At 69.9% G+C, this 57,318-nt stretch carries 47 protein-coding genes (1 of these 47 running past the window's edge); 20 read left to right on the top strand and 27 right to left on the bottom strand.

Annotated elements, in window-relative coordinates; translation table 11 throughout:
- Nucleotides 1-356, bottom strand: the 5' portion of a protein-coding gene (locus tag BDK63_RS10295) for a LemA family protein (protein ID WP_183331570.1). 241 nt of this gene lie to the left of the window's left edge; 356 of the gene's 597 nt are visible here — the first part of the coding sequence; the start codon lies at nt 354-356; its stop codon lies off the left edge, out of view.
- Nucleotides 357-474: 118 nt separating this feature from the next.
- Here BDK63_RS10295 and BDK63_RS10300 point away from each other — a divergent pair, with 118 nt between their 5' ends.
- From BDK63_RS10300 to BDK63_RS10320, 5 genes are all read left to right on the top strand, one after another.
- The gene (locus BDK63_RS10300; protein ID WP_183331572.1) at nt 475-2,073 is read left to right on the top strand and encodes a cation:proton antiporter family protein; all 1,599 of its coding nucleotides are present in this window, start codon (nt 475-477) and stop codon (nt 2,071-2,073) included.
- A gap of 111 nt (nt 2,074-2,184) precedes the next feature.
- A complete protein-coding gene (locus BDK63_RS18755; protein WP_343065308.1) occupies nt 2,185-3,681 on the top strand; it encodes a DUF1538 domain-containing protein in 1,497 nt (498 codons plus the stop codon).
- On the top strand, nt 3,678-4,028 hold the full coding sequence (locus BDK63_RS10310; RefSeq protein WP_183331576.1) for a P-II family nitrogen regulator: 351 nt from the start codon (nt 3,678-3,680) through the stop codon (nt 4,026-4,028). Before BDK63_RS18755 ends, BDK63_RS10310 begins: the two co-directional genes overlap by 4 nt.
- 26 nt (nt 4,029-4,054) lie before the next feature.
- Nucleotides 4,055-4,441, top strand: a complete 387-nt coding sequence (locus tag BDK63_RS10315; RefSeq protein WP_183331578.1) for a CBS domain-containing protein — start codon at nt 4,055-4,057, stop codon at nt 4,439-4,441.
- Nucleotides 4,442-4,460: 19 nt separating this feature from the next.
- Nucleotides 4,461-4,748, top strand: a complete 288-nt coding sequence (locus BDK63_RS10320) for a hypothetical protein (RefSeq protein ID WP_183331580.1) — start codon at nt 4,461-4,463, stop codon at nt 4,746-4,748.
- Nucleotides 4,749-4,812: 64 nt separating this feature from the next.
- Here BDK63_RS10320 and pepN read toward each other — a convergent pair whose 3' ends face one another.
- The 4 genes from pepN to BDK63_RS10340 all read right to left on the bottom strand — a co-directional run bounded on the left by pepN (nt 4,813) and on the right by BDK63_RS10340 (nt 9,046).
- The gene (gene pepN / locus BDK63_RS10325; RefSeq protein WP_183331582.1) at nt 4,813-7,446 is read right to left on the bottom strand and encodes an aminopeptidase N; all 2,634 of its coding nucleotides are present in this window, start codon (nt 7,444-7,446) and stop codon (nt 4,813-4,815) included.
- Nucleotides 7,447-7,525: 79 nt separating this feature from the next.
- Nucleotides 7,526-7,906, bottom strand: a complete 381-nt coding sequence (locus BDK63_RS10330; protein WP_183331584.1) for a YbaN family protein — start codon at nt 7,904-7,906, stop codon at nt 7,526-7,528.
- 123 nt (nt 7,907-8,029) lie between these two features.
- The gene (locus tag BDK63_RS10335; protein ID WP_183331586.1) at nt 8,030-8,515 is read right to left on the bottom strand and encodes a YajQ family cyclic di-GMP-binding protein; all 486 of its coding nucleotides are present in this window, start codon (nt 8,513-8,515) and stop codon (nt 8,030-8,032) included.
- A gap of 39 nt (nt 8,516-8,554) precedes the next feature.
- A complete protein-coding gene (locus BDK63_RS10340) occupies nt 8,555-9,046 on the bottom strand; it encodes a GNAT family N-acetyltransferase (protein ID WP_183331588.1) in 492 nt (163 codons plus the stop codon).
- Nucleotides 9,047-9,215: 169 nt separating this feature from the next.
- Between BDK63_RS10340 and BDK63_RS10345 the strand changes: the two genes are divergently transcribed.
- The 8 genes from BDK63_RS10345 (at nt 9,216) to BDK63_RS10380 (ending at nt 21,553) form a co-directional block, all read left to right on the top strand.
- The gene (locus BDK63_RS10345) at nt 9,216-10,712 is read left to right on the top strand and encodes a RimK family protein (RefSeq protein WP_183331706.1); all 1,497 of its coding nucleotides are present in this window, start codon (nt 9,216-9,218) and stop codon (nt 10,710-10,712) included.
- 68 nt (nt 10,713-10,780) lie between these two features.
- Nucleotides 10,781-11,380 carry a cob(I)yrinic acid a,c-diamide adenosyltransferase gene (cobO, locus tag BDK63_RS10350; RefSeq protein WP_183331591.1) on the top strand — a complete coding sequence of 200 codons (600 nt, stop codon included), beginning with the start codon at nt 10,781-10,783 and terminating at the stop codon, nt 11,378-11,380.
- 358 nt (nt 11,381-11,738) lie between these two features.
- Complete coding sequence (locus BDK63_RS10355) at nt 11,739-13,085, top strand: UDP-glucose dehydrogenase family protein (protein WP_183331593.1); 1,347 nt, start codon at nt 11,739-11,741, stop codon at nt 13,083-13,085.
- A gap of 9 nt (nt 13,086-13,094) precedes the next feature.
- Nucleotides 13,095-15,032 carry a glycosyltransferase gene (locus tag BDK63_RS10360; protein WP_183331595.1) on the top strand — a complete coding sequence of 646 codons (1,938 nt, stop codon included), beginning with the start codon at nt 13,095-13,097 and terminating at the stop codon, nt 15,030-15,032.
- Between the two features lie 17 nt (nt 15,033-15,049).
- Nucleotides 15,050-16,564, top strand: a complete 1,515-nt coding sequence (locus tag BDK63_RS10365) for an HlyD family secretion protein (protein WP_183331597.1) — start codon at nt 15,050-15,052, stop codon at nt 16,562-16,564.
- Nucleotides 16,565-16,627: 63 nt separating this feature from the next.
- Nucleotides 16,628-17,521: a polysaccharide lyase gene (locus BDK63_RS10370; protein ID WP_246386026.1), complete on the top strand. Its 894-nt coding sequence runs from the start codon at nt 16,628-16,630 to the stop codon at nt 17,519-17,521.
- Nucleotides 17,522-17,553: 32 nt separating this feature from the next.
- Nucleotides 17,554-18,837: an alginate lyase family protein gene (locus BDK63_RS10375; RefSeq protein WP_183331599.1), complete on the top strand. Its 1,284-nt coding sequence runs from the start codon at nt 17,554-17,556 to the stop codon at nt 18,835-18,837.
- A 37-nt stretch (nt 18,838-18,874) separates the two neighbouring features.
- Nucleotides 18,875-21,553 carry a tetratricopeptide repeat protein gene (locus tag BDK63_RS10380; RefSeq protein WP_183331601.1) on the top strand — a complete coding sequence of 893 codons (2,679 nt, stop codon included), beginning with the start codon at nt 18,875-18,877 and terminating at the stop codon, nt 21,551-21,553.
- Nucleotides 21,554-21,664: 111 nt separating this feature from the next.
- Here the strand turns inward: BDK63_RS10380 and BDK63_RS10385 are convergent, their stop codons facing one another.
- The 11 genes from BDK63_RS10385 to BDK63_RS10435 all read right to left on the bottom strand — a co-directional run bounded on the left by BDK63_RS10385 (nt 21,665) and on the right by BDK63_RS10435 (nt 34,772).
- The gene (locus BDK63_RS10385; protein WP_183331603.1) at nt 21,665-22,960 is read right to left on the bottom strand and encodes an adenylosuccinate synthase; all 1,296 of its coding nucleotides are present in this window, start codon (nt 22,958-22,960) and stop codon (nt 21,665-21,667) included.
- Nucleotides 22,961-23,060: 100 nt separating this feature from the next.
- Nucleotides 23,061-24,236, bottom strand: a complete 1,176-nt coding sequence (locus tag BDK63_RS10390; protein ID WP_183331605.1) for an ATP phosphoribosyltransferase regulatory subunit — start codon at nt 24,234-24,236, stop codon at nt 23,061-23,063.
- Between the two features lie 132 nt (nt 24,237-24,368).
- Nucleotides 24,369-25,250 carry a protease modulator HflC gene (gene hflC, locus BDK63_RS10395; protein WP_183331607.1) on the bottom strand — a complete coding sequence of 294 codons (882 nt, stop codon included), beginning with the start codon at nt 25,248-25,250 and terminating at the stop codon, nt 24,369-24,371.
- Nucleotides 25,251-26,483: an FtsH protease activity modulator HflK gene (gene hflK, locus BDK63_RS10400; protein WP_183331610.1), complete on the bottom strand. Its 1,233-nt coding sequence runs from the start codon at nt 26,481-26,483 to the stop codon at nt 25,251-25,253.
- Nucleotides 26,484-26,654: 171 nt separating this feature from the next.
- Entirely contained in the window at nt 26,655-27,971 is a 1,317-nt protein-coding gene (gene hflX / locus BDK63_RS10405; RefSeq protein WP_183331612.1) for a ribosome rescue GTPase HflX, read from the bottom strand.
- Nucleotides 27,972-27,979: 8 nt separating this feature from the next.
- Complete coding sequence (gene hfq, locus BDK63_RS10410) at nt 27,980-28,228, bottom strand: RNA chaperone Hfq (RefSeq protein ID WP_183331615.1); 249 nt, start codon at nt 28,226-28,228, stop codon at nt 27,980-27,982.
- Nucleotides 28,229-28,347: 119 nt separating this feature from the next.
- A complete protein-coding gene (miaA, locus tag BDK63_RS10415; RefSeq protein ID WP_183331617.1) occupies nt 28,348-29,286 on the bottom strand; it encodes a tRNA (adenosine(37)-N6)-dimethylallyltransferase MiaA in 939 nt (312 codons plus the stop codon).
- 4 nt (nt 29,287-29,290) lie between these two features.
- Nucleotides 29,291-31,288 (bottom strand): DNA mismatch repair endonuclease MutL, encoded by a 1,998-nt coding sequence (gene mutL, locus BDK63_RS10420; protein WP_183331619.1) that lies wholly within the window; start codon nt 31,286-31,288, stop codon nt 29,291-29,293.
- Nucleotides 31,289-31,298: 10 nt separating this feature from the next.
- Nucleotides 31,299-32,747, bottom strand: a complete 1,449-nt coding sequence (locus BDK63_RS10425) for an N-acetylmuramoyl-L-alanine amidase (protein ID WP_183331621.1) — start codon at nt 32,745-32,747, stop codon at nt 31,299-31,301.
- Nucleotides 32,744-33,262, bottom strand: coding sequence for a tRNA (adenosine(37)-N6)-threonylcarbamoyltransferase complex ATPase subunit type 1 TsaE (gene tsaE, locus BDK63_RS10430; RefSeq protein ID WP_183331623.1), 519 nt, complete (start codon nt 33,260-33,262; stop codon nt 32,744-32,746). The genes BDK63_RS10425 and tsaE overlap by 4 nt, the downstream gene beginning before the upstream one ends.
- Nucleotides 33,243-34,772 (bottom strand): NAD(P)H-hydrate dehydratase, encoded by a 1,530-nt coding sequence (locus BDK63_RS10435; RefSeq protein WP_183331625.1) that lies wholly within the window; start codon nt 34,770-34,772, stop codon nt 33,243-33,245. Before BDK63_RS10435 ends, tsaE begins: the two co-directional genes overlap by 20 nt.
- A 112-nt stretch (nt 34,773-34,884) precedes the next feature.
- On the opposite strand from BDK63_RS10435, the gene queG reads away from it, so the two are divergent.
- Nucleotides 34,885-35,988, top strand: a complete 1,104-nt coding sequence (gene queG, locus BDK63_RS10440) for a tRNA epoxyqueuosine(34) reductase QueG (RefSeq protein WP_183331628.1) — start codon at nt 34,885-34,887, stop codon at nt 35,986-35,988.
- Between the two features lie 179 nt (nt 35,989-36,167).
- Here the strand turns inward: queG and orn are convergent, their stop codons facing one another.
- Entirely contained in the window at nt 36,168-36,761 is a 594-nt protein-coding gene (orn, locus tag BDK63_RS10445; RefSeq protein WP_183331630.1) for an oligoribonuclease, read from the bottom strand.
- 90 nt (nt 36,762-36,851) lie between these two features.
- Between orn and rsgA the strand changes: the two genes are divergently transcribed.
- From rsgA to asd, 3 genes are read left to right on the top strand one after another with little or no spacing between them, the layout of a single operon-like run.
- On the top strand, nt 36,852-37,886 hold the full coding sequence (gene rsgA / locus BDK63_RS10450; protein WP_183331632.1) for a small ribosomal subunit biogenesis GTPase RsgA: 1,035 nt from the start codon (nt 36,852-36,854) through the stop codon (nt 37,884-37,886).
- A 10-nt stretch (nt 37,887-37,896) separates the two neighbouring features.
- The gene (locus BDK63_RS10455) at nt 37,897-38,727 is read left to right on the top strand and encodes a sulfurtransferase (protein WP_183331635.1); all 831 of its coding nucleotides are present in this window, start codon (nt 37,897-37,899) and stop codon (nt 38,725-38,727) included.
- Between the two features lie 27 nt (nt 38,728-38,754).
- Nucleotides 38,755-39,621, top strand: coding sequence for an archaetidylserine decarboxylase (gene asd, locus BDK63_RS10460; protein WP_183331637.1), 867 nt, complete (start codon nt 38,755-38,757; stop codon nt 39,619-39,621).
- A gap of 170 nt (nt 39,622-39,791) precedes the next feature.
- On the opposite strand, the gene epmA is transcribed toward asd, so the two are convergent.
- Nucleotides 39,792-40,781, bottom strand: a complete 990-nt coding sequence (gene epmA / locus BDK63_RS10465) for an EF-P lysine aminoacylase EpmA (protein WP_183331639.1) — start codon at nt 40,779-40,781, stop codon at nt 39,792-39,794.
- A gap of 177 nt (nt 40,782-40,958) precedes the next feature.
- On the bottom strand, nt 40,959-41,525 hold the full coding sequence (efp, locus tag BDK63_RS10470) for an elongation factor P (RefSeq protein ID WP_183331641.1): 567 nt from the start codon (nt 41,523-41,525) through the stop codon (nt 40,959-40,961).
- A 120-nt stretch (nt 41,526-41,645) separates the two neighbouring features.
- Between efp and epmB the strand changes: the two genes are divergently transcribed.
- Nucleotides 41,646-42,680: an EF-P beta-lysylation protein EpmB gene (epmB, locus tag BDK63_RS10475; protein ID WP_183331643.1), complete on the top strand. Its 1,035-nt coding sequence runs from the start codon at nt 41,646-41,648 to the stop codon at nt 42,678-42,680.
- A 126-nt stretch (nt 42,681-42,806) separates the two neighbouring features.
- On the opposite strand, the gene leuA is transcribed toward epmB, so the two are convergent.
- From leuA to pgi, 7 genes are all read right to left on the bottom strand, one after another.
- Nucleotides 42,807-44,513, bottom strand: coding sequence for a 2-isopropylmalate synthase (leuA, locus tag BDK63_RS10480; RefSeq protein ID WP_183331645.1), 1,707 nt, complete (start codon nt 44,511-44,513; stop codon nt 42,807-42,809).
- Nucleotides 44,514-44,861: 348 nt separating this feature from the next.
- Nucleotides 44,862-45,692, bottom strand: a complete 831-nt coding sequence (locus BDK63_RS10485) for an ion transporter (RefSeq protein WP_183331647.1) — start codon at nt 45,690-45,692, stop codon at nt 44,862-44,864.
- Nucleotides 45,689-46,918: a phosphoserine phosphatase SerB gene (gene serB, locus BDK63_RS10490; RefSeq protein WP_183331650.1), complete on the bottom strand. Its 1,230-nt coding sequence runs from the start codon at nt 46,916-46,918 to the stop codon at nt 45,689-45,691. The genes BDK63_RS10485 and serB overlap by 4 nt, the downstream gene beginning before the upstream one ends.
- Before the next feature lie 149 nt (nt 46,919-47,067).
- Entirely contained in the window at nt 47,068-49,332 is a 2,265-nt protein-coding gene (parC, locus tag BDK63_RS10495; RefSeq protein ID WP_183331652.1) for a DNA topoisomerase IV subunit A, read from the bottom strand.
- 192 nt (nt 49,333-49,524) lie between these two features.
- Nucleotides 49,525-51,405 (bottom strand): DNA topoisomerase IV subunit B, encoded by a 1,881-nt coding sequence (gene parE / locus BDK63_RS10500; protein WP_183331654.1) that lies wholly within the window; start codon nt 51,403-51,405, stop codon nt 49,525-49,527.
- A 42-nt stretch (nt 51,406-51,447) separates the two neighbouring features.
- Entirely contained in the window at nt 51,448-52,083 is a 636-nt protein-coding gene (locus BDK63_RS10505) for a YqiA/YcfP family alpha/beta fold hydrolase (protein ID WP_183331656.1), read from the bottom strand.
- 31 nt (nt 52,084-52,114) lie between these two features.
- The gene (gene pgi / locus BDK63_RS10510; protein WP_183331658.1) at nt 52,115-53,785 is read right to left on the bottom strand and encodes a glucose-6-phosphate isomerase; all 1,671 of its coding nucleotides are present in this window, start codon (nt 53,783-53,785) and stop codon (nt 52,115-52,117) included.
- An 85-nt stretch (nt 53,786-53,870) separates the two neighbouring features.
- Here pgi and cmoA point away from each other — a divergent pair, with 85 nt between their 5' ends.
- Complete coding sequence (gene cmoA, locus BDK63_RS10515) at nt 53,871-54,641, top strand: carboxy-S-adenosyl-L-methionine synthase CmoA (RefSeq protein WP_183331660.1); 771 nt, start codon at nt 53,871-53,873, stop codon at nt 54,639-54,641.
- Between the two features lies 1 nt (nt 54,642).
- Nucleotides 54,643-55,635, top strand: a complete 993-nt coding sequence (gene cmoB, locus BDK63_RS10520) for a tRNA 5-methoxyuridine(34)/uridine 5-oxyacetic acid(34) synthase CmoB (RefSeq protein ID WP_183331662.1) — start codon at nt 54,643-54,645, stop codon at nt 55,633-55,635.
- A gap of 167 nt (nt 55,636-55,802) precedes the next feature.
- Here the strand turns inward: cmoB and cysN are convergent, their stop codons facing one another.
- A complete protein-coding gene (gene cysN / locus BDK63_RS10525) occupies nt 55,803-57,254 on the bottom strand; it encodes a sulfate adenylyltransferase subunit CysN (RefSeq protein WP_183331664.1) in 1,452 nt (483 codons plus the stop codon).
- Nucleotides 57,255-57,318 lie beyond the last annotated feature (64 nt).

Consider the following 57,318-nt stretch of genomic DNA (forward strand, 5'->3'; position numbering starts at 1 on the left):
GCCTCCATCACCAGGTTGAAGCGGCCCAGGGCCGCTCCCAGCGCGCCCTCGGCCCCGGCCAGCTCGGCCATGGCCCCCGGGTCGCCGGGCCGAGCGGCGGCATGCTGAAGCCCCACCTCGGCGGCATTGCGCGCCTCGGTCACCGCCTGCAGGGTCTCCCGCTCGTGGGCCATGTAGGCGCGGGCGGTCTCCACCAGGTTGGGGATCAGGTCGTGGCGCCGCTTCAGCTGCACCTCGATCTGGGCGAAGGCGTTCTGGTAGCGGTTCTTCAGCGCCACCAGCCGATTGTAGATGGCCACGCCATAGACCAGCAGCAGGCCCAGCACCACCAGCGGAAGGATTGTCGAGAGTTCCATGCGCATCTCCTCTTTCGGCCCGGGCCGGATGCCGGGGCCATGCCATCGGTCGGTGCCATTTCTCCAGCAACCTCTTTACACTCTATCCCGAGCCATTTTTCTCCGACAGGGACCGTTGATGATCGAAGCCGCCTATATCCTCGCCGCTTTCATCGGTGGCCTTGCTGCCATGGCGGTAAGACTCCCGCCACTGGTGGGTTTCCTGGCGGGCGGGTTTGCGTTGAACTGGCTCGGCTACACCCTGACCCCGACCCTGTCGACCATTGCCGACATCGGCGTGACGCTGCTGCTGTTCACCATCGGTCTCAAGCTCAACATTCGCACGCTGCTGCGAACCGAGGTCTGGGGGAGCGCCTCGCTGCACATGATAGGCTCCAGCCTGCTGTTCTTCCTGATTCTCGGGCTGCTCAAGTGGCTGGGCCTCTCCCTGCTCGATGAGGCCGGCTGGCAGGTCCTGCTGCTGCTGGGCTTTGCGCTCTCCTTCTCCAGCACCGTGTTCGTGGTCAAGGTGCTCGACAAGCGCAGCGAGACCCAGTCGGCCTATGGCCGCCTGGCCATCGGGCTGCTGATCATGCAGGACGTGTTCGCCGTGGTGTTCATCACCGCCTCCACCGGCGAGCTTCCCAGCCCCTGGGCGCTCACGCTGCTGCTGCTGATTCCCCTGGCGCCGATGCTCTACCATCTGCTGGACCGGCTGGGTCACGGCGAGATGCAGATGCTGTTCGGCATGCTGCTGGCACTGGTGCTCGGCTACGGCCTGTTCGAGCTGGTCGGCATCAAGGGGGACCTCGGCGCCCTGATCGTCGGCCTGCTGCTGTCGCCCCATCCGGCGGCCCAGGCACTCTCCCGGTCGATGTTCAACCTCAAGGAGCTGCTGCTGGTGGGCTTCTTCCTCAGCATCGGCTTCACCAGCGTCCCCGACTGGCAGATGGCCAGCCTCGCCCTGCTTCTGGTCGTCCTGCTGCCCCTCAAGAGCCTGCTCTACCAGTGGGTCTTCATGCGTTTCCCGATGCGCCACCGCACTTCCCTGCTGGCCACGCTGACGCTGACCAACTACTCCGAGTTCGGCCTGATCGTCGGGGCCCTGGCGGTCTCCACCGGCTGGCTCGCCCCGGAATGGCTGGTGGTACTGTCGCTGGCCGTGGCGCTGAGCTTCGCCTTTTCAGCCGCGCTCAATGCGGTGAGCGAGGGCCTCTACCGTCACCTGGAGTCGAGACTGCCCCCGCCACGGCGTGGCGACATGCCCTCCGGCGAGCGCCCCATCGAACTGGGCGATGCCGAGGCCGTGGTTCTGGGCATGGGGCGCATCGGCCGCAGCGTCTACAAGCGGCTGCGGAAAGAGTACGGGCTCAGGGTACTGGGCATCGACAACAACCCCAGAACCGTCAAGGAGCTGGGGGAGCGCGGCATGCACCTGCTGGAAGGGGATGCCGTGGATTCCGACTTCTGGGACAAGATGCTGATGTCACCCGACGTCCGCATGGTGGTATTGGCCATGCCGCACCATGCCGGTAACCTGTTCGCCCTGCAGCAGCTGCGCAACCGCCACTTCAAGGGCAGGATCACCGCCGTGGTCGAATACCCGGAGGAGATCGAACCCATCCGCGAGCTGGGGGCCCATGCGGTCTTCCACGTCTATGACGAGGCCGGGCGTGCCCTGGCCGACAGCGCCGCTGAGGCGGCCGGCGTCGGCTCCATGGGGCGCCAGATGGGCTGACGGGGAAGAGAGGTGTCGCCATGCCGCGACGGCGACGACCGTGATAGGCTGATGGCGTAAGCCGACAGCCAAGCCGCGGAAAGTATGACCGCCTGCCTGAGGGAGCCGGCCTTGCCGAGTCAAGTAAAGGACCTTGTACACGCCCTGCTGCATGCGCTGCGCAACCTGCTGCCGATCATCATCGTGGTGGTGGGCTTCCAGGCCCTGCTGCTGCGCGAGTGGCCCGAGGGTGGCCTGGGCATGGCGATCGGCCTGGGCATCGTCGCCGTGGGGGTGGCACTGTTCCTGCAGGGGCTCGAGCTGAGCATCTTCCCGGTGGGCAAGCGGCTGGCCAACCAGTTCGCCCGCCGGGGCTCCATGCCGCTGCTGATGGCCTTCGGCTTCGCCATCGGCTTCTCGGCGGTGGTGGCGGAGCCCGCCCTGATCGCCGTGGCCGAGCAGGCCTACGAGATCAGCGACGGGCGCATCGACGCCCTGACCCTGCGGCTGATCGTGGCCGGCTCGGTGGGCCTGGTGATGGCGCTGGGGGTATTTCGCGTGATCCTCGGCCACCCCCTCCACTGGTACATGATCGTCGGCTATATCCTGGTGGTCACGGTGACCTTCTTCGCCCCCGAGGAGATCGTCGGCCTGGCCTACGACTCTGGCGGGGTCACCACCAATATCGTCACCGTGCCGCTGATCGCCGCCCTGGGCATCGGCCTGGCCTCCTCCATTCGCGGCCGCAACCCGCTGCTCGACGGCTTCGGCCTGGTGGCCCTGGCGGTGATGGTGCCGATGATCAGCGTGCAGCTCTACGGCATCCTGGTCTACGCCGACCCGGGCGAGGTCACCAACGGCGCCGCCCTGGTGGCCGCCGGCAGCGATACCGAGGCGCCCTCCGGGCTGGTCACCATGATCCTCGACCTGTTCGGCATGCTGCGCGACGTGCTGCCGATCATCCTGGTGATCCTGTTCTTCCAGTACGCGGTGATCCGCCGTCCGCTGGCCAGCCCGCTCAAGGTGGGCGTGGGCTTCGCCCTGGTGATCGTCGGCCTCTACGCCTTCGTGGTGGGCCTCAAGCTGGGGCTCTTCCCCATCGGCCAGCGCATGGCCGAGCAGCTGATCGGCTTCGACACCTGGCTGTGGGTCTACCTGTTCGCCTTCGCCATCGGCTTCGCCACCACCATGGCCGAACCGGCGCTGATCGCCGTGGGCCAGCAGGCCGAGGAGGCCGCCGCCGGCAAGATCCAGGGCAACGTGATCCGCATTCTGGTGGCCGTCGGCGTGGCCATCGGCATCACCATCGGCGTCCACCGCATCATCAGCGGCGACTCCATCCACCACTACATCATCAGCGGCTACGTCCTGGTGATCGCCCTGACCGCCCTGGCGCCCCGCTACATCGTGGCCCTGGCCTTCGATCTCGGCGGGGTGACCACGTCCGAGGTGACGGTGCCGCTGGTGACCGCGCTGGGCATCGGCCTGGCCAGCCAGATCGACGGGCGCAACGTGCTGATCGACGGCTTCGGGCTGATCGCCTTCGCCTCGATCTTTCCTATCGTGACCGTGATGAGCTATGCCATCCTGATGGAGCGGGTGGCGCACTGGAGAGAGAAGCAACCATGAAGTTTTCCCTGCTGGTGGCCATCGTGCCCGAGGAGCTGGAACAGCAGTGCATCGACGCCGCCACCGAGGCCGGCGCCGTGGGCATGACCCTGATGTCGGGTCGCGGCATCGGCGGCGAGCGCAAGAAGACCTTCTTCGGGCTGACCTTCGAGGGCAGCCAGAGCATCATGCTGCTGACCCTGGAGAAGGGGCTCTCGCTCAAGGTGCTCAAGGCGATCCGCCAGATCCTCAACCCCAGCGGCGAGGATTCCAAGGGCCTGGTGATGACCCTGCCCGTGGAGCACCTGGGCGGCATCGACATGGCGCAGGTCAAGCGCTTCGAGGAACGGCTCAGGCACGACGGCTGAGCGCCACCCACTGACGGAGAGAGACGATGCTGGTCAAGGACATCATGATGCGCGACGTGGTGACGGTGTCACCCTTTGCCACCCTGCGCGACGCCCTGGCGCTGATGAAGCAGCACGACCTCAAGTGCCTGGTGGTGGAGCAGCAGGACCCCCACGACGCCTGGGGGCTGATCACCTACACCAATATCCTCAAGACGATCGTCGCCGAGAACGGCGACATCGACCTGATCAACGTCTATGACGTCTGCGCCAAGCCGGCCATCGGCGTCGGCGAGTCGCTGGACGTGCGCCACGTGGCGCGGCTGATGACCGACAGCATCGTCAAGCGCGTGCTGGTGCTGGACGACAATCGCCTGGTCGGCCTGGTGACCATGGATGATATCGTGGGTACCGTTCTCGACCTGATCGAGTGAGCCAGGGAATCCCTTCGACATGGAAGACTTCTTCACCTGGATCGGCAGGACCCTCGGCGAGATCATCCGCTTCGTCGTCGACCTGCTGACCGGCTTCTTCGCCAATATCGGCGACTCCGCCCGCGGCTTCCTCCACGGCCTCTCCTCCTCGCTGGGCATCCCGCCGTCGCTGCTCAGCCTGGTGGTGCTGGTGATCGGGCTGTGGATGCTCTGGAAGGCCTTCCGGGCGCTGATGCGACGAGCCATCGTCGCCACCCTGGTGTGGCTGCTGCTGGGAGCGATGGTGCTGAGCTGGCTGATTTATTGATCGCCACCCCCATCATGAAAGCGCCGCCCCTCGGGGCGGCGCTTTTCGTTAGGCCTCCGGCGGATCAGGCGAGCGCCTTTTCGACGACCTCATAGACGTTGGGCGAGAGCTCCTCGGCGCGGATACGCTCGAGCTCGGCCTTCATCAGCGCCTGGCGCTGCTCGTCGAAGCGCGCCCAGCGGGTCAGCGGGGTGATCAGCCGCGCGGCGATCTCCGGGTTGAGGCGGTTGAGCTCGATCACCACGTCGGCCAGCAGGCGGTAGCCCTCGCCGTCGAGGCGATGGAAGTTGACCCGGTTCTGGCCGGCGAAGGTGCCGATCAGCGCGCGCACCTTGTTGGGGTTCTTCAGCGAGAAGGCCGGATGCGCCATCAGGAACTTCACGCGGTCGAGCACGTCGGGCTGCGGGCGGGTGACCTGGATGGCGAACCACTGGTCCATCACCAGGGTATCGTGGGCCCACTTCTCGCCGAAGGCCCTGAGCGCCGGCTCGCTGAGCTCGTCGCGGCTGCTGTGGGTCAGCAGGGTCAGGGCGTGGCGCACGTCGGTCATGTTGTGGTCGGCCTCGAACTGCTGCCGGGCGAGTTCGATCCCCTCCTCGTCCTCGATGGCCATCAGGTAGGAGAGCGCCACGTTCTTCAGGCTGCGCCGGGCGATCTGCGCCGGGGTCGGGGCATAGGGCTCGTCGAGACGGTTCTCTCGATAGACCCGCAGGAAATCGTCCCGCAGCGCCGTGGCCAGACCCTGCTTGACGAAGGTGCGGGCCGCATGGATGGCGTCGACATCCACCAGCGGCTGCTGCTCGGCGATGTAGGCCTCGCTGGGCAGTGTCAGCATCTCGGCGAGCACCGCCCGGTCGTCGGTCTCGGCGGTGAGCAGGCCGCGGAAGGCCTCGATGACGCGGGTGTCCATGACCTTCTCCACGCCGTTGCGGTGGGCGGCGATCAGGTCGTCCAGCGCCAGCATGGCCAGGCGCTGGCCGGCGTCCCAGCGGTTGAAGCCGTCGCCATCATGGGCCAGCAGGAAGGCCAGATCCTCGCGACCGTAGGGGAAGCGCAGCTTCACCGGGGCCGAGAAGCCGCGCAGCAGCGAGGGCACCGGCGCCTCGGAGACGTCGGTGAACAGGAACTCCTGCTCCGCCTCGCGCAGGTGGATCACCGCATCGCTGCCCAGCGTTTCGCCCTCCAGGGTCAGCGGCAGGTCGCGGCCGCTCTTGGTGCCCACCAGGCCCAGGCGCACCGGGATGTGCAGCGGCTGCTTGTCGGGCTGGCCGGGAGTGGCAGGGGTGCGCTGGCGCAGGATCAGGCGGTATTCGGCGTTGGCGTAGTCGTACTCGCCATGGGCGTCGATCTCCGGCGTGCCGGCCTGGTCATACCAGCGCATGAACTGGGTCAGGTCGAGCCCGGAGGCCTCGGCCATGCAGCCGACGAAGTCCTCGATGGTCACCGCCTGGCCGTCGAAGCGCTCGAAGTAGCGGTCGCTGCCGGCCCGGAAGGCCGCCTCGCCCACCAGGTTGGCCAGCATGCGCACCACCTCGGCGCCCTTCTCGTAGATGGTCAGGGTGTAGAAGTTGCCGATCTCGATGTAGTGGTCGGGGCGCACCGGATGGGCGGTGGGCCCGTCGTCCTCGGCGAACTGGGCGGTGCGGAAGAAGGAGACGTCCTCGATGCGCTTGACCGCGGGCGAATTGGTGTCGGCGGAGAAGCACTGGTCGCGGAACACCGTGAAGCCCTCCTTGAGGGAGAGCTGGAACCAGTCGCGGCAGGTGACGCGGTTGCCGGACCAGTTGTGGAAGTACTCGTGGGCGACGATGCTCTCGACCCGCTGGAAGGCCGCATCGGTGGCGGTGTGGGGATGGGTCAGTACCGCCGCCGAGTTGAAGATGTTGAGCCCCTTGTTCTCCATGGCGCCCATGTTGAAGTCGTTGACCGCCACGATCATGAACAGGTCGAGGTCATACTCGCGACCGTAGGCCTGCTCGTCCCAGGCCATGGCACGCTTCAGCGAGGCCATGGCGTGCTCGGTCTTGCCGAGGTTCTCTTCCTCGACCCAGATCTGCAGGGTCACCTCGCGCCCGCTCATGGTGGTGAAGCTGTCCTCGACCTTCTCCAGGTCGCCGGCCACCAGCGCGAAGAGGTAGCTGGGCTTGGGATGCGGGTCCTCCCAGGTGACGAAGTGGCGACCGTTCGGCAGCGCGCCCCGCTCCACCGGGTTGCCGTTGGAGAGCAGCACCGGCTCGCGTTCGGCGTCGCCGATCACCGTGGTGGAGAAGGTGGCCATCACGTCGGGGCGGTCCGGGTAGTAGGTGATGCGCCGGAAGCCCTCGGCCTCGCACTGGGTGCAGTACATGCCGTTCGACTGGTAGAGCCCCTCCAGGGCGGTATTGGCCTCGGGGGCGATCTCCACTTCGGTATCGAGATGAAAGCGCTCCGGCACCCGGTGAACGGTGAGTCCGGCGGCGTCGATCTCGTACTCGTCCGCCTCCAGCGGCTCGCCGTCCAGGGCAATGGCCTTGAGCGAGAGCTGCTCGCCATGGAGCGTCAGTGGCAGGCCGGCGTCACGCTCGGGGTGGCGCTCCAGATGCAGCCGCGCCTTGACCCGGGTGGCCGCGGGGTCCAGGTCGAAGGTCAACTCGGTACGGGTGACGCGGTAGGCCGGGGGACGGTAGTCGCTGAGATGGGTCGCCTGGGGGTCGGACATTCGGGATGCTCCTGTCGGAAATGCGCCCATTGTACGGCGGCCGCGCCCCCGGTCTCAAAGTGCTGTCGAAAGGACGGGGTCACTCCCTGCCCAGGGCGGGCTCGGGACGGGTGATGATCCACAGGCCCAGCGCCGACAGGCCGCCGATCAGCGCCAGCTTGAGCCACATCGCCCCCACGGTCACCGCCAGCACCAGCATCGAGAAGGCCAGCATGCCGGCGGCCAGCCACTTGGCGTGGCGGGGGATGGCCCGCTCGCCCTCCCAGGCCACCACGGTGGGGCCGAAGCGCGGGTGCTCGCGGATCCACAGGGCGAAGCGCGGCGAGCCCCGGGAGGCCGCCCATACCGCCAGCAGCATGAAGCAGGTGGTGGGCATCAGCGGCACGAAGACGCCGACCACCCCCAGGCCGAAGCTCAGCCAGGCGATGACCAGGAAGAACAGGCGTCGAATCGAGGACATCGGGCACTCCCTGCGTCGCGATACCTCCATTGAAGCGCAGCCGGGCGGCGCTGGCCAATCGCGATCGCCTATGGCCACCGGGCAGGGCGGGCTATCTCGCCGGCAGGCCCGGCGCCGCGGGGATCAGTCGCGGAAGTTGTCGAACTGCAGCGGCAGGTCGGGACCGCCCTCGCCGCGCAGCAGCGCCATGACGCTCTGCAGGTCATCGCGCTTCTTGCCGGTGACACGCACCTTCTCGCCCTGGATCTGTGCCTGGACCTTGAGCTTGGACTCCTTGATGCGCTTGACGATCTCCTTGGCCTCCTTCTGGTCGAGCCCCTGCTTGAGCTTCACCTCCTGGCGGGCGCGCACGCCGGAGAGCACCGGCTCCTGGACGTCCATGCAGCGGGCATCGATGCCGCGGCCGATGAGCCTGTTGCGCAGCACATCGAGCATCTGCTTGAGCTGGAAGTCCACCTCGGCCTCCAGCGAGACGGTCTCGCCGTTGAGCTCGAAGCTGGCGGTGACGCCCTTGAAGTCGAAGCGGGTCTGCAGCTCGCGGCTGGCCTGGTCCACGGCGTTGCTGGCCTCGTGGCCGTCGAATTCGGAGACGATATCGAAGGAGGGCATGGCGGCTCCTGAAGGTGATGGGAAGACGCCGGGATTCTATCAGCCCCGGGGCGCCAGCGCCGCCGCTTCGAGCTCCTTGACCATCTGCCAGCCGGCGCAGCCGTCCTCGTAGTAGTCCGGCAGCCAGCGCTCCAGGCGAAACCCCATGCGCCGGTAGAGCCCCAGCGCCACGCGGTTGTCGGCGCGCACCTCGAGCCCGAGACGCTCGCTGCCGCGCGCCTGGGCGGCGGCCTCCAGGGTCTCGAGCAGGTGGCGGCCGAGCCCCGACCCGCGGGCCTCGGGATGCACGCAGAACGAGTAGAGCCGGGCGCGGCGGCTGCCGTGGCGGAACAGCAGGGTCCCGTAGCCCAGCAGCCGCCCGGGGGCATCGCCCTCCGGTTCGCGCTCGATGACCCAGGTCTCGGCGTGGGCGCGGTTGAGCAGGTGCCACAGCTGGCGGCGGGTGAAGCGGTCACCCTCGAAGGCGCCCTGCTCCAGGCGGTGCAGGGCATCCAGGTCCTGGCCTCGGGCCTGGCGCAGCGTGGTGGTCATCGTCTCTCTCCGGAACGTCCCGCGCCGATTGTGATCATGCCCGGGGCCGCTGTCAGCGCGGCGGGTCATGAAATCTTTTCACCCGCCGGGCGACTTGTCCATGGCCCGGCTCACGGGCATGCTGGCGGCCATCGGGCGGCACGCCGCCGCCCCATCCGGAAGCCCTGCCATGTGCCCGCTGCGCATCGTCGTCGACCGCCTGGAAGACTGGCACCCCTACTACCCCTCCGAGGACCTGATCACCGCCGACGACTTCCTGGCCCAGGACCGGCGCCACCGGGTCACCGAGGCGTCGGATCGCACCACCCATGTGATCAACCTGTGCAGCGAGCTCGACTACCTGGGCACCGGCTACTACGTGTCGCTGCTCGCCCAGGCCCGCGGCCAGCGGGTGCTACCCACGGTGGAGACGCTCAACGAGCTGTCGCGCAAGGCACTGATCGACCTGCAACTCGACACCCTGGCGCCGCTGCTCGGGGAGCTGGCCCGCCAGGGCTCGCTGACCGGCGACAGCCTGACCCTGCGCGTGCTGTTCGGCGAGTGCCGGGAGCCGGCGCTGTCACGGCTCGCCCGCAAGCTCTTCGAGCGCCTGCCCTGCCCGCTGCTCGAGGCGAGGCTGGTGCGGCGCCACGATCTCTGGCGGCTGGCGCGCCTGCGGCCGGTGCGTCTGCGCGACCTGACCCTCGACGAGCAGGACCTGTTCGCCAGCGCCCTGAACCGCCATTCGCGCCAGGTGTGGCGTACCCCCAAGGCGCGCCGGCGCTACCGCTTCGACCTGGCGATGCTGGTCGACCCCGGGGAGGCGCTGCCCCCCAGCAACCGCAGCGCCCTGAAGGCGTTCATTCGCGCCGGGCGACGCCTGGGCATCGACGTCTCGCTGATCACCCGCCGCGACGCCGCCCGGCTCGCCGAGTTCGACGCCCTGTTCATCCGCGAGACCACGGCGCTGGACCACCACACCTACCGCATGGCCCGGCTGGCAGAGCACGAGGGGCTGGTGGTGATCGACGCGCCCCGGGACATCCTGCGCTGCACCAACAAGGTCTACCTGCACGCCCTGCTGCGGGCCCGCGGCGTGCCGGCCCCCGAGGGCGTGTTGCTCAAGCGCGGCGACCGCCGCCCGCTGGCCGAGCGGATCGGCCACCTCGGCTTCCCGCTGGTGCTCAAGGTGCCGGACGGCGCCTTCTCCCGCGGGGTGGTCAAGGTGATCGATCAGACCCAGCTCGAGCGCGAGAGCGCCCGCCTGTTCGAGGACTCCGCCCTGCTGCTGCTCCAGGAGTGGCTGCCCACCGAGTACGACTGGCGCATCGGCGTGCTCGATGGCCAGGTGCTGTTCGCCAGCCGCTACTTCATGGCCCGCGGACACTGGCAGATCTACGACCACTCCGGCGCCCGGGTGAAGAGCGGCGGCTTCACCACCCACGACCCCGCCGAGGTGCCGCCGGCGGTGATCAAGGCCGCGCTCAAGGCCACCCGGCTGATCGGCGACGGCTTCTATGGCGTCGACCTCAAGCAGTCCGGCGAGCGCGTGGTGGTGATCGAGGTGAACGACAATCCCAACGTGGATGCCGGCATCGAGGACGCAGTGCTGGGTCGCGCCCTCTACGACCGCATCATGGCGGTATTCCTGGCCCGCATGGAGGACCGGGTGCGCCAGGGGTGCTGACGCGACCCGCCGGCTCGCGTATGCTGTCGACTTTCCTTGACAGGCCTTGTACAGAACACGGAGCCCTGATGAACGATCGCGATACCCGCCACAAGCAGTCGATGCAGAAGCTCAAGGCCCGCGTCGACGAGAAGGTCGCCAGCGCCACCGAGCAGCGCGGCCTGCTGCTGGTCTTCACCGGCAACGGCAAGGGCAAGACCACCGCCGCCTGGGGCACCGTCACCCGGGCGCTGGGCTATGGCTACAAGGTCGGCGTGGTGCAGTTCATCAAGGGGCTGTGGGAGTGCGGCGAGCGCGAGCGGCTGGTGGAGGACCCCAACCTGGAGGTCTCCATCATGGCTACCGGTTTCACCTGGGACACCCAGAATCGCGAGGCGGACACCGCCGCCTGCCGCCAGGTGTGGGCCGAGGCGGAGCGCATGCTGGCCGACCCCTCGGTCTACCTGGTGGTGCTCGACGAGCTCACCTACATGCTCAAGTTCGGCTACCTGGACATCGAGACCGTGAAACGCGCCATCGCGCATCGCCCGCCGGAGCAGTCGGTGATCGTCACCGGCCGCAACGCCCACCGCGAGCTCGTCGCCATGGCCGACACCGTCACCGAGATGCAGGAGGTCCGCCACGCCTTCAACGCGGGCGTGCAGGCCCGCCGGGGCATCGATTACTGACCCGTCGAGCCGGTCCTGAAAAGACGTTTATTTTCAGTATCTTGAAAAGAATCTCCGACTGACCGTTGCCGAACGGCAACAGCCCAACCCCTTGTTCTCCCTGCCTTCTTCCCAGTCTCGCTCGTTCTGTCGCCACCAGGCGACGGTCCGGGCGTTGACCCTCGGCGACGCCGCTTCGCCTCTTCTTTCAAGTCATTGAAATTAATATATTTTTAAAACCTGGCCCAATTGTTGCTGCCAGGAATGGTCGCATGCCCCCTAGACCCGGCCCCCTGTCGCGCCACCGCCCGCCGCCCTGCCGCGAAGGGCAGGTTGCGACCGGCAGGGAGAGGCCCATCAGCAAGGAGCAACGACGACCATGAGGATTACCATCTTCGGTTCCGGTTATGTGGGACTCGTGACCGGCGCCTGCCTCGCAGACGTCGGCCACGATGTCATCTGCGTCGACGTGGACGCGGACAAGGTCGCCAGGCTGAACGACGGCCAGGTGCCGATCTATGAGCCCGGCCTGGAGAGCCTGATCCGCCAGAACCAGGCGGCCGGTCGCCTGCGCTTCACCACCGATGCCGCCGAGGGCGTGGCCTTCGGCCTGCTGCAGTTCATCGCCGTGGGCACCCCCTCCGACGAGGACGGCAGCGCCGACCTGCGCCACGTGCTCAAGGTCGCCGAGACCATCGGCCATCACATGACCGACTACCGGATCATCGTCGACAAGTCGACGGTGCCGGTGGGTACCGCCAGCAAGGTGGAGCGGGTGATCGCCGCCGAGCTCGACCGTCGCGGGGTGCAGCTGCCCTTCGACGTCTGCTCCAACCCGGAATTCCTCAAGGAGGGCGCGGCCATCGAGGACTTCTCGCGCGGTTCGCGCATCGTGGTCGGCACCGAAGCGGAGCGCGTCAGGAGCGCCATGCGCGAGTGCTACGGCCCCTACAACCGCCAGAAGGACAAGCTGATGTTCATGTCGGTGCGCAGCGCCGAACTGACCAAGTACGCGGCCAACGCCATGCTGGCCACCAAGATCAGCTTCATCAACGAGATCGCCAACCTGGCCGAACGCCTGGGGGCCGACATCGAGGAGGTGCGCCACGGCATCGGTTCCGACCCGCGCATCGGCTACCACTTCATCTATCCCGGCTGCGGCTACGGCGGCTCCTGCTTCCCCAAGGACGTCAAGGCGCTGGCCCACACCGCCGAGGCGGCCGGCTACCCGGCCGAGATGATCGGCGCGGTGGAGCGGGTCAATGCCCGCCAGAAGGGCAAGCTCTTCGACAAGCTCTGCGAGGCCTTCGACGGCCAGCTGGCCGGCAAGACGATCGCCCTGTGGGGACTGGCCTTCAAGCCCAACACCGACGACATGCGCGAGGCGCCGAGCCGCGCGCTGATGGAAGCGCTGTGGGAGGCCGGTGCCCGGGTCCAGGCCTTCGACCCCGAGGCCGCCGAGGAGTGTCGCCGGCTCTACGGGGAGCGCGACGACCTGGTGATCAGCGCGCGCCGCGACGAGGCCCTGGAGGGCGCCCATGCGCTGGTGATCTGCACCGAGTGGAAGGCGTTCCGCACCGTCGACTTCGCCCAGCTGCGCGACACCCTGCGCGAGCCGGTGGTGGTCGACGGCCGCAACCTCTTCCTTCCCGAGAGCGTCAAGGCCGCCGGGCTCGCCTACTACGCCATCGGCCGGGGCGACTCCGTGCGGCCCATCGTGGCCTGAGGCAGCGTGATGTCGAAACCACCCGTCGATCGCTCCGTCGCCAGCCGCGTGACGGAACTCACCACCCTGGTGCTGATCCTGGCCGCGCTGGTGGTGATCATCGTCGAGCTCCCCTCGGAGGTGTTCAGCCCGGAGTCGAAGAGCTTCTTCTTCGCCATCGGGGCCGTGGGCGCCTGGCGCTACACCTGGTGGCTGGTCCAGGCCCTGCGCTCGGTGTGGTACAACCGCCGCATCTTCCCGCGCCTGCGCGCCGAGGCGGATGCGGCGGCCGAGCACTCCCGGCCGCCGGAGCTCTACGTGCTCTGCACCTCCTACCGCATCGAGGGGGAGGTGAACTTCCGGGTCTACGATGCCCTGGTGCGCGAACTGGTCGACTACGGCGTGCCCACCGTGCTGTTCGCCTCGATCTCGGACCGTACCGATGTCGACGTGATCACCCATGTGCTGGACGACCACGGCTGGCCCGACCACGTCGAGGTCCGCTACATGTTCCAGAAGGGGGACGGCAAGCGCTCGGCCATGGCCGAGGTGCTGCGGGCGATCTCGCGTCGCCTGCCCGCCCCGGGCGCCCTGCTGGTCTCCATGGATGGCGACATCCGCCTGGAGCCCGGCACCCTGCGGCGTTCGCTGTCGTTCTTCCAGGCCGACCCGGGACTCGGCGCCCTGACCACCAACAACAGCGCCATCGTCACCGGCAACGATGCCACCCGCGAATGGTATGACCTGCGCTATGCCCAGCGCCACCTGGTGATGAGCTCGCTGTCGGTCTCCCGGCGGCTGCTGGTGCTCACCGGCCGCTACAGCGCCTTCCGCGCCGACCTGGCGGTGCAGCCGGACTTCATCGACCTGGTCGAGAACGACCAGGTCGAGCACTGGCGCTTCGGCCGCTTCAAGTTCCTCTCCGGGGACGACAAGTCGACCTGGTTCTGGCTGCTGAAGAACGGCTGGCGGATGCGCTACATCCCCGATGTCTACGTCTCGGGCTACGAGGAGCTGCCCGACCGTCGGCGCTTCTTCGCCTCCACCACCGACCTGATGCGCCGCTGGTACGGCAACATGCTGCGTACCAGCAATCGAGCCATTGCCCTCGGGCCGCGCCCCATGGGCCTGTTTGCCTGGTGGAGCCTGGTCGACCAGCGGCTCTCCATGTGGACCACCCTGATCGGCCCCACGGTGGCGATCCTGGTGACGCTGTTCGTGCGTCCCTCGTTCCTGTTCGCCTACCTGCTGTGGATCCTCTTCACCCGCGGCATCGCCACCCTGATCCTGGCCTGGCAGCGGGGACGCTTCAGCCTGCTGTGGATCCCGCTGATCTACTACAACCAGGTGTGGGGGGCGATCCTCAAGACCTACGTGAGCTTCCGCTTCAACCGCCAAAAGTGGTCCCGCCAGGGCATCTCCGCCGGCGAGCCCGACGACCCGGTCGCCGTTCGCCGCCAGCGGCGCATGGGCCATGTGCTGCACGGCTTTGCCTACGGCGCGCTGCTCTTCGTGCTGATCCTCTCCACCGGGGTGCTCCAGCCCCCCGACCGGATGTCGCTGGCCATCGCCAGGGATCTGGGCAACGGGGCCACCGAGCCTGCCGAGAACGCCAACCGCTGGCTCGCCCAGGTGATCACCACCCTGCCCGAGGGCGGCACCGTGCAGCTTCCCGAGGGACAGCTGCGGGTCAACGAGGCGCTGCTCGACCGCCTGGCCCGCCAGCGGGTCCGCGCCGAGCGGATCGACGGCGCCGACGGCCTGCTCTCGAGCACCCTCTCCCTGACCCCCGGGGTCGCCGAGCGCATCACGGGACCCGACGGCGAGCCCCTGGCCGACACCACACGCTGCACCCCCGATGCGGGCTGCACCCTGACCCTGGACCAGCAGCGCCTGACCCTCGTCAACGTACGCCTCAGGGTCGAGAACGACCCCGTCATGGAGGCCGTGACGACGGCCGGCCCTTGAGCAAGGAGAACCAACGGATGGCTGACCATCATTCCGATCCGCGTGATCAGGATCGACACGAACCGACCCTCGGCGGCATGCCCGGCAGCGCCCGGGACCACGAGCGCCAGACACGCGGCGACCGGATCCATCACGAGCGCCGCGACGAGCGCCGCCATATCCGCGTCTCCCCGCCCTTCCGGGTGAGGCTGGCGGACGGCAGCACCCTGACCGGGGTGGATGTCTCGCTGGGCGGCTTCGCGATGCACACCGAGCGCGCCTACCAGCCCGGCGAGGCGCTCTCGGCGTCGCTGCTGATGACGGCCGGCGCCACCGAGCTGATCATCCCGGTGCAGGCCGAATGCCGCCGCGTCACCCCGGACCGGGACGGTCGTGGCTACACGGTGGGCTTCGAGATCACCGACATCGAGCCGCCCCACCGGGAGCTGCTGCGCCAGGTGATCCGCAGCTGCCTCAGCGGACGCACCGCGAGCGTCGAGGCGCTGATGGCCGGCGAGGACCCCCAGACGCCGCGCAAGCGCCAGGCCGGCGTGAGCCAGCCGCTGCCCGCCTCGCGGCCGCGTCATCGCGGGCGCCGCTACGTGCTGCTGTTCGCCGCCATCGGCCTGCTGGCGCTGGTGGTGGCCGCCACCGCCTACCGCAACTTCATGATGATCGAGCCCAGCTTCGCCGCGGTGACCGCGCCGCGGATCGACATCCGGGCCCCGGGGCCCGGCATCCTCGCCGCCCACGAGCTCCAGGCCGGCGACCGCGTGGAGCGGGATGCGCGCCTGACCCGAGTCGTGAACAGCGACCTGGAGTCGGACCTGATCCTGGCCGATGCCGCCCAGCGCTACAACAACCGACTGATCGAGAACCTCCAGGAGCACCTCGACGCCGGCAGCCAGGAGGTCAGCCTGGCCAACTCCGCCCAGCCGGCCAGCGGCGACACCCTCTCCTTCGAGTCGGTATCGCCGGAGATCGCCCGGGCGCGCATCGAGCAGTTCGAGACCGCCCGGGACTACGAGAGCTCGCGCATCACCGCTCTGGAGGCGCGCCAGGCCAGCAACGAGATCTACAGCCCCTGCGACTGCCTGGTGGCCTGGGCACTCTCCAGCGCCGACGGCACCTACATCAACGAGGGCGAGCGGATCATGACGCTGATCCGCACCGGCGAGGACGACGTGATGGTGGAGGCGCTGGTGCACATGCAGGACATCGCCCGCATCGAGCCCAACCAGACCGCCTACATCTCCCTGCCCGACGCCTCAGGGCCGATCCGTGCCCGGGTACGCAACGTCGCCCTCGACGTGGAGCGCCAGCCGCGGGCCGGTTTCCCCAGCTGGGTCCGCCAGCAGCAGAACGTCGCCAGCGTGCTGCTGGTCCCCGAGCGCGACCTGCCCGCCCAGAGCGTCGGCCAGCCGGTGGACGTGCGCTTCACCGAGGCGCCGCTGCTGGGCGCCACCGCCGAGTGGGTCTGGCAGGGCGCCCGCGCGGTGATCCAGTTCGGCGACCGCATCTACCGCGCCGCCATGCAGGAAGACGACGCCTGACAGCATGCAATCCCTTCCCGCGGCCGCCGGACGGTCGCGGGCGCACTCCCCGAGGAGGCACCCATGTCACAGCACCCGATTCTCCTTCCCTCCAACCCCCGGCGCTCCGCCGTCGGTCTCGCCCTGGCGGGGGCCATGGCGGCCCTCGCCCCCGGCGTCGTGATGGCCGACGGCGATGCCGAGGCCCGGCCGACCCTCCCCCGGGTCGCGGCCTGCTCGACCCGCTACGCCGAGGTCGATGCCCCGCGCCCCGGCGCCGCCGCCAGCGGCCACGAGGCGATCCGCGAGGGATTCGATACCCACCGCCACTGGGGGACCGAGGAGAACGTCCAGCGCCTCGGCATCGGCCAGACCGGCCTCGATGAGCCCGGCCTGCGGGTCCACTACCCCGCCGGCAGCTCGTCACCCGGCGAAGAGCCCCGGGGCGGGGCGGGCTTCTACACCGAGCCGGCGGCGCTGGCCGGTGCCGAGCGCACCTGCCTGAGCTACCGCGTGCGCTTCGCCGAGGGCTTCGACTTCGTCAAGGGCGGCAAGCTCCCGGGCCTCTACGGCGGCGACGCCCCCAGCGGCGGCGACGAGGTGGACGGCGAGAGCGGCTTCTCCATGCGCCTGATGTGGCGCGAGCATGGCCAGGGCGAGCTCTACCCCTATGTGGTCGACCGGGAGGGCGAGTCGCTGGGTCGCGGTGCCTGGAGCTTCCCCACCGGGCGCTGGGTGACCGTGGAGCAGGAGCTGCTGCTCAACGACCCGGGCGAGGCCAACGGCGTGGCCCGGGTGTGGATCGACGGCCAGCCGGTGCTCGAGCAGGACGACCTGGTCTTCCGCACCACCCCCGAGCTGACCATCGACGGCCTGATGTTCTCGACCTTCTTCGGCGGCACCGGTGAGGAGTGGCAAACGCCCCGCGACCAGCACGTGGACTTCGCCGCCTTCCGCCTGCATGCCCCGACACCATGACTCACCACCCTTGCGTTATACGGGACGCCCCCATGACCTTGTGTAAGCCCCTGTGCAAGCCCCTGCCCGAGGCCCGACGCCCCGCCCCGAGCCGATACCTGAGCCGCCTGGCGCTGCCGCTGCTGCTTGCCGGCTTCGCCGGCGGCGCCGGGGCCGAGGAGCTGCTCGGCCGCGAGGAGCGCGAGGCCCTGGACCTCTCGGCGTATCGCGTCACCGACCCGGACGCCGGCTACTTCGACGTGGCCGAGCGCATGGCCGAGCTCGAGTCCACCGACAACGCCATCCTGCTGCAGGAGATCGACGAGCTCGCCCGCGGGCCAAGCTGCGAGCAGCTGCTGGCCTACGAGCCCATCACCACCCGGGTGCGCATCCCGGGGTACTACCCCAATCCAGAGGAGTGGGAGCTCGCCTCGGAGCCGCTGTTCCGCTTCGAGGACAACGTCTCGATGCTGGCCGGCGCCTTCGTCGCCAGCGGCGATACCTACTATGCCGACTGCCTGGTCCGCTACCTGGATCACTGGGCCGAGGCCGAGGCGCTCACCGACTTCCACTACGACTCCACCCAGCCCCAGGCCTGGTTCGCCACCGAGTCGATGCTGTTCGCCGCCGGCATGGCCTATGCCACGGTGCGCCCCTTCGTCGAGGGGCTGGAGGAGGAGCGGGAGCGCCTGGAGGACTGGCTGAACGGGCTCGCCCACCAGCATGCCGACATCCCCGGCGAGCCCGAGAACAGCTGCTGCAACAACCACTTCTACCGTCGTGCCCTCTACGGCAGCATCATCGGCGTGATCACCGAGGACGACGAGCTGTTCCGTTTCGGGGTCAGTGCCATCCACTCGGCACTGCACGACATGACCGAGGAGGGGGCCCTGCCCCTCGAGGTGAACCGCGGGCGCCGCGCCACCCACTACCAGAACTATGCCCTGCTCTACCTGGTGACCAACATGCAGGTGATCGCCCGCCAGGGATACGAGGAGATCTTCGACCTTGAGGTCGACGGCAACACCCTCCATGACGGCGTCGACTTCCTGTTCCGGATCCTCGAGGACCCGGCCGCGCTGGGCGACTTCGCCCCCCTCGAGCAGTACACGGGCTTTCTCAAGGACCCGCAGTACTTCACCTGGATGGAGATCTACCAGGCCCGCTTCGACGACCCCCGGGTCGCCGACTTCGTGCATCGGGTGCGGCCGCTCTACAACCGCAGTGCCGGCGGGTACATGACCCTCTACCTCATGCCACCCGATGCCCAGACGCATATCTTCCAGGACGACGAGCAGCGCCAGACCGAGGCCTTCCGGGGTCTCGGCGAGTCGTGACGCTCGCCCTCCTTCTGCCGACGCCGAGGACCTTCCCATGACCCAGACCCGGACACCCCTCTCCACGCCCTCGAGACTGACGGCCTCCCTCGCCCTGCTGGCCCTGCTGAGCGGCTGCGGGAGCGCCGGCCTGTCGACCGGTACCGACGCGCCACAGGGCGAGGTACCGGCCGAGTACAGCGACTGGTTCGGCTGGCGCCCGGAGGCCAACATCTCCGGCGATGACTGGCAGCAGATCAATCGCGCCCAGGAGTTCATCGAGCAGGGACGCCACGACGAGGCCATCGAGCGCCTCGAGCCGCTGATGGCCCGGCACATCCCGCCGGCGTTCTACGAGATGGCCAAGCTCCACGATGACGGCCTGGGGGTCGAGCGCGACCCCGCCGAGGCGGCCCGGCTCTACGGCCGTGCCATCGAGACCCCGTCGGCGATCCGCGGCCAGGCCTCGCTCAAGCTCGCCGAGCTCTATCTGGCCGGTGACGGCGTCGAGCGCAACGAGCGCCTCGCCTTCCATCTGCTCGACCAGGCGCTCAAGGAGGGAGTGGAGCGGGCCGAGCCGATCCTCGCCGATCTGCTCGCCGAGGGCGGCGAGCAGATCGGCCCCGATCCCGAGCGCGCCCAGCGGCTCTATGAGCAGGCCGCCCAGCGGGGGGACGCCAATGCCCTCGAGGCCCTGGCCGAGGCCCACGGGCCGAACGGCTGGCGGGAGACGGCCCCCGAGCGCGCCATGGACTACGCGAAACGCCTCGAGGCGGTGCTCGAGGACCAGGCCGCCGGTGGCGACACCGGGGCCATGCGGCGGCTCGCCGGGCTCTACACAGCGGACGGCCTGCTCGGCGACCAGCCCGAGCAGCGTCAGGCCTGGCTGGTCCGCGCCGCCGAGGCCGGCGACGAGGATGCCCTCGGCCACGCCGGCACGGCGCTGCTGCGCGGCGGTGACCCGCAGCAGGGCATGGCGCTGCTCGAGGAGGCCGCCGAGCGCGGTGACGTCGATGCCATGACCCGCCTGGGCCAGGCCCTGCTCGACCCCGACCTGGGACCGACCCGTCCGGCGGAGGCGAAGCGCTGGCTGGAGGACGCGGTCGAGGCCGGCTCCGTGGACGCCAGGGTGATCCTCGGGGCGGCCCTGATCGAGGAGGCCCGCGAACGGGCCGCGCCGATGGGCCTGGACGGCAGCGGTGACGACCCCGCCACCACCCTGGCCGCCAATGCCCTCTCCACGCCACCCGAGGTCAGGCGCGGCATCGCGCTGCTCGAGGAGGGGGCCGAGCAGGACGATCCCCTGGCCCTGGCCCACCTCGGATCGCTCTACCTGGACGACGCCCTGGTCCCCAGCCAGCCCTGGCTGGCCGTCGACTATCTCGAGCGTGGCCATGAGCTCGGCCACCCCTGGGCCACCCAGCAGCTCGGCGCCGCCTACCTGGCGGGTCGCGGCGTGCCGGCCGACGGCCGCCGGGCCGAGGCGCTGCTGAGGGAGGCCGCCGAACAGGGCCAGGAGGGCGCCCTGCGCCTGCTGGGCGACGCCTACCTGGAGGGCGAGGTGGTGCCCTTCCACCCCACCCGCGGCGAGGCGCTGCTCGAGCAGGCGGCCGAGGCCGGCGACACCGCCGCCATGACCTCGCTGGGCGAGGCCTACCTCAGCGGGCCACTGGAGGAGCAGCCCCAGCGCGGCCATGCCCTGCTGGAGCAGGCCGCCCGCCAGGGCGACGCCTACGCCATGGTGGTGCTGGGCCGCGCCTATCGCGAGGGCAGCGGCGTACCGCGGGATCTCGACGAGGCGACCCGCTGGCTGACGCGCGCCCGGGAAGCCGGCCATGCCTCCGCCGATGACGCGATGGTCGGGGTCAACCGCGACCGGGGCGCCCTGGGCGACATCAACGCGCTGATCGAAGCCGCCGAGGCGGGCCACCCGGGCGCCATGGCGGACCTGGGCCGGGCCTTCCTCAACGGCGAGGGGGTCCAGGCCAATCCCGAGGCGGCCCGCGCCTGGCTCGAGCGCGCCGCCAATGCCGGGCACACCGGGGCGCGCGCGGAGGTCGGCGAGATGCTGCTCGAGAGCGACCCGCAGCGCGGCATGACCCTGCTGCAGGGCGCCGCGGATGCCGGCCATGCCGGTGCCCGCCTGGCCCTGGGCCGTGCCCTGCTGCTCGGCGAGCACGTCGAGGCGGATGCCGAGCGGGGGCTCGACTACCTGCGCCCCGCCGCCGAGGGCGGCAACCCCCATGCCGCCCGGCTGCTCGGCCAGGCCTACCTGGAGGGCAACGGCGTCGAGGCCGACCCGGCCCGGGCCCGGGAGTGGCTGGACGTGGCGGTGGAGAGCGGCGATCTCTCCTCGCGCGCCAACCTGGGGCGGATCCTGCTGCGCGGCGAGGAGGGGATGCCCGAGGATATCGAGCGCGGGCGGGAGCTGCTGCACGACGCCGCGGAGGCGGGCCACCCCGGCGCCCAGGCCACCCTGGGCCGCGAGTACCTGCGCGGCGAGCGCCTGGAGCGCGACACCCGCCAGGGAGCCGACTACCTGCTCCAGGCGGCCCGTCAGGGCCACTCCAGCGCTCGCCTGGCCCTGGCCGAGGCCTATCTCGAGGCCAACGGGCTGGAGAGCGCCAACCGCGAGCAGGCGCTGCTGTGGCTCGAGGAGGTGATGGAGGCCGACAGCGACATGGCCCTCGAGACGCTCCACGAGCTGATCTCCGACGATATCGCCGCCGCGCGGTGATGCCCCGGTGACACAGTGGCCACTCATGCAGAAGGCCGGCACCAAGTGCCGGCCTTCTGCATGGTCACGGGCCAGCGCGGGCGGCGCTCGCCGCCCGCGCTGGCCTGCGCGTCAACCGTCGAAGGGGTTGCGCAGCACGATGGTCTCGTTGCGGTCGGGACCGGTGGAGATGATATCGATGGGGGTGCCCACCTTCGCTTCCAGGTAGCTGATGTAGGCGCGGGCATTGGCCGGCAGGTCCTCGACCCGCTTGGCACCCAGGGTCGACTCGCTCCAGCCCGGCAGGTCCTCGTAGAGCGGCTCGATGGCCTCGTACCCTTCGGAGTCCACCGGCGTGTCCAGCACCTCGCCATCCTTGCTGCGATAGCCCACGCAGACGCGGATGTTCTCGAGGCCGTCGAGCACGTCGAGCTTGGTCAGGCAGATGCCCGAGACCGAGTTGATCTGCACCGCATGGCGCAGGGCGACGGCGTCGAACCAGCCGCAGCGGCGTGGGCGACCGGTGGTGGCCCCGAACTCGTGGCCACGCTCGGCCAGGTGGCGGCCGTGGTCATCGAACAGCTCGGTGGGGAAGGGTCCGGAGCCGACCCGGGTGGTGTAGGCCTTGGTGATGCCCAGCACGTAGTCCAGGTAGAGCGGGCCGACGCCGGAGCCGGTGGCGGTGCCGCCGGCGGTGGTGTTGGAGCTGGTCACGAAGGGGTAGGTGCCGTGGTCGATGTCCAGCAGCGAGCCCTGGGCCCCCTCGAAGAGGATGTTCTCGCCGGCGCGGCGCAGGTCATGGACCAGGCCCACGGTGTCGGCCACCATGGGACGCAGCTCCTCGGCCATCTCCATGGCCTCGTCCAGCACCTGCTGGAAGTCCACCGGCTTCTCGCCGTGGTAGTTGACCAGCACGAAGTTGTGGTAGTCCAGCACCTCGCCGAGCTTGGAGGCGAAGCGCTCGCGGTGCAGCATGTCGCCCAGGCGCAGGCCGCGGCGGGCCACCTTGTCCTCGTAGGCCGGGCCGATGCCACGGCCGGTGGTGCCGATCTTGGCGACGCCACGGGCCTTCTCGCGGGCCTGGTCGAGGCGCACGTGGTAGGGCAGGATCAGCGGGCAGGCCGGCGACAGGCGCAGCCGCTCGCGCACCGGCACCCCCTTGGCCTCGAGCTCGCGGATCTCCTTGATCAGCGCCTCGGGCGACAGCACCACGCCGTTGCCGATCACGCAGGTCTTGTCCTTGCGCAGGATGCCCGAGGGGATCAGGTGCAGGACGGTCTTCTCGCCGTCGATCACCAGGGTGTGGCCGGCGTTGTGACCGCCCTGGAAGCGCACCACCGCGGAGGCGGATTCGGTGAGCAGGTCGACGACCTTGCCCTTGCCCTCGTCACCCCACTGGGTGCCCAGTACGACTACGTTCTTGCCCATTGGTCTCTCGTCTCTCGTTGCTGCGCGCCGGCTCGCGTCGCGCCCTTGGTTCGCTGCAGCGAGCCGGCGTGGTCACACCCGGCCAGCCCGATTCAGTCAGTTACAGTGCCGTCACCTGCCAGTGGCCATCGGCCCGCACCAGCTGGCGGTCGCAGCGGTGCTCGGCCGGGCCGGTGCGCTGCCCCGGCAGGGCCTGCACCACCCGCTCGCCCTGCTCGCGCAGCGCCAGCACCGCTTCCCCGAGCCCCTCGCCCTCGGCCGGGGCCCAGATGCCGACGCGGGGCGGCTCGGCGGGCGCCAGGGTGGCCAGCTGCTTGAGGTCCATGGAGAAGCCGGTGGCCGGCCGGGCCCGGCCGAAGGCGCGGCCGGTATCGTCATAGCGCCCGCCCTTGGCCAGGGCCTGGCCGTAGCCGGGCACGTAGGCGGCGAACATCATGCCGGTGTGGTAGGCGTAGCCACGCAGCTCGGCCAGGTCGAAGTAGGGCTCGACCTCGGGATGAGCGGCCATCACTCCCTGATGCAGGGCGCGCAGCTGGTCCAGCGCCGCCCCCACCGCGGCGGGAGCCTCGGCGAAGGCTTCGCGGGCCTCGTCGAGGACCTCGACACCCCCGTGCAGGCGGCCCAGCGCCATGAACATCTCGGCCAGCGCCGGGTCCCCCACGCTCTCGGCGACCCTGGCGGCCAGCTCGCCGGGCGACTTCAGCTCCAGCGCCTCGAACAGCGCCCGCTCCTGGTCGATATCCAGTTCGGCGGCCTGTACCAGGCTACGGTAGATGCCGATATGGCCCAGCGCCAGGTGGATCTCCCGCGCCCCGGCCGCGGCGAGGCTCGCCAGTGCCAGGTGCAGGATCTCCAGGTCGGCCTCGAGGCCGGCATGGCCGAACAGCTCGACCCCCACCTGGACCGGGCTGCGGCCCCCCTGGTGCTGGTCGGCGGTGGCGCGCAGCACGTTGGTGCAGTAGCAGAGCCGCACCGGCCCCTGGCGCTTCAGGGAGTGGGCATCCATGCGCGCCACCTGGGGTGTGACGTCGGCGCTGATGCCCATCATGCGACCGGTCAGCTGGTCGGTGAGCTTGAAGGTCTGCAGGGCCAGGTCGGAGCCGGTACCGGTGAGCAGGGAGTCGAGGAACTCCGCGGTGGGCGGCATCACCTGGTCATAGCCCCAGCGATGGTAGAGATCGAGCAGTGCCCGGCGCAGCTCCTCCATGCGGCTCGCCTGGGGAGGCAGCACCTCGTCCATGCCGTCGGGCAGCAGCCAGCGGTCAGCGATGGTCATGTGTATCATCCAGCAAGACAATGAATGGCCAGGGGGTGAACGTAAGCAGACGGCCACAAAAAAACCGGGCCACGCCCGGTTTCAGGAGTCTACCACGTTTGCGCCGGGGATGAACCCCGGCGCAACGTGCGCTCATTCTCCGCTGGGCACGGCACTCTTCAGGTAGCGGAAGAAGTCGCTGGAGGGATCCAGCACCAGCATGTTGCCGTCGCCCTGGAAGCTCTCGCGGTAGGCGTTCAGGCTGCGCCAGAAGGCGAAGAACTCCTGATCCTGGGAGTAGGCATCGGCGAAGATCGCCGCGGCCTCGGCATCCCCCTCACCGCGCAGGGTCTCGGAGCGCTCGGTGGCCTGGGCCAGCAGCACCTGACGGCGCCGGTCGGCGTTGGCGCGGATGCGCTCGGCCTCCTCCTGGCCCTGGGCGCGCCACTCGCGGGCCTCACGCTCACGCTCGGAGCGCATGCGTTCGAAGACCGCCGCCGAGACGTCGTCGGGCAGGTCGATCCGCTTGACGCGCACGTCGCGGATCGCCACGCCGAGCTCCTCGCGCAGCAGGGCATCGAGGTCCTGGGTCGGCCCGATCATCAGGTCGTCGCGGCGCTCGGCGATGATCTGCTGGAGGTCCAGGCGGCCGAACTCGTTACGCAGGCTCTCGTCGACCCGCGGCTGGATCAGCCGGATCGCCATCATCTCGTCGCCGGCGGTGGACTCGTAGTAGCGGGTCGGGTTGACCACCTGCCACTTGACGTAGGAGTCCACGATCACCGCCTTCTGCTCGAGGGTCAGGTAGCGGCTGGTATCGGTGTCCAGCGTCAGCACCCGGGTATCGAACTTGCGGATGGTCTGGGTGATCGGCACCTTGAAGTGCAGGCCCGGCTGGATGTTCTCCTCGATGACCTCACCGAAGCGCAGCTTGACGGCACGCTCGGTCTCGTCGACCACGTAGAGGCTGTTGCTGGCCAGCCAGGCCACGGCGGCAAGGCCGCCGACGATGAGCAGGGAACGATTGTTGATCATTTAGCGGCCCTCCCTGCGGATTCCACTGTTGCTGCTCGAGGATGACTGCTGGCCGCTGCGAAGGCGTTCCAGCACCCGCGGGTCCAGCTCGCCCTGCTCGCCCAGCCGCTCGCCGGAGGACGAAGCCCCACCGCTGCCGCCGCCGCCCATCTGGTCGAGGGGCAGGTACATCAGCGGGCTGTCGTCGGCGACATCCACCAGTACCTTGGGTGTGGTGCCGAAGATCTCCGCGATGGCATCCAGGTAGAGACGCTCGCGCATGATCGCCGGCGAGTTCTGATACTGGGAGAGCAGCGCATTGAAGCGGTTGGCCTGACCCCGGGCCTCGGCCACCACCGACTCGCGGTAACCCTGGCCCTGCTCGACCAGGCGCTGGGCCTGACCCTGGGCCTCGGGGATGATGGCGTTGGCGTAGGCCATGCCCTGGTTGATGGTCCGCTGGCGGTCCTCGCGGGCCCGGATCACGTCGTCGAAGGCGTCGATGACCGGACCGGGCGCCGTGGTGGACTCGATGTTGATGGTCTGCAGGCGAATACCGGTGCCGTAGCTGTCCAGGTAGGACTGCAGGCGGCTGGCCACGGAGCTGCCGAGGATCTCGCGGCCCGAGGTCAGGATCTCGATCATGTCGGTGCCGCCGACCACGTGGCGCAGCGCACTGTCCAGCGCATTCTCGATGGAGAGCTGGGGGTTGCGCACGTTGAGCACGAAGTCACGGGGGTTGGCCACCTGGTACTGGGCCGAGATCTCGACCTCGACGATGTTCTCGTCGCGGGTCAGCATCGACTGGGTCTGGGTCAGCGAGCGCACCCGCGTGACGTTGACCATGCGCACGTCATCGATCAGCGGCGGGTTCCAGTGCAGGCCGGGGCTGACGACCTCCTGGAACTTGCCGAAGCGCAGCACCACGCCCCGCTCGGACTGGTCGACCAGGTAGAAACCGGTGGCCGCCCAGATCGCCAGGGCCACCACGATCAGCAGCCCCGGCAGCGCGAAGGTGTTGCGAGGCTTGCCGCCACCGCCCTTGCCGCCACCGCCGCCGCGCTTGCCGCCGCGGCCGCCGAGCATGCCGTTGAGCTTGTCCTGAAACTTCTTCAGGGCTTCGTCCAGGTCGGGGGGGCCCTGGTTGCCGCCACGGTTGCCACCGCCGCCGCCTCCGTTGCCGCCACCGCGTCGGCCGCCACCACCACTCCAGGGGTCGTGCTGGTTGCCACCACCAGGCTCATTCCAGGCCATAGGTCTTCTCCACTGTGCGTTGCCGCTCGCCGCTGGAGGGGCTCCAGCGGCGGGCGTCGGTTGCGATCCTGTTGGCGTCGCCGGCGAGCGGCCCGCGACACCTGTCGACCTTGTCGTTGTCTGTGCCGCCCGCGTCCCGGTCGTGGACGGCAGGCGGCGTGGCCCGGGGCCTCACTCCTCCCAGACGGCCCGCTCCTGCAGCTCCGCGGGAAGGTAGTCGGCGGCGCGCTCGCCGAGCCGGGCCATCAGCTGCATGAAGTCCCGCCGCGGCAGGCGCACCTGCAGCAGGGTATGCCCCTGGTCGTCGAAGGCCTCCTCGCGCACCGCGCCCAGCTCGTGAAGGCCGGCGCGCAGCTTGCCCTGCTCCGGAGCCAGGCTGAGCGAGAGGTCGATCACGTCGTCGGCCAGCCGCTCGGCCAGGGCCTGGGCCAGCAGCTCCAGCCCCCTGCCCTCCTGCGCCGAGAGCCACACCACCTCGGGGCGCCCCTCGCCGTCACGCTCGATGCGCGGCGCGCTGTCGAGCAGGTCGATCTTGTTCATCACCTTGAGCACCGGCACCTCGAGGGCACCGATCTCGTCGAGCACCGCCTCGACCTGGGCGACGTTGAGCTCGCGATCCGGATCGGCGGCGTCGATCACGTGGACCAGCAGGGTCGCCTCGGCGGCCTCCTGCAGGGTCGCGCGAAAGGCCTCGACCAGCTTGTGGGGCAGGTGGCGGATGAAGCCCACGGTATCGGCCAGCACCACCGGCCCGACATCCTCGACCTCCAGGCGCCGCAGCGTGGGGTCGAGAGTAGCGAACAGCTGATCGGCCGCATAGACCCTGGATTCGGTCAGGGCGTTGAAGAGCGTTGACTTGCCGGCGTTGGTGTAGCCGACCAGCGAGACGCTGGGAATCTCCGCCCGGGAGCGGGCGCGGCGGTTCTGACTGCGCTGGCTGCGCACCTTGTCGAGGCGCTTGTGGATCGCCTTGATGCGGGCCCGCAGCAGGCGACGGTCGGTCTCGAGCTGGGTCTCGCCGGGACCGCGCAGGCCGATACCGCCCTTCTGGCGCTCCAGGTGGGTCCAGCCGCGGATCAGCCGCGTCGACATGTACTCCAGCTGGGCGAGCTCCACCTGGAGCTTGCCCTCGTGGGTCCTCGCCCGCTGGGCGAAAATATCGAGGATCAGGCCGGTGCGATCGAGCACCCGGCACTTGAGCACGCGCTCGAGGTTGCGCTCCTGGGAGGGGCTGAGGGCGTGGTTGAAGATCACCAGCTCGGCGCCGTGCACGGCCATCGCCTCGCGCAGCTCCTCCACCTTGCCGGAGCCCACGAAGGTCCGCGGGTCCGGCCGATGGCGGCTGCCGGTCAGCAGCGTGGCCGGCTCGGCGCCGGCGGAACGCACCAGCTCGAGGAACTCACCCGGATCCTCGCGCTCCTGTTCGTCGTGGAAATCCACATGGACGAGTACCGCCGTCTCACCGGCGTCGGGACGTTCAAAAAACAATCATTACCTCACTGGCTTTCCTGCGGCGCGGCAGGATCCTGGGCCGGCAGGCGCACGTTGCGCGAGGGCACCACGGTGGAGATGGCATGCTTGTAGACCATCTGGCTGACGGTGTTGCGCAGCAGGATGACGAACTGGTCGAACGACTCGATCTGGCCCTGCAGCTTGATGCCGTTGACCAGGAAGATCGATACCGGGATGCGCTCCTTGCGCAGGATGTTCAGGTACGGGTCTTGAAGGGACTGCCCTTTGGACATGTTGCTCTCCCTGAAATTGTCTCTGGGGTTGACGTTGTTTCGCTGGCCTTGCACATGGCGTCGCCCGCCCTCTCGCGGAGGGGCCTGGCCATCCGGCTACCGGAAAGGCGTATCTTACGCTAACTGCCGAATTCGCGCACGAGTTTCAGCACCTTGCCCAGGGGGTCGGCCCCCAGGCTGTCCACCCACTCGAGGCCGTCCCAGCTGCGCATCCAGGTCAGCTGGCGCTTGGCCAGCTGCCGGGTGGCGACGATGCCGCGATGCTGCAGGGTCTCGAGGTCGACCGCACCGTCGAGATACGCCCAGACCTGGCGGTAGCCGACGCTCCTGATCGACGGCAGGCCCGGGTGCAGGTCGCCGCGCGCCCGCAGCGCCGCCACCTCCTCGATGAGGCCGCCCGACAGCATGGCCGCTAAGCGGTGGGCGATCCGCTCGTGCAGCACGGCACGATCCGCCGGGGCGAGCCCTATCGACAGCGTGCGCCAGGGAAAGGTTTCCGGGCGCTGCTCGGCCCACAGCTCGCTGAGGGTGCGACCGCTGGCCCGATAGACCTCCAGGGCACGCATCAGCCGCTGCGGGTCGTTGGGGTGGATGCGCGCCGCCGAGGCGGGGTCGACCCGGGCGAGCGACTCGTGCAGCGCTGCCAGGCCGTGGCGGGCGGCCTCGGCCTCCAGCTCGGCGCGCAGCGCGGGATCCGACGCCGGGAGGTTGGCGACGCCCTCCAGCAGGCGCTTGAGGTACATCATGGTCCCCCCCACCAGCAGCGGCACGCGGCCGGCGGCGGTGATCTCGGCCATCTCGCGCAGGGCATCCTCGCGAAAGTCGGCCGCCGAGTAGGGCTCGGCGGGGTCGCGGATGTCGATGAGCCGGTGCGGCGCGCGGGCCAGCTCCTCCGCCGAAGGCTTGGCGCTGCCGATGTCCATGCCGCGGTAGACCATGGCGGAGTCGACGCTGACCAGCTCGAGGCCCAGGCGCTCGTGGAGCGCGATGGCGAGATCGGTCTTGCCGGCGGCGGTGGGTCCCACCAGCAGGATGGCGAGAGGACGGGTATCTGACATCGACCTACTGCCCCCTCAGGAAGAGGCGGTCCAGGTCCTTCATGCTCATCTCGGTCCAGGTGGGGCGGCCGTGGTTGCACTGGCCACTGCGCTCGGTGCGCTCCATGTCGCGGAGCAGGGCGTTCATCTCCGCCAGGGTCAGCTGGCGGTTGGCGCGCACGCTGCCGTGGCAGGCCATGGTGGCCAGCAGCTCGTTGAGATGGGCCTCGATCCGGTCGGAGCGGCCGTAGCGCTCCAGGTCGCCGAGCATGTCGCGGACCAGCGGCTCCACGTCGGCATCGATGAGCAGCGCCGGCAGCTGGCGCACCAGCAGGGTCTCGGGGCCGGCCACGTCGAGCTCCACCCCGAAGCGGGCGAAGGCCTCGCGCTCCGCCTCGGCGGTGGCCACCTCGGCGGGGCTGGCGGCAAGAGATACCGGGACCAGCAGCGGCTGGGCCTCGAGACGCCCGCCGTGCACCTGGGCCTTCATGCGCTCGTAGACGATGCGTTCGTGGGCGGCGTGCATGTCCACCACGATCAGGCCGCGCTCGCTCTGGGAGAGGATGTAGACCCCGTGCAGCTGGGCCACGGCGAAGCCCAGCGGCGGCGCCCGGGTATCGTCGGCCTCGGGCAGGGCCGGCCGCGGCGACACCGGTGCGGCCTGGCGCTCGGCCAGGGCCACCCCGGCCGCGGCGCCCCCGGCCCCGGGCGAGGCCGGCTGGGGCGTCAGCAGGCTCTCTTCGTGGTCGGGGTGCAGGCTGCGGTAGCCGTCCATGAAGGCGCGGACCCGGTCGGGGGTGACGCGCTCGCCCTCTCGCCCGGGCAGCGCCATGGGCTGCTGCTGCCACAGGCCGGCACGCTCGGCGACCCGGTCGCCGCCCTCGCCCGCCGGCGTGCCGGCCGCACCGCCCTGCGGCGCCTCGTCGTCGCCCGCCTCCCGGGGCTCGCCGCCCGGGTGGCCGGCCCCCGGATGGCCGGCCCCCGGATGGCCGGCCCCCGGATGGCCGGCCCGGCTCTCGCTCAGGGCCCGGTGCAGGCTGGAGAAGAGGAAGTCATGGACCATGCGGCCATCGCGGAAGCGCACCTCGTGCTTGGTGGGATGGACATTGACGTCCACCACCGTGGGGTCGACCTCCAGGTAGAGCACGAAGACCGGGTGGCGGCCGTGGAAGAGCACGTCCCGGTAGGCCTGGCGAATGGCGTGGGCCACCAGGCGATCCCGCACCACCCGGCCGTTGACGAAGAAGTACTGCTGGTCGGCCTGGGCCCGGGAATGGGTGGGCAGGCCCACCCAGCCCCACAGGCGCAGCCCCGCGGCCCCCAGGTCCAGGTGCAGGGCGTTCTCGAGGAACCCCTTGCCAAGCAGCGACGCGATGCGCCGCTCGCGGGCGACCGGGTCGTCGCCGGGGCGCAGCTGGTGCAGGGTCTTCTGGTTGTGACGCAGCACCCAGCCGATGTCGAAGCGGGAGAGCGCCTGGCGGCGGAAGGCCTCCTCGACGTGACCGAACTCGGTCTTCTCGGTGCGCAGGAACTTGCGCCGCGCCGGAGTATTGAAGAACAGGTCGCGCACCGTCACCGAGGTGCCGCGGGGATGAGGGGCCGGCGAGACCCGGGGTTCCATCTGGCGCCCTTCGGCCACCACCCGCCAGCCGGCGGTGGGGTCGTCATCGGTGTTGGAGACCAGTTCGAGCCGGGAGACCGAGCTGATCGAGGCCAGCGCCTCGCCCCGGAAGCCCAGGCTCGCCACCCCCTCGAGCTCCTCGAGGGAGAGGATCTTGCTGGTGGCGTGGCGCGACAGGGCCAGCGGCAGGTCCTCCTCGCCGATGCCGCTGCCGTCGTCGCGCACGCGGATCAGCCGGGCACCGCCGGCCTCGAGGTCCACCTCGATTCGCCGGCTGCCGGCATCGATGGCGTTCTCCACCAGCTCCTTGACCACCGAGGCGGGGCGCTCCACCACCTCGCCGGCGGCGATCTGGTTGGCCAGTCGCGGGTCGAGGACCCGGATGCGTCGTGGTTCGGTCATGGGCTCGGACTCAGGAACGGGGAATGCGCAGCACCTGGCCCACCCGGATCACGTCACCGTTGAGCTCGTTGGCCTGCTTCAGCTGGGCGACCGGCACCCCGTGGCGCTCGGCGATCTGGGAGAGGGTGTCGCCCGGGCGGATGCGATACTCGTTGCCCGCCGTGCTGCGCTGGTTGTCGCGCTGCCAGGCCAGCAGGCTGGCGGGGGGCGGGTTGCGCTGGAAGTGGTCGCTCAGGCCGGTGAAGATGGCCCGCGCCAGCCCCTGCTGGTGGGTCGGGTCGCGCAGCCGGCGCTCCTCGTCGGGGTTGGAGATGAAGCCGGTCTCGATCAGCAGCGAGGGGATGTCGGGCGACTTGAGCACCATGAAGCCCGCCTGCTCCACCCGCGACTTGTGCAGCCGGTTCACGCCACCCAGCCGGTCGAGCACCTGGCCGCCGATGGCCAGGGAGTCGTTGAGCGTCGCGGTCATGGTCAGGTCGAGCAGCACGCCGCGCAGCACCTCGTCCTTGTCCTTGAGCGACAGGCTGCCGTCGACGCCGCCGATCAGGTCGGCACGGTTCTCGCTCTCGGCCAGCCACTGGGCGGTCTCGGAGGTGGCCCCGCGCTGGGAGAGCGCATAGACGGAGCTGCCGTTGGGACGCGGGCTGTTGAAGGCGTCGGCATGGATGGAGACGAAGAAGTCGGCCTTCTGCTCGCGGGCGATCTGGGTGCGCTGGCGAAGCCCGACGTAGTAGTCGCCATCGCGAATCATCACCGCCCGGAACCCCTCGGTCTCGTTGACCAGACGCTGCAGGCGCCGCGAGATCTCCATCACCACGTCCTTCTCGCGGGTACCGCCGGGCCCGATGGCTCCGGGGTCCTCGCCGCCGTGGCCGGGGTCGATGGCGATGATGATGTCGCGCTTGGGGTGCGGCTGGGCCTGCTGCAGCGCCACGGCGGGCTCGGGCGCCACCCGGGCGGCGCTGCCCCCCGCCTCGGCCCGGGCCCGGCTGGCGACGATCTCCTGCTCGCGGATCATCGCCTCGATGGGGTCGATGGGGTCCTCCACCGCGCTCTCGCCGGGATACTCCAGGTCCACCACCAGGCGGTGGCCGTACTGGTCGTTGGGGGCCAGGGTGAAGTGGCGGGGCTCGACCTCGCGCTCGAGCTCCAGCACCACGCGCAGGCCGTTGCCGTCGCGCACCCCGCTGCGGATGCGGCTGATCGCGCTGCCGGTGAGGTCGACGCCGGCCAGGTCGGCGGCCATGCGGCTGTCGTCGAGGTCGATCACCAGGCGACGCGGGTTGTCGAGCCCGAAGACGCTGGCCCGGGTCGGCGAGGCGAGGTCGAACACCAGCCGGGCATGGTCCGGCGCGGCCCACAGGCGCACGTTGTCGACCTGGCCCGCCTGGAGAGGCGCCAGGGGAAGCAGCAGCAGGGCCGCCGCGGCCAGGCAGCGCAGGAGGCGTCGGCTGTTCATCGCGTCGACTCGCCCTCCACTTCGCGGCTGCCGGCCGCGGGGTGACAGTCGGCCAGCGCGGGCATCGCCTCGAGCCGCGCCAGCACCTGCCGGCCATGGTCGCTCTCGGCCTCGAGACGCGCCTCGCGGCCGCTGCCCGAGAGGGTCAGGGTGATCCGCAGGTCCGGCCTCGGCAGCCACCCCTCGCCGCGCCCGGGCCATTCGATGATGCAGAGGGCGTCATCGGCGAGCAGGTCGCGGCCGCCGATGAACTCGAGCTCCTCGGGGTCGCCGAGGCGATAGAGGTCGAAGTGGTGAACCCGCACGCCGTCGAGCACGTAGGGCTCGACCAGGGTGTAGGTGGGGCTCTTCACCGCTCCGCGGTGGCCGCAGGCCCTGAGGATGCCGCGGGTCAGGGTGGTCTTGCCGGCCCCCAGCTCCCCCTCGAGGTAGACCCGCCCCACGCCCTCCAGGGCCTGCCCCAGGCACTCGCCCAGCAGGATCTGGCGGTCTTCGTCATCGAGTCGCAGCAGCATCGTCCTTGCCCATCGTCGGGTTGACCAGAATTCGCGCATAGGATGCCAGATCGCCGGCCAGCAGACCACGCTCCCCGGCATCGCGGGCCGCCAGGTCGGCAGCCCGGGCGTGCAGCAGCACGCCGAGCCGCGCGGCGGCCTCCAGCGGCAGCCCCTGGGCCAGCAGCGCCCCCAGCATCCCGCAGAGCGCATCGCCCATGCCGCCGCTGGCCATGCCGGGATTGCCGAAGGGGCAGACGGCGACCCCTTCCGGCCCGGCCACCAGGGTGCCGGCGCCCTTGAGCACCACCACCCCGCCCCAGCGCTCGCGCAGCGCCTGCACGGCGGCGGGCCGGTCGGCCTCCACCTCGGCGGCCCCGATGCCCAGCAGGCGCGCCGCCTCGCCGGGATGGGGGGTGAGGATCCAGCCGTCGCGCTGCAGCCCGGCGAAGCGCGTCGCCAGCAGGTTGAGGCCGTCGGCATCCACCACCAGCGGCCGGTCGGCGTCCAGGGCGGCCTGGAGCATGGCCTGGCCCCAGCTGCCCTGGCCAAGCCCGGGGCCCACCACCAGCGCGTCGGCCAGCGCCGGCAGGCCGCCCAGGTCGGCGGCGCCGCGCACGCCGTGGGCCATCACCTCGGGGCGGCGCACCAGGCTGGCCGTGACGTGCGCAGGCGCGGTGGCCAGGCTGACCTTGCCGGCACCCATCCGGGCGCAGGCCTCGGCGGCGAGCAGCGCCGCCCCGCCGAAGCCCGGCGCACCGCCGAGGATCAGCGCGTGGCCGCAGTCGCCCTTGTGGGCGGCGCGGGGGCGAGGCGGCAGCCAGGCATCGACCAGCCTCGCCTCCAGCAGCCGGGCCGCCGGGACGAGGTCGGCCTCGGCCGCCGCGTCCACGCCCAGGTCGCGGAAGACCCGGTCGCCGACGTGGTCGGCGGCGGCCCCGGTGTAGAGCCCCAGCTTGTCGCCGATGAAGGTGACCGTGGCGGAGGCCTTGACCGCCTCGCCCAGCACCGCGCCGGTGTCGGCATGCAGCCCGGAGGGAATGTCGATGGCCAGCACCGGCCTGCCGCTGGCGTTGACCGCCGCGATGGCCTCGCGGCAGGCACCGCGCACCTCGCCCGAGAGCCCCGTGCCCAGCAGGGCATCGACCAGCAGCTCGCCGCGCAGGGCCATGCCGGCCTCCCAGGGCTCGGCGGCGACGCCCGCCGCCGTGGCCATGTCGGCGGCACGCCGGGCGTCGCCGGCGAGTTCATCGATGCCCTTGAGCAGGACACGCTGCACGGCCAGCCCCTCGGCGGCGGCCAGCGCCGCGAGCACGTGGCCATCGCCGCCGTTGTTGCCGGCGCCGCACAGCACCGTCAGCGAGCGCACCTCGGGCCAGCGCGCACGCAGCACCTGCCAGGCGGCGGCGCTGGCGCGCTGCATCAGCGCGAACCCCTCGAGGCCGGCGGCGATGGTGCGCCGGTCGAGCTCGCGCACCTGGTCGGCGCGGTAGAGCGGATGCAGCGACGGGGCGGATCGAGTGTCGGCCATGCGATGTCTCCCTGGGCCCGATGCTTTACCATGGCGGTAGTTAGAGAACAGTGTAAAGCCTCCGCGGCCGGCGCCAAGTGATGCCGGCCCCCTGCACGGTGTTTCCGCGATCATGAGCTCCTCGTCTGCCCCCGACGACGCCACCGACCTGCGCCCCCTGGCCGACCGCATCAAGGCCTGGGGACGCGAGCTCGGCTTCCAGCAGGTGGGCATCACCGACATCGACCTGGCCGAGGACGAGGCCCGCCTGGCGCGCTGGCTGGCGGCCGGCCATCACGGCGAGATGGGCTTCATGGCCAAGCACGGCACCCGGCGCACCCGCCCCGCCGAGCTGGTCCCGGGGACCCTGCGGGTGATCAGCGTGCGGCTTGACTACCTGCCCGCCGAGGTGGAAACCGCCAAGGTGCTGGGCCAGCCGGAGACCGCCTACGTCTCGCGCTATGCCACCGGCCGCGACTACCACAAGCTGATGCGCAAGCGCCTGGCCGCGCTCGCCCGGCGGATCGAGGCCGAGGCGGGCCCCTTCGGCTACCGCGCCTTCGTGGACTCGGCGCCGGTGATGGAGCGGGCGCTGGCGCGCAAGGCGGGGCTCGGCTGGTTCGGCAAGAACGCCATGCTGCTGAACCCGAAGGCGGGCTCGCTGTTCTTCCTGGGCGAGCTCTACACCGATCTGCCGCTGCCGGTGGACGCGCCCTTCGACGGCGACCACTGCGGCAGCTGCAGCGCCTGCCGTACGGCCTGCCCCACCGGCGCCATCGTCGAGGACCGGGTGGTGGACGCCCGGGCCTGCATCTCCTACCTCACCATCGAGCTTCACGGCGCCATTCCCGAGCGCTTTCGTGCGGCCATGGGCAACCGGGTGTTCGGCTGCGACGACTGCCAACTGGTCTGCCCCTTCACGCGCTTCACCCGCGTCACCCGGGAGGCCGACTTCGCCCCCCGCCACGACCTGGACCGCGCCCGCCTGGTCACGCTCTTCGCCTGGGGCGAGGGGGAGTTCCTCGAGAAGACCGCCGGCAGCCCGCTGCGCCGCATCGGCTACGAGCGCTGGCTGCGCAACCTCGCCGTGGGGCTCGGCAACGCCCCCTGGAGCGAGGCCGTGGAGGCCGCCCTGTGGGCGCGGCTGCCCTACCCCTCCGACTTGGTGCGCGAGCACGTGCGCTGGGCGCTGGCCCGCCAGCGGGAGAAGCGCCGAGCGTTGATTACCCGCGGCTGACCCCAAATTACCCTCCTACAATACGCCTCATCCACAAGCGCCTATCGCCCTGTAGGAGGCCAACTTGTTGGGCGATGGAGGCCGCAGGCCTCCCGCGCGGGGTCTCCCCCACCCTGGCAACACCGCCGGGCGCCTGCGGCGCCGGTCGCGCAGCAAGCTGCCCGCCTACAGAGCCGGCGCTACTCTTCTTCGTCGCTCTCGGCGTCAGCCAGGCGCAGGAAGGTGGTGCGGTAGTGGGCAAGCTCGGCGATGGACTCCTTGATGTCATCCATGGCCAGGTGCACGTTGCGCTTCTGGAAGCCCGCCATGGCGCCAGGGTTCCAGCGCTTCGCCAGCTCCTTGAGGGTGGAGACATCCAGGTTGCGGTAGTGGAAGAAGGCCAGCAGCTCGGGCATCTCGCGCTCCAGGAAGCGGCGATCCTGGTGGACGCTGTTGCCGCACATGGGCGAGGTGCCGGGCGCCACGTGCTCGCGCAGGAACTCGAGGGTATGCCGCTCGGCCTCGGCGGTATCGATGGTGCTCGCCTTCACGCGGGCCGTCAGGCCCGACTCGCCGTGGGTCTTCGTGCACCAGGCATCCATGCCGTCGAGCAGGCTGTCGGGCTGCTTCACGGCGATCACCGGGCCCTCGGCCACGACGTTGAGCTCGGCATCGGTGACCAGGGTGGCCACCTCGATGATGCGTTCACGGTCGGGGTCGAGACCGGTCATCTCCAGGTCGATCCATACCAGGCGGTGCTGGCGGGGGTCCTTGGCGTCGTTGCTGTGGCTCATGGGGAATCCTTGGAGGGCGCCGTGCGGTTCGCGACAGCGGGCGCCTTGGGTGAGTACAATAGCCCCCATTGTAACGAGCTTCGGGCCTCCATGAGCAAACGCAAGCTGAGCCGCCAGCAGCGCTGGCGTATCGACAAGATCCAGGCCGAACGCGCCGCCCGCGCCGCGCGGAAGGACGAGCAGGACAGCGAGAAGCTGGCCGCCGGCGAGTATGGCCCCGAGCAGCCCGGCCGGGTGACCGCCCACTTCGGCCGCACCCTGGACGTGCGCCCCGAGGCGGGCGGCCAGGCGGTACGCTGCCACCTGCGGGCCAACCTGGAGGGGCTCGTCACCGGGGACCGGGTCATCTGGCGCGGCCGCCAGGATCCCGCGGGCCATACCGTGGAGGGCGTGGTGGTGGCCCGGGGCGAGCGTGACAGCGTGCTGGAGCGCCCCGACGCCCGCGGCCAGCTCAAGCCGGTGGCCGCCAACATCGACCAGATCCTGATCGTCTTCGCCGTGGAGCCGGCGCCCCACGCCAACCTGATCGACCGCTACCTGGTGGCCGCCGAGGCCACCGGCATCGCCCCGGTGCTGGTGCTCAACAAGATCGACCTGCTGCCCGAGACGGGCGGCGAGCTGCGCGACCTGCTGGCACGCTACGAGGCACTGGGCTACCCGGTGGTGTCGACCACCACCGAGCGCGAGGACGGCCTCTCGGCCCTGCATGCCCGCCTGGCCGGACGCACCTCGGTGTTCGTGGGCCAGAGCGGGGTGGGCAAGTCCTCGCTGATCGACCGGCTGCTGCCCGACGAGGAACTTCGCATCGGTGCGCTGTCGAAGGATTCGCGCAAGGGAACCCACACCACCACCACGGCGCGCCTCTATGCCCTGCCCGCGGCGGCGGGTGGCGAGCTGATCGACTCCCCGGGAATCCGCGAGTTCGGGCTGGTCCACCTCGACGAGCAGCAGGTCGCCGAAGGCTTCATCGAGTTCCGTGACCACCTCGGGCGCTGCCGTTTCCGCGACTGCCGCCATCGCCACGAGCCGGGCTGTGCGCTGCTCGAGGCGGTGGAGCGGGGCGAGATCGACCCCGAGCGCTTTGCCAGCTATCGCCGCATCGTCGACTCGCTAGCACAAGGATAGGAGAGCCTCCATGAGTTCCGAAGACAACCTGCTGCCCCTGATCGTCGAGCCCGACCGCCTCGCCGAGCACCTCGACGAGCCCTCGCTGCTGATCATCGACGTGCCGCTCCGGGCCGAGAGCTATGCCGAGGGCCACGTGCCCGGCGCCGTGTTCCTCGACAAGGGCCGGCTGATGCGCGGCGAAGGCGACGTGCCCTGCCGCGAGCCCACGGTGGCGCAGCTCTCGGCGCTGTTCAGCGAGCTCGGCCTGACCCGGGACACCCACGTGGTGGCCTATGACGACGAGGGCGGCGGCTGGGCCGGCCGCCTGCTCTGGACCCTGGAGCTGATCGGCCATACCCGCTACTCCTACCTCAACGGCGGCATCCACGCCTGGCGCGAGGCCGGCCAGCCGGTCGCCACGGAGCCCACCGCTCCGCGGCCCAGCGACTACGAGGCGGAGCTGCTCCACCCCGAGGTCCTCATCGACCGCGCCGAACTCGTCGAGCGCCTGGGCGAGAAGGGCTTCGCGGTCTGGGACGCCCGCTCCCCCGCAGAGTACCGCGGCGAGAAGGGCGACAACCGGCGCCTGGGCCATATCCCCGGCGCGGTCAACATGGAGTGGACCGAGGCCATGGACCGCGAGCGCGCCCTGCGCCTGCGCGACTACGCCGAGTTGATCACCGAGCTAGAGGCGCTGGGGCTGACCCCCGACATGGAGGTCGTCACCCACTGCCAGAGCCACCACCGCAGCGGCTTCACCTGGCTGGTCGGCCGCGCGCTGGGCTTCGAGAAGATCCGTGGCTATGCCGGCTCCTGGAAGGAGTGGGGCAACCGCGATGACACCCCGATCGAGAAATAGCTCTCGAGCACAGAAACAGGAACGCCCTTGTCACTCTCCCGGCTCTTTGCCCTGATCCAGTACCCCCTGCCCCACCACCTGCTCTCGCGCCTGGTGGGGCGCCTCGCCGACTGTCGCCAGCCCTGGCTGAGGAACCGCCTGGTCGGGGCCTTCATCCGCCAGTTCAAGGTCGACATGAACGAGGCCGCCGAGCCCGACCCGACGGCCTACGCCACCTTCAACGACTTCTTCACCCGGGCGCTGAAGGACGGCGCGCGCCCCATCGGCGAGGGGGTGGTGAGCCCCGCCGACGGGCGGCTGTCGCAGTTCGGTTCCATCGAGGCCGGCCAGCTGCTGCAGGCCAAGGGGCACCACTTCTCGGCCATGGAGCTGCTGGGCGGCGACGGCGAGGCGGCACGGCGCTACCTGGGCGGCAGCTTCGCTACGGTCTACCTCTCCCCCAGCGACTACCATCGGGTCCACATGCCGGTGAGCGGCACCCTGACGGAGATGGTCTATGTGCCCGGCCGGCTCTTCTCGGTGAACGCCGCGACCACCGAGCATGTGCCGAACCTCTTCGCCCGCAACGAGCGCCTGGTGTGCCACTTCGACACCGAGCACGGCCCCATGGCGATGGTGCTGGTGGGGGCGATGATCGTCGCCGCCATCGAGACGGTGTGGGCCGGCCAGGTCACCCCGCTCTCCGGCGAGGTCCAGCGCACCCGCTTCGACACGCCGGTGCGGCTCGAGAAGGGCGCGGAGATGGGTCGCTTCAAGCTCGGCTCCACGGTGGTGATGGCCTTCGCCGAGCCGGTGGCCTTCGCCGACGCCCTCGCGCCCGGCGCCAAGGTGCAGATGGGGCAGTCGCTGGGGAGCTTTTCAGGAGCTTCGCAGAATAGTGTGAATGTTAGTTAAGGCTGAGCACTTCTTGTGGGAGCTGGGCTTTGCCCGGCGAATGGAGACCGAAGGGCTCCCAGGCGGCATTTGCTAACGCCAGCAACTTTGCCGGGGCGCCTCCGGCGCCATTCGCTCGGGGAACCCGAGCTCCCACTGGTTAACTTCGCTAGCATTTGCTGAGAATCTTCTTAGCAGCGCGGCGTGGCGAAGGCCATCACCTCCGCCACGCTCGACTGGCCCAGCGCCAGCTGGATCAGCCGGTCGATGCCCAGCGCCACCCCGCTCCCCTCGGGCATGCCGTGGGCAAGTGCCGCCAGCAGGCGCGCGTCCACGTCCACCTCCGGCAGTCCCGCCGCCCGCCGGGCGGCGTTGTCCTCGGCAAAGCGCGCGGCCTGCTCGGCGGCATCGGTCAGCTCGTCGTAGCCGTTGGCCAGCTCCAGCCCCTCGAGATAGAGCTCGAAGCGCGACGCCACCCACGCGCCATCCTCCGGGTCGCGATGGCGCCGCGCCAGGGCCGCCTGGCTCGCCGGGTAGTCCACCACCACGTCGATGCCTTCGCGGCCCAGCTGCGGCTCGATCACGAGGCTCATGAGCAGGTCGAGGCAGTCGTCCCGGAGGGCATCGGCCATGGCCAGCCCGCCCTTCTCCTCGGCCAGGCGGCGCAGGTCGGCCAGCGGCGCGGTGAACGGGTCGACGGCCAGGGCCTCCCGGAACAGCTCACGGTAGCGCCGGCGGCGCAGCGGCCCCGCCTCATCCCCCGGTTCCCGGCCCAGCACCCGGCGCACCAGCGCGGCCGTCTCCTCGATCAGCGCGTCGAGGGTAACGCCGGGGCGATACCACTCCAGCATGGTGAACTCGAGGTTGTGGCGCCGCCCCACCTCGCCGTCGCGAAAGCAGCGCGCCAGCTGGAAGATGGGCCCGGCGCCGGCCGCCAGCAGCCGCTTCATGGCGAACTCCGGCGAGGTCTGCAGCCAGAGCCGCTCGCGGCCGGCCGGCGTGGTCGCCTCGGCCGAGAGCGACGCCAGGTGCGGGTCGGTGCTGCCGCCGTGGCCCAGCACCGGGGTCTCCACCTCCAGCACGCCGCGCTCGGCGAAGAAGGCCCGCACCTCGGCCAGCAGCCGCGCGCGCTCGCGCAGGGTCTCGATGGAGGCAGTGGGCTGCCAGTCGGGCACCGACATGGGAAGCTCCCGGAACAGGGAGAAGGAACCTGCTGCAGGAGGGCAACTCGTTGCGCGCCTGGCGCCGCCAGGCGCCCAAGGTGTCGGCAGCCATGGGTGGCTGCCGCAGGGAGGCCTTCGGCCTCCGTTCGCCCAGCGGAGCTGGCCTCCTACAGATTCAGGAACAAAGCGGGAAAATCAAGCGCGAGAGACGTATTCGCCGCTGCGCGTATCGACCTTCAGCACTTCGCCCTGGTTGATGAACAGCGGCACGCGAACCACGGCGCCGGAGGAGAGGGTCGCCGGCTTGGAGCCGCCCTGGGCGGTATCGCCCTTCAGGCCCGGGTCGGTCTCGACCACCTCCAGCTCGATGAAGTTGGGCGGGGTCACGCTGATGGCGTTGTCGTTCCACAGGGTCACGGTGTAGACCACCTGCTCCTTGAGCCACTTCTCGGTGTCACCCAGGGCCTTCTTCTCCACCGGATACTGCTCGAAGGAGCCGTCGGTCTTCATGAAGTACCACATCTCGCCGTCGTTGTAGAGGTACTCCATGTCCAGGTCCATCACGTCGGCGCCTTCCAGGCTTTCCCCCGACTTGAAGGTGCGCTCCCAGACACGACCGGTCATCAGGTTGCGCAGCTTGACGCGGTTGAAGGCCTGGCCCTTGCCCGGCTTCACGAACTCGTTCTCGACGATCGAGCAGGGATCGCCGTCCAGCATCACCTTCAGACCGCCCTTGAATTCGTTGGTAGAATAGTTCGCCATGATCTCTCACCCATATCGTAGCGCGCCACCGGCAACGGCCGGTGGCGCACCCATGCAAACGAAGTTCGACGAGGCCCTCCTGTCGGGAGCCGGCCTCGCCCGTGTTGACTGGTGTGCCGCATGATAACCCGAAGCCCCATCCTTTTGCAGCGTCACGACGAGACCGAACCGCTGCCCGTGCCGCCCGCCTGGCAGGCGCAGCTGGCGGGGGCCATCCGCGATCCGGCCGAGCTGTGCCGGCGCCTGGGGCTCGACGCGCGCTGGCACCCCGGCGCCGAGGCGGGCCATGCCCTCTTCGAGGTCCGGGTGCCCGAGGCCTTCCTGGTCCGCATGCGACCGGGTGACCCGACCGACCCCCTGCTGCGCCAGGTGCTGCCGCTGGGCGAGGAAGCCGTGCCGGCCCCCGGTTTCGTGGCCGACCCCCTGCAGGAGGCCGCGCATACCCCGGCTCGCGGGCTGATCCACAAGTACGACGGCCGGGTGCTGCTGATCGCCAGCCCCGCCTGCGCGGTCAACTGCCGCTACTGCTTCCGCCGCCACTTCCCCTACGGCGACAACGCGCCGTCCCGGGCCCAGTGGGAGGCCACGCTGGACACCCTGCGCGACGACCCGACGATCCGCGAGGCGATCCTCTCCGGCGGCGACCCGCTGGCCGCCAGCGACCGGCAGCTGGCCTGGCTGGTGAATCGCCTCGAGGCGATCCCGCACCTGACGCGCCTGCGCCTGCACACCCGCCTGCCGGTGGTGATCCCGGATCGGGTCGACGATGCCCTGCTCGACTGGCTCGGCAAGACCCGCCTGCAGAAGGTGCTGGTCCTGCATGTCAACCACGCCAACGAGATCGATGACGCCGTCGTCGCGGCCTGCGCTCGGCTCAAGGCGGCAGGCGTGACCCTGCTCAACCAGAGCGTGCTGCTGCGCGGGGTCAACGACTCGCGGGACGCCCTGGCCGCGCTCTCCGAGCGGCTCTTCGAGGCCGGCGTGCTGCCCTACTACCTCCACGTGCTCGACCCGGTGGCCGGCGCGGCCCACTTCGACGTCTCCGACGACCAGGCCCGCGAACTGGTCGCGGGCCTGAGAGACATGCTGCCGGGGTTCCTGGTGCCGCGGCTGGTCAGGGAGATCCCCGGCGAGGGAAGCAAGACGCCGCTGTAGGAGGCCAATTTATTGGGCGATGGAGGCCGCAGGCCTCCCGGCGGTGGCCCGATGAGCCGGGACAACACCGCCATGGCGCCTGCGGCGCCAGTCGCGCAGCAGAGCTGCCCTCCTACAGAAACGGCGTTATGCCAGCGACGCGGCGGTCACATTGGCCGCCGGCGCCTGGGTCGAGAGCTTGCGGTTGATGGCACTCATCACCGCTTTCATGGAGGCGCTGGTGATGCTCTCGTCGGTGCCGACGCCGAACACCGCCTCGCCGTCGATGCGCACCTCCACGTAGGCGATCGCCTCGGCATCGGAGCCCTGGCCACGGGAATGCTCGTGGTAGTCGATGATCTCCACGTCGTGGCCGGCGGCGGCCAGCGCCTTGATGAAGGCCGCCAGCGGGCCGTTGCCCTGGCCGGCGAGGGTACGGCGCTCGCCGCGCTCCTCGATGGTGGCCTCCAGGGTGACGGTGGGGCTGTCGGGCTCCGAGGAGAGCCGGTGGCTGACCAGGCCGAAGGGCGAGGTCTGCTCTAGGTACTCGTCGGCGAAGGCCTGGTAGATCATCTGCGAGGTGATCTCCCTGCCCGTGCGGTCGGCCACCTCCTGCACCACCTGGCTGAACTCGATGGAGAGGCGGCGCGGCAGCTCGATGCCGTGCTCCTGCTCGAGCAGGTAGGAGACCCCGCCCTTGCCGGACTGGCTGTTGACGCGGATCACCGCCTCGTAGCTGCGGCCCACGTCCAGCGGGTCGATGGGCAGGTAGGGCACGTCCCAGACGGCCTCCGGATGGGCGCGGCGCTCGGCCATGCCCTTCTTGATGGCATCCTGGTGGGAGCCGGAGAAGGCGGTGAACACCAGGTCGCCCACGTAGGGGTGGCGCGGGTGCACCGGCAGCTGGTTGCAGTACTCCACCTCGCGCATGACCGGCGTGATGTTGGAGAAGTCGAGGCCCGGATGCACCCCCTGGGTGTACAGGTTCATCGCCAGGGTGACGAGGTCCACGTTACCGGTGCGCTCGCCGTTGCCGAACAGGGTGCCCTCGACGCGGTCGGCGCCGGCCATCAGGGTCAGCTCGGCGGCGGCCACGCCGGTGCCGCGGTCGTTGTGGGGATGCACGCTGACGATCAGGGCGTCGCGGTCCTTCACGTGGCGGCAGAACCACTCGATCTGGTCGGCGTAGTTGTTGGGGGTCGCCGCCTCCACGGTGGCCGGCAGGTTGACGATCATCTTCTTCTCGGCACTGGCGCCGAAGGTCTCCATCACCGCCTCGACGATCTCCCGGGCGAACTCCATCTCGGTGGTGGTGAACAGCTCCGGGGAGTACTGGAAGGTCCAGTTCGTCTCCGGCGCCTCCTCCATGCGCTGCTTGATGCGCGCGGTGGCGTCCACGGCGATCTGGATGCACTCGGCCTTGTCGACCCCGAACACCACCCGGCGGAACATCGGGTCGGTGGCGTTGTAGACGTGGACGATGGCGTTCTTCGCCCCCTTGAGCGCCTCGAAGGTGCGGTCGATCAGGTGGTCGCGGGCCTGGGTCAGCACCTGGATGGTGACGTCAGCGGGGATCTTGCCGTTCTCGATCAGCGAGCGCACGAAGTCGAAGTCGGTCTGGGAGGCCGAGGGGAAGCCCACCTCGATCTCCTTGAAGCCGATCTTCACCAGCAGGTCGAAGAGGCGCTGCTTGCGCTCCTGGTCCATGGGATCGATCAGCGACTGGTTGCCGTCACGCAGGTCGACGCTGGTCCAGATCGGCGGCTTCTCGATGCGACGGTTGGGCCACTGGCGATCGGGCAGGTCGACGGCGACGAAGGGGCGGTACTTGGCGGCGGGGTTGTCGAGCATCATGGCGGCGGTCTCCCTGGACTGGCGGTGCGGCACTCTGGCGAATACGGCTCACAAACGGCAACGCCCCGACGGCCGGGGGCCGGTCGGGGCGTTGCGCGCGGTATCGGACACGACGAAACCGCGAACACGACGGTGTTCGCGGCGATTCGGCGCGGACTGGCATTCGATGGAACGACGGAAAGTGATGGCTGACATGGTACGACCTCGTTTCGACCGGGACCTTCTGGCGAAGGACGATGGCGATGCAGGCGGCATCGCCCACGCTCTCAGGAGCGGGCTAGTAGTCGTAGGTCGAGGTCGTACGCCGTCATGTTCATGGCCATAGAGAATCAAGGTTGGGCGGCTTTGTCAACTCCGGCGTTCGAGCATCCGCTCCATCCGCGAGAGCTGGTCGCGCAGTTCGCGCACGTCGTCGCGCAGGCCGTGCAGCTCCGCGGCCTCCCCCTCCCCGCTCTCCAGCTCGATGGCCAGGCTCTCCTTCTGCATCACGTCGAGCACGATGCCGATCATCATGTTGAGGAAGATGAAGGCGTTGAGGAAGATGAAGGTGAGGAAATAGATCCAGGCGTAGGGGTAGTGCTCCATGGTCGGGTAGAGCACCGCCGTGGCCCAGCTCTCGAAGGTCGCCACCTGGAACAGCGTCAGCATCGCCAGCGAGATATTCCCCCACAGCTTCTCGTCGACGCTGGCGAACAGGAAGCTGCCGATGGCGCCGTAGATGTAGAAGATGATGAACATCAGCAGGGCCACGTAGCCCATGCGCGGGATCGACTTGAACAACGCGGCGATCAGCAGGCGCAGCTCGGGGATCATCGACACCAGGCGCAGCACCCGGAAGATGCGCAGCAGGCGCGCCAGCAGCACCATCTCCGAGTCGTCCATGGGGATCAGGCTGGCGGTGACGATCAGGAAGTCGAAGATGTTCCAGCCCTTGCGGAAGAAGTCCCGCAGGCGCCGCTCGGCGGCCATGCGGATCAGGATCTCCACCAGGAAGAACACCGTGACCGCCACGTCGAGCCACAGGATCCACTCCTGGAAGGGACTCACCTCCTCCTCGTAGGTCTTGGCACCGATCAGCAGCGCCGAGACCACGATGATGGTGATCACCGTCAGCTCGAAGGCCTTGTTCGAGCGCAGCCGCTCGAAGCGGTCGCGCCAGATCTCGAAGGTGTCGCTCACTCCCCCCGCTCCTCCAGGTCCACCTGGCGATAGCCGATCAGGTAGAGCACCGCATCGATGCCGAGCGTCGAGATGGAGTGGCTGGCCTGGGCGCGCACCAGCGGCTTGGCGCGGAAGGCGATGCCGAGCCCCGCCGCCGCGAGCATCTTGAGGTCGTTGGCGCCGTCACCCACGGCGATGGTCTGCTCCATGGCGAGCCCCTCCCGGGCGGCGATCTCACGCAGCAGCTGCGCCTTGCGGTCGGCGTCGAGGATCGGCTCGCGCACCTCGCCGGTCACCTTGCCGTTCTCGATCACCAGCTCGTTGGCGTGGATCTCGTCGAAGCCGAGGGTCTGCTGCAGGTGGCGGGCGAAGTAGGTGAAGCCGCCGGAGAGGATGGCGGTGCGATAGCCCAGCCGCTTGAGCTGCCTCATCAGCCGCTCGACGCCGTCCATCAGCGGCAGGTCCCGGGCGATCTCGGCCAGCACCGACTCGTCGAGGCCACGGAGCTTGGCCATGCGCTCGCGGAAGCTCTGCTGGAAGTCGAGCTCGCCGCGCATGGCCCGCTCGGTGACCTCGGCCACCTCGTCATAGACGCCGTGGCGGCGGGCCAGCTCGTCGATCACCTCGGCCTGGATCAGGGTGGAGTCCATGTCGAAGCAGACCAGCCGCCGGTGCCGGCGCCAGATGGAGTCCTCCTGGAGGGCGATGTCGACGCCGTGCATGGCGCCCAGCGCCAGGGCCTTCTCGCGCAGGGCGTCGAGGTCGACCTCGTCGCCGCGCAGCCAGCACTCCACGCAGGCGCCCTGGATGCTCTGGTGGTCGCGGGGCACGCCGCCGTCCAGCGGTTCGCGGCCGGAGAGCCGGTGGATCAGCTCCACGGTGAGGCCGTGCTCGGCGGTGAGCGCCCCCACCTCGGCCAGGATGCCGGCGGGCAGGTGCGGCGCCAGCAGCGTCAGGATCAGCCGCGGCCGGCTGGCCTGGCTGCTCCAGCGCTGGTAGTCCTCGGCGCTGACCTGGATCGCCTGGACGTCGAGGCCCAGCTCGTCGCCCACGGCGGACAGCGCGGCCTCCAGGTCGCTGTCGTGGTCGAGCCCCACCAGGGCCTCCAGGGAGAGCATGTCGAAGGTCACGCTCTGGTTGATGTCCAGCAGCCGGGCGCCGCTTGCGGCCAGCGCCTTGCCCAGGCCGGCCAGCTGGCCGGGTCGAGCCGCGCCGGTGGCGCGGATCAGTATGCGTCGTGTCATGGTTGCCTCAGGAGCTCTCTCATTTCCGCGGCTGACCCGGTGACAGGCCTTCGAGGAGGCGCTGTGAACCCTTCCCTGGGCGCTACCGACGCCATCCCTGGCGTAGGACCTCCTCTACGACCTGCCTCCGGCGCCGCGGAACCATCTTGTCAGGTGTCGCCGTTCAACGCTTCCAACCTGTCGACCTTCTGCAGGCCGCGGGGCAGCTTGCTGCCGCGCCGGCCGCGCTCGCCACGATAGTAATCCAGGTCGGCGGCCTTGAGGGTCAGGTGGCGCTTGCCGGCATGGATCACCAGGCTGGCGCCCGCCGGCAGCACCACCAGGTCGCGGACGAACTCCTCGCGCCGTGCCGCCCGGGCGCCGGGAATGTCGATCATCTTGTTGCCCTTGCCCTTGGCCATCTCGGGCAGCTGCTCGAGGGGGAAGAGCAGCAGGCGTCCCTCGTTGGAGACCGCCGCCACGCAGACGCCCTCGGGGGTGTCGGGGACCCGGCAGGGGGGCAGCACGTTGCAGCCCTTGGGCACGCTGAGCACCCCCTTGCCGGACTTGTTCTTGCCGACCAGCTCCTCGAGCCGGGCGACGAAGCCGTAGCCGCCGTCGGAGGCGAGCAGGAAGCGCGACGCCGGCGGCGCCAGCATGACGCCGGCCATATGGGCGCCGGCCACCACGTTGACGCGGCTGGTCACCGGCTCGCCCTGCCCCCGGGCGCTGGGCAGGTTGTGGGCCTGCAGGGTGTAGGCACGGCCGGTGTCGTCGAGCAGCACCAGGGGCTGGTTGGTCTTGCCCCGGGCGGCGAGATGGAACCGGTCGCCGGCCTTGTAGGAGAGCCCCGCCGGGTCGATCTCGTGCCCCTTGGCACTGCGGATCCAGCCCTTCTCGGAGAGCACCACGGTGACCGGGTCCGCCCCCACCAGCTCCACCTCGGAGAGCGCGCGCGCTTCCTCGCGTTCGACGATGGGCGAGCGGCGCGGGTCGCCGTGGGCCTCGGCGGCGGCGCGCAGCTCCTCCTCGATCAGGTCGGTGAGCTTGGCCTCGTTGCCGAGCAGCTCCTGGAGCCGCTTGCGCTCGGCCTCGAGCTCCTCCTGCTCGCCGCGGATCTTCATCTCCTCGAGCCTCGCCAGGTGGCGCAGGCGCAGCTCGAGGATCGCCTCGGCCTGGCGGTCGGAGAGTCCGAAGGCCGCCATCAGGGCGGGCTTGGGCTCCTCCTCCTCGCGGATGATGCGGATCACCTCGTCGATATTGAGGTAGGCGATCAGCAGCCCCTCGAGGAGGTGCAGGCGGTCCTCGACCTTGCCCAGGCGGTGCTCCAGGCGGCGGCGCACGGTGCTGCGCCGGAAGCGCAGCCACTCGCCGAGCAGGTCGGGCAGCGGCATCACCCGCGGCCGGCCGTCCAGGCCGATCACGTTCATGTTGACGCGGATGTTCTTCTCGAGGTCGGTGGTGGCGAACAGGTGCGCCATCAGCGCCTCGATGTCGACGCGGTTGGAGCGCGGTTCGATCACCAGCCGGGTCGGTTCCTCGTGGGTCGACTCGTCGCGCAGGTCCGCCACCATGGGCAGCTTCTTGGCCTGCATCTGGGCGGCGATCTGCTCGAGGATCTTGGCCCCGCTGACCTGGTAGGGCAGCGCGGTGACCACGATGCTGCCCTCCTCCATCACGTAGCGGGCGCGCAGCTTCACCGAGCCGCGACCGCTCTCGTAGAGCTTCCGCAGGTCGGCGCGGGAGGTGATGATCTCGGCCTCGCTGGGAAAGTCCGGCGCCGGCAGGTGCTGGACCAGGTCGGCGGTGGTGGCCTCGGGGTGGCGCAGCAGGTGGCAGGTGGCCTCGACCACCTCGCCCACGTTGTGGGGCGGGATGTCGGTGGCCATGCCCACGGCGATGCCGGTGCCGCCGTTGAGCAGCACGTGGGGCAGCCGCGCCGGCAGCACCACCGGCTCGTTCATGGTGCCGTCGAAGTTGGGGGTCCAGTCCACGGTGCCCTGGCCCAGCTCGGCGAGCAGCACCTCGGCGAACTTCGACAGTCGCGCCTCGGTGTAGCGCATGGCGGCGAAGGACTTGGGATCGTCGGGGCTGCCCCAGTTGCCCTGGCCGTCCACCAGCGGGTAGCGGTAGCTGAAGGGCTGGGCCATCAGCACCATCGCCTCGTAGCAGGCGCTGTCGCCGTGGGGGTGGAACTTGCCCAGCACGTCGCCCACGGTGCGCGCCGACTTCTTGTACTTGGCGTTGGCACCCAGCGCCAGCTCGCGCATGGCGTAGACGATGCGCCGCTGCACCGGCTTCATGCCGTCGCCGATATGGGGCAGCGCCCGGTCGAGGATGACGTACATCGAGTAGTCGAGGTACGCCTTCTCGGTGTATTCGCGCAGCGAGAGGCGCTCGACGTCGCCCTCCGCCACCTGGATATCCATGCTCATACGGTATGCCCCTGGTCAGGGTGTCCAAAATCGTTGGCTGTATTCCCTCGCGGCTGATCCGGCGACAGGCCATCGGGGAGGCGCTGTGAACCCATCCCTGGGCGCTACCGATGCCATCCCTGGCATAGGACCTCCCCTCCGACCTGTCCCCGGCGCCGCTCGCCCTTGGCGCTTGTGGCGTGGCGCTCGGCGCTATACCTCTATGTCAGCGAGGTTGCCGTAGTCCTCGAGCCAGCTCTTGCGGTCGGAGGCACGCTTCTTGGCCAGCAGCATGTCCATCATCTCCATGGTGCCGTCGCCCACCTCGCGGGTGAGCTGCACCAGCCGGCGGGTCTCCACCGCCATGGTGGTCTCGCGCAGCTGCAGCGGGCTCATCTCGCCCAGGCCCTTGAAGCGCTGCACGTTCACGGTGCCGCGCTTGCCCTCGAGCCGGCGCAGGATCGCCGCCTTCTCGCTCTCGTCCAGGGCATAGAAGACCTCCTTGCCGAGGTCGATGCGGTAGAGCGGCGGCATCGCCACGTAGACATGGCCGGCATCCACCAGCGCCGGGAAGTGGCGCACGAAGAGCGCGCAGAGCAGCGTGGCGATGTGCAGGCCGTCGGAGTCGGCATCGGCGAGGATGCAGATCTTGTGGTAGCGCAGCTTGGAGAGGTCGTCACTGCCCGGGTCCATGCCGACGGCCACGGCGATGTCGTGGACCTCCTGGGAGCCGTAGATGTCGTGGGACTCCACCTCCCAGGTGTTGAGGATCTTGCCGCGCAGCGGCAGGATCGCCTGGCTCTCGCGGTTGCGCGCCTGCTTGGCGCTGCCGCCGGCGGAGTCGCCCTCCACCAGGAAGAGCTCGCTCGTCGCCGGGTCCTGGCCGGAGCAGTCGGCCAGCTTGCCGGGCAGCGCGGGGCCGGAGGTGACCTTCTTGCGGGCCACCTTCCTGGCGCTCTTCTGGCGGCGCTGGGCGGCGTTGATCACCAGCTCGGCAAGGGCCTCGGCCTGGTCCACGTGGTGGTTGAGCCACAGCGAGAAGGCGTCCTTGACCACCCCGGAGACGAAGCCCGCCACGGTGCGCGACGACAGGCGCTCCTTGGTCTGGCCGGCGAACTGGGGGTCGAGCATCTTCACCGAGAGCACGTAGCTGACCCGCTCCCAGAGGTCCTCGGCGGTGAGCTTGACCCCACGCGGCAGCAGGCTTCGGTATTCGCAGAACTCGCGCAGCGCCTCGAGCAGGCCGGCGCGCAGGCCGTTGACGTGGGTGCCGCCCTGGGGCGTGGGAATCAGGTTGACGTAGCTCTCCATCAGCGGCTCACCGCCCTCGGGCAGCCACTGGATCGCCCAGTCGCAGGCCTGCTCGTCGTCGGCGAAGTGGCCGACGAAGGGCGACGGGGGCAGCACCTCATAGCCGTCGGTGGCCTGGGCCAGGTAGTCGCGCAGGCCATCCTCGTACTCCCAGGCGCTCTCGGCGCCATCGGGTTCGACCAGCACCACCCTGAGGCCCGGACAGAGCACCGCCTTGGCCCGCAGCAGGTGCTTGAGCCGCGGCAGCGACAGCCGGGGGCTGTCGAAGTAGCTCGCCTCGGGCCAGAAGCGCAGCACCGTGCCGGTGTTGCGCTTGCCCACGCTGCCGATCACCGAGAGCTGGGAGGCGGGCTCGCCGTGCTCGAAGGCGATGGCGTGGCGGCTGCCGTCGCGCAGCACCTCCACCTCGAGGCGCCGCGAGAGGGCATTGACCACCGAGACGCCCACGCCGTGCAGCCCCCCCGAGAACTGGTAGCTGGCGTTGGAGAACTTGCCGCCGGCGTGGAGCCGGGTGAGGATCAGCTCCACCCCGGAGACGCCGTGCTCGGGATGGATGTCGATGGGCATGCCGCGGCCGTCGTCGGCCACCTCGATGCCGCCATCCTCGAACAGCCGCACGGTGATCTGGCTGGCATGGCCGGCCAGCGCCTCGTCGACGCTGTTGTCGACCACCTCCTGGACCAGGTGGTTGGGGCGGCTGGTGTCGGTGTACATGCCCGGGCGCTTGCGCACCGGCTCCAGGCCGGAAAGCACCTCGATCGAGCTGGCACTGTATTGCGTCATGTGTCGTCCGGTTCCTTGTGTTGGCTGGCCTGCCGGCGGCAGTCAGGGGCTTGCCGCCACCCCCGCGAGGCGGCCCGCGGCCAGCGCATGGCCGCCGTGGGCCAGGATCGCCGGCAGGTGGTCGGCCAGCACGTCGAAGGCGTGATCGGCCCGCGGATGCAGGATCGTGCGCGCCCCGCGGTAGAGGGCAAAGGCATCGCCCGGGTCGAGCACCTCGTCGGCCGTCCCCAGCAGCAGCAGGTAGCGCCACGGCGTCACCGTCGCCGGCGTCAGCGCCTCGAGCTCGGCCAGGTGCGCCTCCCCGACGGTGAAGCGCTCGCCGGTATAGTCGTTGACGAAGGCCTCGTCGACCCAGTCGGTCACCAGCCGGGCCGGCGCCACCGCGGGGTTGATCAGCACCCCGCGCAGGCCGTGCCGCTCGGCCAGGCAGGTGGCCAGGAAGCCGCCCATGGAGCTGCCCGCCACCAGCGGCTCGGGACCGAGCTCGGCCAGGCGCGCCTCGGCCAGGGCCAGCGCCGCCCGCGGCCGGTGAGGCAGCTGTGGCGTCACGCAGGGCAGGTCCAGCGCCGCGCAGGCCCGACGCACCAGGGCCGCCTTGGGCGACCCCTCGCCGCTGTTGAAGCCGTGCAGATAGAGCACGCCGCTGGCCGGCCGTATCGCCGGGGCGGCGCTCAGCATACCGCAACCCCTGTATGCACAGCCAGTAGCATTACAGTGCCCGTTCGGCGGACCAGACCGCCTCGATCAGCGCCCGGGTCGAGTCGTCCATGGCGTCGAGGCCCTCGTGGCTCTCGAGGATGCGCTGGGTCTCGCCGGCGATCTTCTTGCCCAGTTCCACGCCCCACTGGTCGAAGGGGTTGATCTCCCAGATCGTCGCCTGGGCGAACACCTTGTGCTCGTAGAGGGCGATCAGCGCGCCGAGGGTCGAGGGCGTCAGGCGGTCCAGCAGCAGGGTGCTGGAGGGCTGGTTGCCCCGGTAGCGCTTGTGGCCGGGCCGTGGCCCCTCGTCGTCGATGGCGTCGTCGCCGAGCATCAGCACCCGGGACTGGGCGAAGCAGTTGGCGAGCGTCAGGCGATGCTGGCCCATCAGGTGGTCGCGGGTGGCCTCGTCGGCCACGTCATCGTAGCGCACCAGGGGAGCGATGAAGTCGCACTCCACCGCCTGGGTGCCCTGGTGGAGCAGCTGGTAGAAGGCGTGCTGGGCGTTGGGACCCAGCTGGCCCCACAGCACCGGGCAGGTGGAGTAGCCCACCTCGCGGCCGTCATGGGTCACCGACTTGCCGTTGGACTCCATCTCGAGCTGCTCGAGGTAGGCGGCGAAATACTCCAGGCGGCCGTCGTAGGGCAGGATGGAGTGGGCGCGGATATCCAGGAAGTTGACGTTCCAGATCCCCGCCAGCGCCAGCAGCACCGGCAGGTTGTCGGACAGCGGCGCCTCGCGGAAGTGGCGATCCATGGCATGGGCCCCGGCCAGCAGTGCGCGGAAGTGGTCCATGCCGACCACCAGAGCGATGGGCAGGCCGATGCCGCCCCACAGCGAATAGCGGCCGCCCACCCACTCCCAGAACTCGAGCTGGTGGGCAGGCGCGATGCCCCATTCGTCCATCTTCTCGGGGCTCGCCGAGACGCCGATGAAGTGCTGGCGCATCACCAGCTCGGCGTCGACCCCCTCCTCGCCTTCCAGGCGGGCCATCAGCCAGTCGCGGGCGGTGCGGGCGTTGGAGAGGGTGTCGATGGTGGTGAAGGACTTCGAGGAGAGCACGAACAGCGTGGTCTCGGGGTTGAGCCGCGCCAGGTAGTCGGCGAGCTGGGAGCCGTCCATGGTGGAGGCGAAGTGCACCTCGATGCGGTGCACGTCGTCCGGCCGATAGTCGGCCAGGGCATGGGTGACCATCAGCGGCCCGAGGTCCGAGCCGCCGACGCCCAGGTTGACCACGTGGCGGATCGCCCTGCCGGTGGCACCGCGCCACTGGCCGGCATGGAAGCGCTCGACCATGGTGGCCATGTGGTCGAGGGTACGGTGAACGGCGGGTACCACGTCCTCGCCTTCCACCACCAGCGAGGCATCCGCCGGCAGGCGCAGCGCGGTATGCAGCGCCGGGCGGTCCTCGCTGCGATTGACCCGCTCGCCATCCAGCAGGGCCGTGATCGCCTCGGGCAGCCTCGCCTCCCGGGCCAGCGCCAGCAGCAGGTCCAGGGTCTCGGCGGACCAGCGCTGCTTGGAGAGGTCCAGGGTGAGCCCGGCGGCGTGGCGGGTGTAGGCGGCGTGGCGGCCGGTCTCGCCGGCAAACAGCTCGCGCAGGTGGGTCTCGCGCATGTCCTGTGCATGAGACGCCAGGGCGCACCAGGCGTCGCGCTGATCGATCGGTGTGGTGGGCATGGTTTCCTCCTTGACATCCTGTCGTGCAGCCGGGGCGGTCGAAGCGTAGAATGTCGGCCTTTTCCGCATGATTCCGGCTTGGCCCATGAGTGACGCATCTTACCGTGACGCGATCTTTTCCACACCCCTCGACCGGGTCGCGCGCTTTTCGTTCGACGAGAGGGTCGTCGCCTGCTTTCCCGACATGATCCGCCGCTCGGTGCCGGGCTACGGCCAGATACTGGGCATGCTGGGGCTGATCGCCGCCCGCCACCTGCGCCATGGCGCCCGGGTCTATGACCTGGGCTGCTCGCTGGGTGCCGCCGGGCTGGCGCTCGCCGGGCAGCTCCCCCCCGCGGCCTTCCGCTACACCGGGGTGGACCTCTCGCCGGCCATGGTGGCTCGGGCCCGGGAGACCCTGGCCGCGGAGTGCCCCGACCACGCCATGGAGGTGGTCGAGGGCGACATCCGCCGGCTGGACTACCGGCCCGCCGGCATGATCGTGCTCAACTTCACCCTGCAGTTCCTGGCGCCCGAGGATCGCGACGCCCTCATGTCCCGGCTCTACCAGGCTCTGGAGCCCGGCGGCGTGCTGGTGCTCTCCGAGAAGGTGGTAGCCGAGGACGAGCAGGAGAATGCCTGGCGGGTGGAGCGCTACCACGACTTCAAGCGCGCCAACGGCTACAGCGACCTGGAGATCAGCCAGAAGCGCACGGCGCTGGAGAACGTGCTGGTGCCGGACACCCTGGCGGCGCACCATGCGCGCCTCGAGCGGGCGGGGTTCTCCCGCTCCCACACCTGGTTCCAGTTCCTCAACTTCGCCTCGCTGATCGCCTTCAAGGATGCGCCGGGGGCCCCGCGCGACGGTGAGACGTGACATGCCGATCGTCCCCGAGCACCGCGACCTCTACCGGGCCCTGCTCGACCAGGGCCTCGACACCTGGCTGGCCCGGCTGCCCGACCAGCTGGCTCGCGGGCTGGACCGCCGGCGCCATGGCGACCTGCCGGCCTGGGAGAAGGCGGTGGCCAAGCTGCCGACGCTGCCGGAAGACCGGCAGGTGCGCCTCGACGCCGACACGGTCAGCGTCGAGCTCGCGCTCTCCGACAGCCAGCGCCGCCAGGTCGAGAACCTGCTGAGGAAGCTCGCCCCCTGGCGCAAGGGTCCCTACCGGCTTGGCGGCATCGCCATCGACACCGAGTGGCGCTCGGACTGGAAGTGGCGGCGCGTCGCGCCTCACCTGGCGCCGCTGGCCGGAAGGAAGGTCCTCGATGTCGGCGGCGGCAGCGGCTATCACGGCTGGCGCATGGCGGGGGCAGGCGCGGCCTTCGTGCTGGTGATCGACCCCTCCCCGCGCTTCTTCTGGCAGTTCCGGGCGGTGCGCCACTTCGTCGGCGACGCCGACGGCCACCGCACCCACTTCCTGCCGGTGGGCATCGAGGAGGTCCCCGAGGGGCTCGGCTTCTTCGACACGGTCTTCTCCATGGGCGTGCTCTATCACCGCCCCTCCCCCCTGGAGCACCTGCTGCAGCTCAGGGAGACCCTGCGCCCCGGCGGCGAGCTGGTGCTGGAGACCCTGGTGGTGGAGGGCGACGAGACCACGGTACTGCTGCCGGGGGAGCGCTACGCCGCCATGCCCAACGTCTACTTCCTGCCGTCGTCGGCAGCGCTGTGCCAGTGGCTGACGCGCTGCGGGTTCGAGAACGTGCGGGTGGTGGACGAGGCGGTCACGACGACCGGGGAGCAGCGCGCCACCGAGTGGATGACCTTCCAGTCCCTGGCCGACTTTCTCGACCCCGAGGACCCGACCAGAACCCGGGAGGGCTACCCCGCCCCGCGCCGCGCGGTGGTGATGGCCAACAAGCCCAGATAATCCCCTTCGCTACCGCGAGAGGCGCCGGGGGCAGGCCGAAGAGGGGGTCCTATGCCAGGGATGGCATCGGTAGCGCCCAGGGATGGGTTCACAGCGCCTCCTCGCAGGCTTGTCGACGGATCAGCCCCGAGCTCCTGGTACTCAGGTGCAGTGGCCCGGGGCTGAGATTATTTCAACAGCTTGCGAATATCCTTCGCCTCCCAGTGGGGGAAGTACCGGCGCACCAGGGCATTGAGCTCCAGTTCGAAGCCGGCCCAGTCCACCTCGGTGGCCCTCGGCGACTCGCCCTCACTCTCGCTGTCCACCACGGCGCGGATCATGCCCGCCCCCACCGTGACGTTGGAGAGCCGGTCGATGACGATGAAGCTGCCGGTGCCGGGGCTGGTGGCGTAGTCATCCAGCGGCACCTCGGCGGTGAGCGCCACCCGGCAGCGGGCGATGGCGTTGAGCTCGAGGCGCTCGGCCGGCAGTCGCTCCAGAGTGTTGACGTCCACCTGGTGGAGGATCTCCGCCACCTGCCCCGCCACCGAACGCCCCGCCAGGCGGATGTCTACCTGGCGACCCGGCGCCAGCGGCTGGTCGTGCATCCACACGATGTCGGCCTCGAAGGCGCTGGACATCGCCACCTCGCCGTCCGCGGCGACGATCCAGTCGCCCCGGGAGATGTCGATCTCGTCCGCCAGGGTCACGGTGATCGCCTGGCCGGGGAAGGCCTCTTCCAGGTCGCCGTCGAAGGTGACGATGCGCTCCACCGTGGAGCGCCTGCCCGAGGGCAGCACCCGAACCGCCTGTCCGGGGCGCAGGATCCCCGCCTCCAGGGTGCCCGCGTAGCCGCGGAAGTCCAGGTTGGGCCGGTTGACGACCTGAACCGGCAGGCGCAGGTCGGTCAGGTTGCGGTCGCGGCTGATCTCGACGCTCTCCAGCAGCTCCAGCAGGGTCGGCCCGGGCCTCCCGTCGACCCGATACCAGGGCATCGCCTCGCTGCGGTTGACCACGTTGTCGCCCTTGAGCGCCGAGAGCGGCACGAAGCGGATGTCGCGGGCCGACAGCTGGTCGGCGATCGTGCGGTACTCGGCGACGATCTCGTCATAGCGCGCCTGGGAGTAGTCGACCAGGTCCATCTTGTTGACCGCCACCACCAGGTGCTGGATGCCCAGCAGGTCGGCGATGAAGCTGTGCCGACGGGTCTGGGTCTGCACCCCGTGGCGGGCATCGATCAGGATGATCGCCAGGCTCGCCGTGGAGGCCCCGGTGGCCATGTTGCGGGTGTACTGCTCGTGGCCCGGGGTGTCGGCGATGATGAACTTGCGCCGGTCGGTGGAGAAGAAGCGATAGGCCACGTCGATGGTGATGCCCTGCTCCCGCTCGGATTGCAGGCCGTCCACCAGCAGGGCCAGGTCGACCTCCTCGCCGGTGGTGCCACTCTTCTTCGAGTCCCGAGTGATCGCGGCGAGCTGGTCGTCGAAGATCATCTTGGAGTCGTGGAGCAGCCGGCCGATCAGCGTCGACTTGCCGTCATCCACGCTGCCGCAGGTGATGAAGCGCAGCAGGTCCTTGTTCTCGTGCTCGTGCAGGTACTGCTCGATATTGTCCGCTATTAGAGAAGACTGATGGGCCATTTCGATACCCTATTAATCTTTAAACAGGCGCTGAGCGAAAAGTCAGCGAGCGATGGCCAGACAA

This window comes from Halomonas campaniensis (assembly GCF_014193375.1).
In the GTDB taxonomy this organism is placed as follows: Bacteria; Pseudomonadota; Gammaproteobacteria; order Pseudomonadales; family Halomonadaceae; genus Halomonas; species Halomonas campaniensis.

Bases quoted from the DNA above. Each gene is read 5' to 3' on its own strand.
- BDK63_RS10300 (WP_183331572.1), top strand. From the start codon at position 475: ATGATCGAAGCCGCCTATATCCTCGCCGCTTTCATCGGTGGCCTTGCT.
- BDK63_RS10310 (WP_183331576.1), top strand. From the start codon at position 3,678: ATGAAGTTTTCCCTGCTGGTGGCCATCGTGCCCGAGGAGCTGGAACAG.
- BDK63_RS10315 (WP_183331578.1), top strand. From the start codon at position 4,055: ATGCTGGTCAAGGACATCATGATGCGCGACGTGGTGACGGTGTCACCC.
- BDK63_RS10320 (WP_183331580.1), top strand. From the start codon at position 4,461: ATGGAAGACTTCTTCACCTGGATCGGCAGGACCCTCGGCGAGATCATC.
- pepN (WP_183331582.1), bottom strand. From the start codon at position 7,446: ATGTCCGACCCCCAGGCGACCCATCTCAGCGACTACCGTCCCCCGGCC.
- BDK63_RS10330 (WP_183331584.1), bottom strand. From the start codon at position 7,906: ATGTCCTCGATTCGACGCCTGTTCTTCCTGGTCATCGCCTGGCTGAGC.
- BDK63_RS10335 (WP_183331586.1), bottom strand. From the start codon at position 8,515: ATGCCCTCCTTCGATATCGTCTCCGAATTCGACGGCCACGAGGCCAGC.
- BDK63_RS10340 (WP_183331588.1), bottom strand. From the start codon at position 9,046: ATGACCACCACGCTGCGCCAGGCCCGAGGCCAGGACCTGGATGCCCTG.
- BDK63_RS10345 (WP_183331706.1), top strand. From the start codon at position 9,216: ATGTGCCCGCTGCGCATCGTCGTCGACCGCCTGGAAGACTGGCACCCC.
- cobO (WP_183331591.1), top strand. From the start codon at position 10,781: ATGAACGATCGCGATACCCGCCACAAGCAGTCGATGCAGAAGCTCAAG.
- BDK63_RS10355 (WP_183331593.1), top strand. From the start codon at position 11,739: ATGAGGATTACCATCTTCGGTTCCGGTTATGTGGGACTCGTGACCGGC.
- BDK63_RS10360 (WP_183331595.1), top strand. From the start codon at position 13,095: ATGTCGAAACCACCCGTCGATCGCTCCGTCGCCAGCCGCGTGACGGAA.
- BDK63_RS10365 (WP_183331597.1), top strand. From the start codon at position 15,050: ATGGCTGACCATCATTCCGATCCGCGTGATCAGGATCGACACGAACCG.
- BDK63_RS10370 (WP_246386026.1), top strand. From the start codon at position 16,628: ATGTCACAGCACCCGATTCTCCTTCCCTCCAACCCCCGGCGCTCCGCC.
- BDK63_RS10375 (WP_183331599.1), top strand. From the start codon at position 17,554: ATGACCTTGTGTAAGCCCCTGTGCAAGCCCCTGCCCGAGGCCCGACGC.
- BDK63_RS10380 (WP_183331601.1), top strand. From the start codon at position 18,875: ATGACCCAGACCCGGACACCCCTCTCCACGCCCTCGAGACTGACGGCC.
- BDK63_RS10385 (WP_183331603.1), bottom strand. From the start codon at position 22,960: ATGGGCAAGAACGTAGTCGTACTGGGCACCCAGTGGGGTGACGAGGGC.
- BDK63_RS10390 (WP_183331605.1), bottom strand. From the start codon at position 24,236: ATGACCATCGCTGACCGCTGGCTGCTGCCCGACGGCATGGACGAGGTG.
- hflC (WP_183331607.1), bottom strand. From the start codon at position 25,250: ATGATCAACAATCGTTCCCTGCTCATCGTCGGCGGCCTTGCCGCCGTG.
- hflK (WP_183331610.1), bottom strand. From the start codon at position 26,483: ATGGCCTGGAATGAGCCTGGTGGTGGCAACCAGCACGACCCCTGGAGT.
- hfq (WP_183331615.1), bottom strand. From the start codon at position 28,228: ATGTCCAAAGGGCAGTCCCTTCAAGACCCGTACCTGAACATCCTGCGC.
- miaA (WP_183331617.1), bottom strand. From the start codon at position 29,286: ATGTCAGATACCCGTCCTCTCGCCATCCTGCTGGTGGGACCCACCGCC.
- mutL (WP_183331619.1), bottom strand. From the start codon at position 31,288: ATGACCGAACCACGACGCATCCGGGTCCTCGACCCGCGACTGGCCAAC.
- BDK63_RS10425 (WP_183331621.1), bottom strand. From the start codon at position 32,747: ATGAACAGCCGACGCCTCCTGCGCTGCCTGGCCGCGGCGGCCCTGCTG.
- tsaE (WP_183331623.1), bottom strand. From the start codon at position 33,262: ATGCTGCTGCGACTCGATGACGAAGACCGCCAGATCCTGCTGGGCGAG.
- BDK63_RS10435 (WP_183331625.1), bottom strand. From the start codon at position 34,772: ATGGCCGACACTCGATCCGCCCCGTCGCTGCATCCGCTCTACCGCGCC.
- queG (WP_183331628.1), top strand. From the start codon at position 34,885: ATGAGCTCCTCGTCTGCCCCCGACGACGCCACCGACCTGCGCCCCCTG.
- orn (WP_183331630.1), bottom strand. From the start codon at position 36,761: ATGAGCCACAGCAACGACGCCAAGGACCCCCGCCAGCACCGCCTGGTA.
- rsgA (WP_183331632.1), top strand. From the start codon at position 36,852: ATGAGCAAACGCAAGCTGAGCCGCCAGCAGCGCTGGCGTATCGACAAG.
- BDK63_RS10455 (WP_183331635.1), top strand. From the start codon at position 37,897: ATGAGTTCCGAAGACAACCTGCTGCCCCTGATCGTCGAGCCCGACCGC.
- epmA (WP_183331639.1), bottom strand. From the start codon at position 40,781: ATGTCGGTGCCCGACTGGCAGCCCACTGCCTCCATCGAGACCCTGCGC.
- efp (WP_183331641.1), bottom strand. From the start codon at position 41,525: ATGGCGAACTATTCTACCAACGAATTCAAGGGCGGTCTGAAGGTGATG.
- epmB (WP_183331643.1), top strand. From the start codon at position 41,646: ATGATAACCCGAAGCCCCATCCTTTTGCAGCGTCACGACGAGACCGAA.
- leuA (WP_183331645.1), bottom strand. From the start codon at position 44,513: ATGATGCTCGACAACCCCGCCGCCAAGTACCGCCCCTTCGTCGCCGTC.
- serB (WP_183331650.1), bottom strand. From the start codon at position 46,918: ATGACACGACGCATACTGATCCGCGCCACCGGCGCGGCTCGACCCGGC.
- parC (WP_183331652.1), bottom strand. From the start codon at position 49,332: ATGAGCATGGATATCCAGGTGGCGGAGGGCGACGTCGAGCGCCTCTCG.
- parE (WP_183331654.1), bottom strand. From the start codon at position 51,405: ATGACGCAATACAGTGCCAGCTCGATCGAGGTGCTTTCCGGCCTGGAG.
- BDK63_RS10505 (WP_183331656.1), bottom strand. From the start codon at position 52,083: ATGCTGAGCGCCGCCCCGGCGATACGGCCGGCCAGCGGCGTGCTCTAT.
- pgi (WP_183331658.1), bottom strand. From the start codon at position 53,785: ATGCCCACCACACCGATCGATCAGCGCGACGCCTGGTGCGCCCTGGCG.
- cmoA (WP_183331660.1), top strand. From the start codon at position 53,871: ATGAGTGACGCATCTTACCGTGACGCGATCTTTTCCACACCCCTCGAC.
- cmoB (WP_183331662.1), top strand. From the start codon at position 54,643: ATGCCGATCGTCCCCGAGCACCGCGACCTCTACCGGGCCCTGCTCGAC.
- cysN (WP_183331664.1), bottom strand. From the start codon at position 57,254: ATGGCCCATCAGTCTTCTCTAATAGCGGACAATATCGAGCAGTACCTG.